Source organism: Microbispora sp. ATCC PTA-5024, from assembly GCF_000511135.2.
Lineage (GTDB): Bacteria > Actinomycetota > Actinomycetes > Streptosporangiales > Streptosporangiaceae > Microbispora > Microbispora corallina.
Window position 1 is genome coordinate 843,538 of the sequence record NZ_KI866523.1, and the last position, 43,028, is coordinate 886,565.

Genomic DNA, 43,028 nt, shown 5'->3' on the forward strand with positions numbered 1-43,028 from the left:
CGCCGGCCCGGCCGGCCCGGCCCCGTCGGCGCCGTGGAGGGCGCCGCGGGTCCCCGCGTCCCCCCTGCCTGCCGTCCCAGCCGCATCGTCTCGCCGGCCGCGCCGTACCCGGTCGCCCCGCCGCGTCCCGTTGCGCCGTAGCCGGTCGCTCCGCCCTGACCTGCACCGCTGTAGTCGTTCGCGCCGTAGCCGTTCGCGGAGCCCTGTCCCGTGGCGCCGTACCCGGTCGCCCCGCCCTGCCCCGCGCCGCCGGACGCCGCCGTGCCGTTCCGCGTCGCGCCGTACGTCCCGCCCTGAGCCGTCCCCGCCGCGGGCCGGCCGTACGGCGGGGTGGAGGCCCCGAAGGCGGCTCCGCCGAGGACGGCGGTGCCGCCCGCGCCCCGCGCGGCGGGGAAGCCGCCGGGGTCGGTGAGCGCGCCGAGGGCGGCCGTTCCCGGTGCCGCGAGCGCCTCCCGCAGCGCGGCCACCCAGTCGAGGAGCCGGGGCCCGGTCTCCGGCCGCGCCGAAGGGTCCTTGGCCAGCATGTCGAAAACGAGGTCCCGCACCGGAGCGGGAACGCCGTCCGGCAGCGGCGGCGGGACGTCGTTGAGGTGCCGCAGCGCCAGGGCCACGTGGTTGTCGGCCGTGAAGGGCGGCCGGCCGGCCAGGCACTCGAACGCGACGACCCCGAGCGAGTAGATGTCGGTCGCGGGCGTGAGCACGCTGCCGGACGCCTGCTCGGGGCTGACGTACTGGGCGGTGCCGAGCACCGTCCCCGTCTTGGTCAGCGGGGCCGCCTCCAGCGCCCGGGCGATGCCGAAATCGGTGATCTTCACCTGTCCGGCCTCGGTGACCAGCAGGTTGCCGGGCTTGATGTCGCGGTGGATGACGCCGGCCCGGTGCGCCGCGTACAGACCCCGGGCCGTCTGGTGGATCAGGTCGAGCGTGACGTCCGGCCCGAGCGCGCCGTTGCGGGTGAGGATCGCCGACAGCGGCTCGCCCGTCACGAGCTCCATCACCAGGTAGGCCAGGTCGTCGCTCTCGCCGTAGTCGAAGACCTGCGCGATCCCGGGGTCGGTCAGGGCCGCGGTGATCCGCGCCTCCGACCGGAAGCGGTCCCGGAACGCCGGGTCCGCGGCGACGTGGCGGCCCAGCAGCTTCACCGCGACGTCCCGGCCGAGCAGTTCGTCGGCGGCCCGCCACACCTCGCCCATCCCGCCCGCGGCGATGGGGGAGGTCAGCCGGTAGCGGCCGCCGAGAACCTGATGCGGCGAGGTCACTGCCCGAGCACCGCCTGCATCACGTCGTGCGCGATCGGCGCGGCGACGGCGCCGCCGGTCGCGTCGTTGCCGGCGCTGCCGGACTCGACGAAGACCGCCACCGCCACCTTCGGGTCCTCAACGGGGGCGAACGCGATGAACCAGGCGTGCGAGGGCTTGCCCGGCGAGGTCTCCGCCGTGCCGGTCTTGCCGGCCACCGTCATGCCGGGAAGCTGCGCGGCGGTGCCGGTGCCGTGCTGCACCACGTTGATCATCATCTTGGTCAGCTCGCCCGCCACCTCGGGGGAGACGGCCTCGCTGAGCTCCTCCGGCCGGGTGCCGTCGATCTCTGTGCCGTCCGGACCCATGATCTTGTTCACCAGGTACGGCTTCATGACCGTGCCCTGGTTGGCGATACCGGCCGCGACCATGGCCATCTGCAGCGGCGTCATCTGGTTGCTGCGCTGGCCGATCGAGGTCTGGGCCAGGGCGGCCTTGCCCTCGTCGGGGCCGATGCTGCTCGCCGCGACGCCGAGCGGGATCTCCAGCGGCACGCCGACCCCGAACTTCTGGGCCTGCTCCTTCATCTTGTCGTAGCCCAGGTCCATCCCGATCTTCGCGAACGGGGTGTTGCAGGAGACCGTCAGCGCCTCGACCATCGTGGCCCGGCCGCCGCAGGACTCGCCGTGGTAGTTGGGCAGGGAGATGGTCGTGCCCGGCAGCGGAAGCGAGTCGGGCGCGTCGACCTCGGTGTTCTCGTCACGCGAGGTGTCGTCGCTGAGGAACGCCGCCGAGGTCACGGTCTTGAACGTCGAGCCCGGCGCGTACGTCAGGTCGATGGCCCGGTCGAGCAGCGGCTTGTCCTGGTCCTTGTCGAGCTTGTTGTAGGCCTTGTTGACCTTCTCCTTGTTGGCCAGGGCCAGGGGGTTCGGGTCGTACGACGGCGCCGACGTCATGGTCAGGATCGCGCCCGTCTTTGGGTTCAGCGCCACGACCGCGCCGCGCTTGCCGGTGCTCGCGAGGTCCTTGTACGCGATCTCCTGGGCCTTCGTGTTCAGCGTGAGGTCGACGCTCGCGCCCTTGGCCGGCTTGCCGCTGACCAGGTCGACCGCGCGGCGGACGACCAGGTCGGGGTGGCTGCCGTCGAGGTAGCGGCCCTCCGCCCGCTCGATACCGCTGGAGCTCTCCGGGGCGAAGAAGCCCACGACGTGCGCGAACGCCTTGCCGAGGGGGTACTCCCTGGCGAACCGGAAGGTGGTGTCGCCCGTGTCCACCGTCTTGGCCAGCGTGGTCTTGCCGTCGTCGGCCGTGATCCAGCCGCGGTCGATGTTGTAGCGCGCGTAGAAGGCCCGCACGTTGCGCGAGTCGGTGCGCAGGTCCTCGGCCTTCACCGTCCCGAGGTAGGTCACGTTGGCCATGAGCAGCCCGAACATGAGCAGGCACGCCACCGAAACGCGCTTGAGCGGCCCGTTCATCGCTGCATCACCTGCGTCAGCCCCTCGTCCTGGATCGCCTGCGGCGGCGGCCTGCGGGCCGCGTCGGACATCCGTACGAGCAGGGCGATGAGCATCCAGTTGGCCAGCAGGGCCGACCCTCCGGCGGACATGAACGGCGTCACCAGACCGGTCAGCGGGATCAGCCGGGTCACGCCGCCGACGATGATGAACACCTGCCAGGCCAGGATGAACGACAGGCCGCCCGCCAGGAGCTTGGAGAACGGGTCGCGCGACGCCAGGGACGTGCGCAGCCCCCGCTGCACGATCAGGGCGTACACCATGAGGATCGCCATCAGGCCGGTGAGGCCCAGCTCCTCGCCGGTGGCGTCGAAGATGAAGTCGGAGAACGAGAAGGGGGTCAGGCCGGGGTGGCCCCGCCCGAGCCCGCTGCCGAGGATGCCGCCCGAGCCGATCGAGAACAGGCCCTGCATGAGCTGGTAGCTCGTCCCCGCGTCGTAGATCTTCGGGTCGTCGGCGTGCAGCCAGCCGGTGAAGCGGGCCTCCACGTGGCTGAAGACCTGGCCGGCCAGGAGGGCGCCGCCCACGAACAGCAGGACGCCGATGAGCACCCAGGACGTCCGCTGGGTGGCGATGTAGAGCATCGCGATGAACGCGCCGAACAGCAGCAGCGAGGTGCCGAGGTCCTTCTCGGCGACGAGGACGGCGATGCTGACGCCCCACGTGATGAGCACCGGGCCGAGGTCCCGGGCGCGGGGCAGGTCGATGAGCAGCAGCCGGCGGCCCGCCAGGGCCAGCACGTCGCGCTTGGCCACGAGGTAGCCGGCGAAGAAGACGACGAGGGCCAGCTTGGCGAACTCGCCGGGCTGCAGGGAGAACGGGCCGAGGTTCATCCAGATCCTGGCGCCGTAGTGCTCGCTGCCGACCACCGGCAGCACGGGCAGGACGAGCAGCACGACCCCGACGAAGCCGGCGGTGTAGGTGAAGCGCTGCAAGGCGCGGTGGTCCCTCAACGCGATCAGGGTCGCGGAGAACATCACGACGCCGAGCGCCGTCCACATGAGCTGGTTGGCGGCGGAGGCGTCCTTGATGCCGCCCTCCTCCAGCCGGTAGATCATCACCAGGCCGATGCCGTTGACCAGCGTCACGAGGGGAAGCAGAAGGGGGTCGGCCCACGGCGCGAACTTCGCCAGCACCAGGTAGGCCGCGAGCATCACGCCGCCGAGGCCGAGGCCGTAAACCAGCATCCCGGACGGGACCTTGTCCTTGAGCCCGAGTCCGACGCTGGCGTAGGCGCCCATTACGATCAGCACGGCGAAGGCCAGCATGCCGAGCTGGGCTCCACGCCGCTTCGCGGTCATCGGTACGGGCGTCACGTCGGCGGCACTCAATTGGCGGACCTCGTGGGGGTCGGCGTCGGGTGGGGATCGGGCGCGTTGGCCGACGATCCGCCGAACGTCCTGATCCGGCTGATCCCGGCCTGGAGGTCGTCGACCGCGATGCCGCTGCGGACCTGGTCCTGCTGCACCGCGGGCAGGGACGAGACGCGCGCGTGCTCGGTGTAGGCGACCTTCTTGAAGGACACCGGCCCGAACTGCGCGTCCACGCCCTGGAAGACGACGACCTCGTCGCCGCTCGCTCCTATGTAGTACTGGTTCTGGGTCCACTGATAGGCGAAATAGCCGCCGACCCCGAGCACGGCGGCGACGATCACCACCAGGGTGACGACCAGGGGCCAGGATCGTCGTCGCCTGGACCGCCGTGCGGAGGACGTGGTCTCCCGCACGGGCTCGTCGTCCAGGTCGTCGTCGACGATGACCGGCTGGGGCGCGGTGACCGTGGTCGCGCGCCCCGCCGGGGTGTCGGGGGGCGACGAGCGCGCCCGCCCCGATCCGGCCGCACCCACGACCGCCGCGGCCGAGACCGGCGGCTGGGCGTCGTCCACCTCGACCACGTCGGCGAGCACGCAGGTGATGTTGTCCGGACCGCCGCCCCGGTTGGCCAGGTCGATCAGCTGCCGGACGACGTCCTCGGGATCGTCGATCGTCGTCAGGGTGTGGTGCAGGGTCTCGGCGCTGACGACGGTGGACAGGCCGTCCGAGCACAGCAGGTACCGGTCGCCCACCTGGGCCTCCCGGTCCTGCAGGTCGGGGTCGACCTCTCCGCTGCCGTCGAGGGCGCGCAGCAGGATCGACCGCTGCGGGTGGTTGGCCGCCTCCTCCTGCGTGATGCGGCCGTCGTCCACGAGGGACTGCACCAGCGTGTGGTCGTGCGTGATCTGGTACAGCTCGCCGTTGCGCAGCAGGTACGCGCGGGAGTCGCCCACGTGGACCAGCGCGAAGCGCGGGCCGTTCCAGAGCATCGCGGTGAGGGTGGTGCCCATGCCCTTGAGGCTCGGGTCCCGGGCCACCATCGCGTGGAGCTGATGGTTGGCGTCCCGGACGGCCGCCTCGATGTCGCCGAGCAGGTCACCGCCGAATGCGTCCCTGTCGAGGGACGACAGCGCGGCGATGGCGACCGAGCTGGCCACCTCGCCGTGGGCATGCCCGCCCATGCCGTCGGCGACGGCGAGCAGGCGGCCGCTGGCGTACGCCGAGTCCTCGTTGCCTTCACGGAGGAGTCCGACGTCCGAGCGAGCGGCGTAGCGGAGTGCGATGGTCATTTGCGCAATTCGATGACGGTTTTGCCGATGCGGATCGGAACTCCGAGGGGCACCGGGGTCGGGCGGGTCACTTTCGAGCGTTCAAGGTACGTGCCGTTGGTGGAGCCGAGATCCTCCACGATCCACTGGCCGTCCTGAGGAAAGAGCCGGGCGTGCCGGCTCGAAGCGTAGTCGTCGCTGAGAACCAGCGTGGCGTCGTTCGCCCGGCCGATGGTGATTGGCGTCTCCGTGAGGTTGATGATGGTCCCTTGCAGGGGGCCACCTGTGACGATCAGCTGACGAGGCTCGCCCTTCTTGGGCTTTGCCGCCGGCCGGGCCTGCTTGACCGGCTTCCGCGCGGGCGCGGGAGCCGTCCGCGGCCCGAACAGGTCTGTCCGGATGACGCCGACCGCGGCGATCACGAAGAACCACAGCACCGCCAGGAAGGCGAGCCGGATCAGCAGCAGCGTTAGCTCGGACATGGACCGTTTGTCTACCTCTAATCGCGCCGGAACACCAGTGTCGTGCGGCCCAAGGTCACCCTTGTCCCGTCCTGCATGTCGACCCTGCGTACCGGCTGGCCGTTGACGAAGGTGCCGTTGGTGGATCCCAGGTCGACGAGCACCACCTGCTGCCCTTCGACCCGTAGCTCGGCATGATGCCGTGATACGCCCGGATCCACCAGCCGAAGATCACAATCAGTGCCCCTGCCGAGCAGGGTCACCGGTGTGGTCAGCTCGTAGGACCGCTGGCCCTGCGGGTCGTCCTGCGTCGACACGAGTAACCGCGGCCTGCCCTGGAACGCGCTCGGGCGGCTTGCGGGCAGGTCGCTCGCGGGCTGCCTGATCTCGTCCTGCTCGACCGTGGCTCCCCGGATGACGCCGGAACGGATCCGGAACAGGCCGACCGCCAGGTCCTCCGCGGTCTCGAAACGCACGCGCACAGGGCCGACGAACGAGTAGCCCTGCTCCTTCGCGTACTCCCTGGCCAGGTTCGCCAGCTCGTGGCTGATGCTGTCGGCGTACACCTCCAGCCGCTCGCTGTCCGTCGTCGACAGCTCCACCACGAAGTCGTTCGGCACGAGCGTGCGACCCTGGGCGACGATCGCTGCGCGCTCGTCCATCTCCCTCTGCACGGCGCTGGCAACCTCGACCGGCTGGAGATCGGACTTGAACGCTCGCGCGAAGGCCCCTTCAACCAACCCTTCGAGCCGCCGCTCGAAGCGCTGAAGGACTCCCACCGGATACCTCCCTTCCCCTCGTCCTGGTCGCGACCGCACCAGGGCTGAACCAGCTCCTCCGCGCCGTCGTTTAGAAGGATCGTATCCGGGTTCGGTAGCACGGGCGGTTACGTGCTAACCTTTCCAGGCACCCAGCGATGGGGGCACCCGTAAGGGGCAAGTGGCGGAATGGCAGACGCGCACGGTTCAGGTCCGTGTGTCCGAAAGGACGTGGGGGTTCAACTCCCCCCTTGCCCACCAGAAAGCGGCCTCGTGTGGTCGGAAGCGGAGCTTCCTTCCCGCGGGGCTTTCTGTTTGTGCCTGCCCAGGGGGACGACCCCCTGGAACCCCCGAGGGGGCGGCCTCGTGTGGTCGGAAGCGGAGCTTCCTTCCCGCGGGGCTTTCTGTTTGTGCCTGCCCAGGGGGACGACCCCCTGGAACCCCCGAGGGGGCGGCCTCGTGTGGTCGGAAGCGGAGCTTCCTTCCCGCGGGGCTTTCTGTTTGCGCCTGCCCAGGGGGACGACCCCCTGGAACCCCCGAGGGGGCGGCCTCGTGTGGTCGGAAGCGGAGCTTCCTTCCCGCGGGGCTTTCTGTTTGTGCCTGCCCAGGGGGACGACGGGAGCCGCGCGGTCATGCCCGCCGGGACGCTCTCGCGCACGTGACGGACTCTCCTTCCTCCGATGAGGCCTGCGGATGGCGGCCTTCCGGTGCGGCCGGGCCGGACGGCTCCGGCGCGCGCCCCCCTCCAAGCGCGCGCCTGACCCAATTCTCTCCAGCGGCCCTTTCAAACCACTTGCCCGGCGCTTGCACGCGTCCGCGGGCGCAGATTCAGCCTACGTCTCACGATGCGAAACAAATCATCTTGAATGGAGAGACGAGGCGTAGCGTTCCCCGCATGCGCCAACCGAATCGCTGGACCATGCTGAGCCTGGGCGTCGCCGCGCAGGGCTCGGGATGCGTGTTCATGTACGGCCTGCCGTTCCTGCTGCCCGCCCTCCAGGCCGAGTACGGCCTGTCCCTCGCCCAGGCGGGCGTCATCGTCGGGGCGCCCAGCGCGGGGATGCTCGTCACGCTCATCGCCTGGGGCTGGGTCGCCGACCGGTACGGCGAGCGGATCGCGATGGCCGGTGGCCTGGCCCTGGCCACGGCCTTCCTCGGCCTGGCCGCCTGGACGAGGAGCCCCGTCGCGCTCGCCGCGCTGCTGGGCCTCGCCGGGGCCGCGGGCGCCTCGGCGAACGCCGCGAGCGGGCGGGTGGTGCTCGGCTGGTTCCCCCAGGAGCGGCGCGGGGTCGCCATGGGGTGGCGGCAGACCGCCCAGCCGCTCGGCGTGGCCGTGGCGGGCGCGCTGACCCCGCCTGCCGTCCACGTGGGCGGCGTGCGGGGCGCGCTGCTCGTCATGGCGGTCGTCTGCCTCGTCACGACCGTCTGCGTCGCGCTCATGGTCGTCGACCCGCCCCGGCCCGGGGCGGCGGCCGGAGAGCGGTCCGCCTCGCCGTACGGCGACCCGGCGCTGTGGCGGGTGCACGGCGCGAGCATGCTGCTGGTCGTCCCCCAGTTCGCGACCGCGGCCTTCGCGCTGACCTACCTGGTGGCCGAGCGCCACTGGACGACCGCCGCGGCCGGCGCGGTCGTGGCGGTCGCCCAGTTCGCCGGGGCGGGCGGCCGGCTGCTGTGCGGCCGCTGGTCCGACCGCGCGGGCAGCCGGGTCGGGCCGATGCGCCGGCTGGCGCTGGTCAACGGCGCGGCCGCGCTGTGCCTCGCCGCGGCCGTCCAGGCCGGCGACTCCTTCGCGCCCGCCCTGCTGATCGCCGCGCTGGTGATCGCGATGAGCGGCAACGGCCTGGCGTTCACCGCGGTCTCCGAGCTGGCCGGGCAGGCGTGGGCCGGCCGGGCGATGGGCGCCCAGAACACGGCGCAGAACCTCGTCGCCGCGGCCACGCCGCCCGCGCTCGGAGCGCTGATCACGCACGCCGGGTACGGGACGGCGTTCGCCCTGGCCGGCGTGCTGGCGCTCGCCGCCTCGGCCACGACCCCGGCGCCCGGGGCGGCCGTCAGGCGGCCAGCAGTTCGCCGACCAGCGTCGTGAGGTCGATCACACCGATCGGCCTGCCGTTCTCGTCGGTCACGACGCCGAGCTGGGCGCGGGCCTCCTGCAGCGCGGTGACGGCGTCGGGCAGCGTGGTGGTCCGCGCCAGCCGGGGCGCGGGGGTGACCAGCTGCTCCGGCGGCCGTCCGGGCTCGACCAGGACGTCGCGGACGTGCAGCACGCCGGCCACGTCGTCGGGGGTGACCACGAGCATCCGGAGGCTCCCGGTGCGCGCCGCCGTCTCCCGCACGGTCCGTTCGCCGGCCCCGGCGGGGACGGACGGCGCCTCGCCGATCGGCAGCATGAGCCGCTCGACCGGCTGGGACTGCACCCGCAGCGCCCGTGTCAGCAAGTCGTGCTCGTCGCGGTCGAGCATGCCCATGCGGCCCGACTCGGCCACCAGCATGGCGAGCTGGCGGGGCGTCCTGGTGGAGCCCAGCTCGTCCCTCGGCCGTACGCCGCCCGCCCGGAGGACGGCGTTGGTCACGCCGTTCAGCAGGGCGAGCACCGGCCGGACGGCCCACGCGAAGCCCCGGAACGGCAGCGCGAGGCCGAGCGCGGCGCGCTCGGGGTGGGTGAGCGCCCACGACTTCGGCGCCATCTCGCCCACGACCATGTGCAGGAACGTCACGACGGCCAGCGCGACGACGTACGCCACGGGGGTGCGCACGGACTCCGGCAGCAGCACGAGCACGGGTTCGAGCAGGTGCTCGATGGCGGGCTCGGCGACCATGCCGAGGCCGAGCGAGCACAGCGTGATCCCGAGCTGGGCCCCCGCGAGCATGAGCGACAGCTCGCGGCCGCCGCGCACGGCGGCACGAGCCGCGATCTTGGTGAGTCGGCCGCCGGAGACGGCCTCCTCCTCCAGGCGGTGCCGGCGGGAGGACACCAGGGCGAACTCGGCGGCCACGAAGAAGCCGTTGGCGACCAGCAGGACGATCCCCAGAAGGACGGCGGGCAGGGCGCTCATGCCGCACCCGCCGTCACGGATCGGCCGGGGCCGCTGTCACCGGCGGTCACGCGGGCCTCCCCTGGAAGAGCGCGGAGAACAGCTCGGGCCCGTAGTCGGGGCCGGGGACGCGCACGCCGTGCTCCAGCCGCTCGTCGGCCGGCTCGGGCCGTACGACGGACAGCCGCACCCATTCGGGCACGCGGCGGCTCACGCTCCGCACCCGCAGGAGGGCCCGCCGGGCGTCGTCCTCGTCGTCGAACAGGCCGTTGTCCGGAACGATCTCGCTCAGCACCTCGTCGCCCGGCTCGGCCATCCGGCCGAGGGCGGCGAGCACGAGGCCGGCGACGGTCTCGTAGCCCTCGCTCTCCGGCAGCCGCACGCCGGTGGCCCGCTCGACCTCGTCGAGGCGGAGCGTGCCGGGCACGTCCCACGACCCGTCGGCGCGTCGGACCACGCCCAGCGGCTCGGGGTCGTTCTCGTCGACGAGCTCGCCGACCAGCTCCTCGGCCAGGTCCTCCATGGTGACGACGCCGGCCAGGCCGCCGTACTCGTCGATGACGCAGGCGAACGTCTCGCCCGCGGCGGTCATCCGCGACAGCAGCGTGGGCAGCGCCAGGGTGGCGGGGACGAGCAGCGGGGCGCGCGTCACGCCGCCGACGAGGCCGTCGGAGGGGGAGCCCGCGGCCAGGTACTCCGGCACGCCGCTGACCCCGATCACGTCGTCCGCGCCGGTCCCGAGCACGGGGTAGCGGGAGTGGCCGTGCACGCGCAGCGCGTCGAGGAGGTCGCCGACCGGCCACTCGGCCCGCAGCGACACGACCCGGGGCCGGGGGACCATGACGTCCTCGGCCGTGCGGTCGCCGAACTCGAGCGCCCGTTCCAGCAGCTCGGCCAGCCGGGGCGGCAGTTCGCCCGCCTCGGCCGACTCCCGCACGATGCGGGACAGCTCCTCGGGGGTGGCGCCGCTCTCGAGCTCCTCGATCGGCTCGATGCCGGTCAGGCGGAGCAGGCGGCTTGCCGCGGAGTCGAAGAGGCGGATGACGGGGCCGGCCGCCGACAGGTAGACCAGTGTGGGCCGGGCCAGCGCCTTGGCGACGGGCTCCGGCCGGGCGATGCCGAGGTTCTTGGGCGCGAGCTCGCCGAGGATCATCTGCACGACCGTGGCGATCGTGACGCCCAGGGCCACCGCGACGCCGGGGACGGCGCCCGCGGGGAGCCCGGCGGCCTCCAGCGGGCCGCGGATGACGTCCGCGATCGCGGGCTGGGCGATGAAGCCCACCAGCAGGGTGGTGACGGTGATCCCGAGCTGCGCGCCGGACAGCATGAACGACAGCCGCCCGGTGACGTCGAGGGCGCGGCGGGCGGCGTCGTCGCCCCGCGCGGCCTGCTCGCGCAGGACCCCGCGGTCGGCCGCCACGAAGGCGAACTCCTGGGCGACGAAGAAACCGGTGGCGAGGGTCAGGAGGAGAACGGCCAGCAGGCCGGAGACGGCGCTCATGAGGCGGCCGCCCTGAGTCGAGGCGATCCCGTGCCGAGGCACGGGCCGGTACTCCAGGGGTCCGGGACGGACACGACGTTCCTTTCGACTGGTGGTATACCACCGTAACGGCTCAGATCTCTCTTCTGTTTCCACGGCGTCGTCAGGAGGCGTCCACGAACGCGTACGCGTACGGTGTGGACGGCGACGTACCGTAAAGAGGGGGGCGGACGTCGCCCAAGCCGTGGCCATCACGCTGAGGAACTGGGGATACAACGTGGCCGACGACGACGAGGCGACCCGGGCGATCCGCCGTCCGCGCGAACCGCGGGCGGCCGCCGGGCAGCCGGCGTATCCCGTTCCCGGCGGGGCCGGGGACGGTCGTTCCGCACCGGGGGATCGGGGCTCCGCGGGAGCGGGCGGGGGCAGGGACAAGAGCGAGACCACGATCCCGCGGATCAGGTCCAAGGTGTACGGCAAGCCCCGCTCGGGCGAGACGCCCGTACGGCCGCTGGGCGGCGGGAGCGGCGGCGAGGACGACGACCTCCGCGAGGAGCCGGCCGGGTTCGGCGGGCGTGGCGGAGGCCGCAGGCCGCGGCGGATCGGGCGGCTGATCGTCAGGATCCTGGCCGTCGTGGTCGCCGTGCTGCTGGTCGCGTCCGTCGTCGGCTACTTCTGGATCGGCTCGCGGCTTCAATCGGTCGACGCGTTCACCGACTACAGCGGGCGGCCCGCGGCCACCCCGGGCGACGACTGGCTGCTGGTGGGGTCCGACAGCCGGGCCGGCCTGACGGCGGCGCAGCGCAGGAAGCTCGCCACCGGCAAGGCGGTCGGCAAGCGCACGGACACCATGATGCTGCTGCACATCCCGTCCAGCGGGCGGCCGACGCTGGTGAGCCTGCCCCGCGACTCGTACGTCCCGATCGAGGGCCACGGCAACGACAAGCTCAACGCGGCGTACGCCTTCGGCGGGCCCAAGCTGCTGACCAAGACCGTCGAGCGGGTGACGGGCATCCGGATCGACCACTACATGGAGATCGGCTTCGGCGGGTTCGTCGGCATCGTCGACGCGATCGGCGGGGTCAACATCTGCGTGAAGCAGGACATCAAGGACCACAAGGCCGGGATCAACCTGAAGAAGGGCTGCCAGGACATGGACGGCGGCACCGCGCTCGGCTACGTCCGGACCCGGGCCACCGGCGCGATCCCCGACTACGACCGCACCCAGCGGCAGCGGCAGTTCTTCGCCGCGGTCGTGCAGAAGGCGGCCAGCCCGGGCACGCTGCTCAACCCGTTCAGTTCGGTGCCGCTGGCGCTGAGCGCGGCCGACTCGGTCGCGGTCGACCCGGACACCGGCCTGTTCGACCTGCTGTCGGTCGGGCTGGCGATGCGCGGAGGCCCGGTCACCACCGCCGTGCCCGTCGGGTCGCTGCCCACCATCAACGGCGCGGCCGTGGTCAAGTGGGACACACAGAAGGCGCTGCGCCTGTTCGAGGCGCTCGCCCAGGACAAGCAGGTCCCCAAGGACGTCCTCACCAAGTAGCGGCCGGCTGGCGGCGCCCGTGCCCGTGCGCGGCACAATGGGCCTCTTGTGACGATCTCTCGGGAGCTGCACGCCATCGGGCGTCCCCTGCTCGACGCCCAGCTGGCCCATCCGACCGTCCGGGGCATCGCCGCGGGCGACCTGCCCGATGCGGTGTTCCGGTCGTGGCTGGAGCAGGACTACCTGTTCCTGCTCGACTACGTCCGGGTGTTCTCGCGGCTGGCCTGGCAGGCGCCCGACGGCCATCTGGGCGACCTCGTCGACCTCGCGTACGCGACCTGGCACGACGAGCTCGACCTGCACCGGTCGCTGGCGGCCGGGTTCGATGCCGACCTGGCGGGAGCGGTGAAGGGCCCGGCCTGCGCGGCGTACACGGCGTTCCTGCTGGAGTCGGCCGCCGACTACGGCGAGGGACTGGCCGCGCTCTACCCCTGCATGTGGGGATACTCCACGCTCGGCCGGATCCTGGCGCAGGACCCGCCCGCCGAGCCGCGCTACCGAGCCTGGGTGGAGACCTACGCCGACCCCGGGTTCGCGGCGCTCGCCGAGCGGATCGCCGCGATGATCGACGAGGCGCGACCCGACCCGGCGAGGGCCGCGGAGCTGTTCGCCGAGGGCATGCGGCACGAGCTGGCCTTCTGGGACGTCCCCGCGTAACGAGGCCGGGAACGGCCGGAGCCGGGTTACTGTGGGGGCATGCCGGAGCTGCCCGAGGTGGAGGCGCTCGCCGAGTTCCTGCGCGAGCGCGCCGTCGGCCACGCGGTCCTGGGTGTGGACGTGGTGGCCATCCAGGCCCTGAAGACCGTCGCCCCGCCCGTCACGGCCCTCGCCGGGCTGGAGGTGACCGGGGTCGCCCGCCACGGCAAGTTCCTCGACCTCGACTGCGACGGGCTGCACTTCGTCACCCACCTGGCGCGCGGCGGCTGGCTGCGCTGGCGGGAGGACCTGTCCGGAGCCAGGCCCGTCCGCCCCGGGAAGGGTCCTCTCGCGGTGCGGGTACGGCTGTCGCCCGGTGAGGACGACCGGGCGCCGGGCTTCGAGCTCACCGAGGCCGGGACGCAGAAGCGCCTGGCGGTGTACGTCGTGCGCGACCCCGCGGAGGTGCCGGGCGTCGCGAGCCTCGGCCCCGACCCGCTGTCGGAGACTTTCACCGTCGACGCGCTCAAGGCGATCGTGGGCGGCAACCGCACCCAGATCAAAGGCCTGCTGCGGGACCAGAAGGTGATCGCCGGCATCGGCAACGCCTACTCCGACGAGGTCCTCCACGTCGCCAGGATGTCGCCGTTCAAGATCGCCTCGTCGTTGACGGACGCGCAGGTGGCCGACCTGCACGAGGCGATCGTGACGACGCTGCGCGACGCCGTGGGCCGGGCGCGGGGCCTGGCCGCCAAAGACCTCAAGTCCGAGAAGAAGTCGGGCCTGCGCGTCCACGGCCGTACCGGCGAGAAGTGCGAGGTCTGCGGCGACACGATCCGGGAGGTGTCGTTCGCCGACTCCTCCCTCCAGTACTGCCCGACCTGCCAGACCGGCGGCAAGCCGCTGGCCGACCGCCGCCTGTCCAAGCTGCTCAAGTGACGATCTCCGGGGGCAGGTGGCCGGTGTCGCCGAAGGACACCAGGTCCATCCGCCCGCCCCGGCGCCGCCAGCGGGAGATCGAGCCGTTGGCCACCTGCCCGTAGCCGAAGATGCGCCCGACGTCGTCCGGCGTCCCGCCGCCGAGCACGTGGCGGATGAGCAGCACGACGGCGTCGTGCGCCACGACCAGCACCCGCCGGCCCGCCTCGGCCGTTCCGGCGTCGTCCAGCACCTCACGGATCCGGACCGATACGTCCGCGAACGACTCCCCGCCCGGCGGGCGGTAGAACGGCAGGCCGATCCGCTCCATCTCCCGCCGCTCGGCCGGGAAGCGCTCCTCGATGGCACGGGGCGTGAGAAGTTCGAACACGCCGAGGACCCGGTCGCGCAGGCGGTCGTCGACGCGCTCGGCGGGCAGCGGCCGTCCGGCCGCGCGCAGCCCCTCCCGCGCGATCTCCCAGGTGAGCCGGGCCCTCTGGTACGGCGAGCACCAGACCGACTGGGGCAGCGCGTCGTCAGGCAGGCCCGCGAGGAGGTGGCCGACCGCCGCCGCCTGCTCCCGGCCGCGCCCGGACAGGCCGATGTCGGCGTCCCGCCCGTCGATCCGTACGGCGAGGTCGTCGCGCACGGCGCGGGCCGAGGCGGCGTTGGCGGTGCTCTCCCCGTGCCGGACGGCGGTGATCTCCTCCATCCCTCGACGCTAGCCACCCGGCCGTCCGCCCGGCATACCCCTGAGGGGGAGCACCAGCTTGGAAGCCGGACCGAGCACGGGCGCCGGGGCGCGACAATGGGCCCATGACGATGCCGGAAATCGCCCCCGCCGCTGTGCCCAAGGGCGCCTACCTGCTGGACGTCCGCGAGATCGAGGAGTGGCGCGCGGGGCACGCGCCGGAGGCCGAGCACATCCCGCTGGGCGACCTGCAGCAGCGGGTCGACGAGGTGCCGGCCGACCGCCCGGTGTACGTGGTGTGCCGGGCCGGCGGGCGGTCGGCGCACGCCACGCTGTGGCTCAACCACGTCGGCAGGGACGCCGTGAACGTGGGCGGGGGCATGCAGTCGTGGGCCGCCGCCGGGCTGCCGATGGTCAGCGAGAGCGGGGAGCCCCCCTTCGTGGCGTAGGTAAACGGATGGCATAATCACGACGACATCCGAAAAGCGCGGGAGCTCGGGCGAGACCGGGCTGAGAGGGCGGATTCTCCGACGAGACGTGCCGCCGACCGCATGAACCTGTCCGGATAATGCCGGCGTAGGGAGCGTGTGATGACATCGGCCGTCGTCGACCCCGCCCGGGCGGAAGTGCCCCTGACCCTCGACGAGGAGGCCCCCCGCACCCTCGGGCTCCTCGACCAGAGCGCGTTCTGGGCCAACCTCGGGGTGAGCCTTCTCGGGTTCGCGGGGGCGTTGTTCCTGCTCGACCCGCTGGGCGGGCACCCGCTCCCGTTCGCCGGGGCCGTCCTGGCCGCCGTCGTGGGCAGCCTGATCGGCACGGCCATGGTGGGCCTGGCCGCGATCCCCGGCGTCCGCACCGGCCGACCGGCCATGGTCCTGCTGCGCGGGCTGTTCGGGGCCCGTCTGTCGTACGTCCCGACCGTGCTGAACATCGTGCAGATGATCGGCTGGGGGGCGTACGAGCTGTGGGTCGTCGCGAGCGGCGCGCGGGCCGTGTTCGGCGGTGCGGTGCCGGAGCGCGTGTGGGCCGTCGTGGCGGGGGCGGTGACGATCGCGCTCACGATCCGGCCGCTCGGGTCGGTGCGGCTGCTGCGCCGCTACGTGACGGCCGGCGTGGTGATCGCGATGGTCTGGCTGTCGGTCGCCCTGTTCGCCCGCGGTCCGTCGCTGGGCGGTGGCTCGTGGGACGCCTTCGCCCCGGCCGTCGACTACGTGATCGCGTTGTCGGTCTCGTGGGTGCCGATGGCGGCCGACTACGCCCGGCACTCCCGCACGAGCGGCTCGGCCTTCGCCGGCGTGGTGGGCGGCTACACGATCGCCCAGGTCGCCTGCCTGGCCCTCGGGATCGCGGCGCTGGCGCTCGTGGGCAACGACATGGACAAGGTCTGGGACCCGTTCGTGGCCGCGCCGCTCGGGGCGCTGTTCTTCGGCATCCTCGTGCTGCGCGAGGTCGACCAGTCGTTCGCCAACGTCTACTCGACGACGGTGTCGATCCAGAACCTGGCCCCCCGCGTCGACCGCCGGGTGATCTCCGTGGCGATCGGCGTCGTCACGACGGTGATCGCGCTGTTCGCCAATGTGAACTCCTACGGCGCGTTCCTCAACGTCATCGGGGCGGTCTTCGTGCCGATGTTCGCCGTGCTGGTGGTGGACTACTTCCTGCTCGGGGGCGCCTCCCGGTGGAACACGGCCGAGGACGCCCCCTCGCGGTGGTTCATGGTCGTGCCGTGGGTGCTCGGGTTCGCGGCCTACTGGGTCGTCACCGCGACCCCGACCGTGGGCTGGTGGGACGGGATCTGGGCGGACGTCCGGTCCGCCGTCGGGTTCGAGCGCCAGCCGTGGATGAACGCCGCCCTTGCCGCGTTCCTCGTGGCCGCCCTGCTCACGCTGCCGACCGCTCTCGGGAGACGCCGGCGGGCGGTCTGACCGCCGCGGGGTCCGCGTCGGCGCGGGGCGCCCGGGTGGCCAGGGCGACGCCGGCGCCGCTGACCACCAGGCCGGCGACCGCGAGCGGGCTCAGCGGCTGGTGGAGGAGCGCCCACGCCATGACGGCCGTGACGGACGGCGTGAGGAAGAACACGCTGCTCGCCCGGGCGGCCTGTGACCGGCGCAGCAGCAGGTAGAGCAGGGTGAACGCGCCGATCGAGTTCACCAGCGCGAGCCACAGCACGGCGCCCGTGAACGGCGCCCAGGCCGTGACCCGCGGATGTTCCAGGGTGACCGTGAGCAGGCCGACGACCGGAACGGCGGCGAGAAGCTGCACGGCCTGGCCGCTGCGCAGGTCCATCCGCGGGCAGAACCGCTTCTGGTAGAGCGTGCCGAGGCTGAGCCCGAGCAGCCCGGCACCGCAGAGCAGGACCGCGGCCCCCGCCGACGAGACACGCTCCGCCACGGCCAGCGTCACCCCGGCGGCCCCGAGCGCGAAGCCCGCCCACTGCCGCGCGCTCACCCGTTCACCGAGCAGCGGTACGGCCAGCAGCGCGGTGAGCACCGGATGGAGCCCCTGGACGAGCGCCGCGATCGCCCCGCTCACCCCGAGCGCCATCGCCGTGTAGATCGCGCCGAACTGCACGGCCTGCAGGAGCAGCCCGGCGACCACCACGTGCCCGAGGACCCGGCCGCGCGGCCAGGGGGCCCGCGCGGCCAGCGCGACCACGGCCAGCAGCACCCCGGCGAGCGCGAAGCGGGCCAGCGTCAGCAGCAGGGGCGGCGCCGCGCCGAGCCCGATCGACCCCGCGACGAACGCGCTGCTCCACAGGACGACGAACGCCCCCGGCACGGCCGCCTCCGCGACCCTTCTCCCCGTCATCCCGGCCTCCCGTAACCATCCAGAGTGGTTATCACGATGATGGAGCCGCCGATAACCTGTCAAGGCGGTTACGATGGAGGCATGTTCACGTTCTGGAGCGGCAACCTCGCGCTCGACTTCGCCGGCACGGTCGGCCACCGGGAGACCGAGCCGGTGGAGATGATCGGCACGCCCGATCTGCTCGCCGCGTGGGCCGTGGCCGCCGGGCTCCTGGACGAGCCCCCGGCCGTCGACGCCGAAGGTCGCGACCGGGCGGTACGGCTCCGGGAGGCGGTCTACCGCCTCGGTGTGGGCCCTCTGCGCGGGCGGGGGCCGGCGGAGGCCGACGTGGCCCTGGTGAACGCGCTCGCCGCCGGGTCCCCGGTGGTCCCCCGGCTCGTTCCGGACGGCGCCGGCCTGCGCGTCAGCCGTACGGGGGACCTGGACGCCGTCCTCGCCGCGATCGCACGGTCGGCGGCCGAGTTGTTCGGCGGGCCGGACGCCGCGCGGATCCGGCAGTGCGAGCGGACGGTCTGCACCCGCCTCTACGTGGACACCTCCCGCGGCGGCTCGCGCCGCTGGTGCGACATGCGCGAGTGCGGCAACCGGGAGAAGGCCGCCGCCTTCCGCTCCCGCCGGCGCGCCCCCGGCGGGCCGGTCAGGTGAGGGCGCCCTCGAGGCGGAGGAGGTGCTCCTTGGCGGCCGGTCCGCCGGCGTAGCCGCCGAGCACGCCGGGCGACTCCACCGCCCTGTGGCACGGGACGATGACGCAGACGGGGTTGGCGGTCAGGGCGTTGGCCACGGCGTGCAGCGCCTGCGGACGCCCGATCCGCCCAGCCAGGTCCCCATGTGTCGTGACGCTGCCGTACGGCACCGACAGCGTCATCTGCACCACGGTCCGGGCGAAGGCCGTGGCGAGCTGGAGGTCCACGGGCAGGGAGAACGCCCTGAGCCGGCCCTCGAAGTAGGCGTCCAGCTCCCGCCGCACGGGGTCGAGGCGGCGGGGGTCGGGGCCGATGAACGAGCCGATCGACCGGTACACCCGGGCGAAGACCGCGTGCTCGTCGTCGTAGCTGCAGGCGGCCACGCCGCGGGCGGTCACCGCGAGGACCAGACGGCCGACGGGGGTGTCGGTGGTGCCGAACGCCACGTCCGGCGGGGACTCGCCGACGTAGCCGGGGGCGGTCACCCGTAGCAGGGCTTCGAGGTCCCCTGTGGACATTGGCCGCCCCACTTCCTCTCACTGCGTGGTCGAAGCGTATCGGAGCCGCCGCGAGCCGGTGGAAAAGCCCAAGATCGGTTGGCGAAAGACGGCACGATGGGAACGTGGGTGACTCCAGTATCGACGAGGGGGACGAGGACGGCCTCGCCCGCGCCGTCGTCGCCAGCTCGCCGGACGCCGTCGTCGCCCTCGACCGCGACCTGACGGTGCTGACGTGGAACGGCGCGGCGGAACGGCTGTTCGGCTGGCCCGCCGCCGAGCTGCTCGGCAGGCGCGCGCCCATCGTCCCCGACGAGCTGATGGCCGAGCACAACGCGGTGCTGGAACGGGTGCGCAACGGCGGCACCGTCTCCCTGCGCACCAAACGGTTCGACCGCGACGGGCGGCTGCTCGACCTGCGCGTCGACACCAGCGCCCTGTGCTCGGAGAACGGCACGCTGCTCGGGTACGTCAGCGTCTACCACCCGGCCGAGGACGACGACGCCGCCCAGGGGCGGGCGGCCCGGCGGGCCCGGCTCGTCCGGCGGCTGACCGACGTCGTGGGGGACATCAACGCCGAGCTCGACCTGCCCGTCGTCCTGGACCGGATCGCCGCCAGCCTCGCCGAGCTGACCGGCGCCGACGCGGGCGGCTTCGTGTCGATCGAGGGGGACGAGCTGCGGCTGGTCGGGCTGCACGAGCTGCCCGAGGCCATGCGGGGCGTCACGGCGGGCCTGCACACCAGCCTCGTCGGCAAGCTGCTGCGCACCGGCAAGACCGTCCTGCTGGAGACCGGGCCCGACGGCTTCCAGGACCTGATCTGGGCGCGCCTGCCCGGGCTCCACACGATCGCCGTGGGGATCGCCGCCGTCGGCGGCCGTCCGTATGGAGCGCTCTACGCCCTGTTCGCCCGGCGCAAGGCCGGACATCTGGAGCTGGAGCTCCTCGAACTGCTCGCGGGCCACGCCGGCATCGCCGTGGGCAACGCGATGGCCTACCAGGACGCCGTACGGCAGCGGGCCCACGAGCGGGCCGTCTTCGACGCCAGCGCGGACGGCATCGCCGTGCTCGACGGCACGGGCTCCGTCGTCCGGTGGAACCCGGCCGCGGCCCGCCTCACCGGCGTGCCCGGGGAGAAGGCGGTCGGCGGGCCGCCGCCGTTCCCGCTGCCGGAGCCGGGGGAGAAGCTCACCATCCAGCTCCCGTCCGGCCGGTGGCTCGACGTCCTGCGCGCCGAGATCCGGGAGACGGGGGAGATCGTTGTCGACTTCCGCGACGTGACCAGGGCCAAGGAGCTGGAGGAGGCCAAGGACCTGTTCCTCGCCACCACCAGCCACGAGCTGCGCACGCCGATCACGATCGTCCGCGGCTTCGCCAGCACGCTCGACTCGCGCTGGGAGCACCTGTCGGACGAGGAGCGCAGGTCGGCTGTGCACACGATCGCCGAGCGGGCCCGCTCGCTCGGGCGGCTCATGGACCACCTGCTGCTCGGCGCGCGGGCGGGCGCCGACGAGCTCAAGGTCGAGGTGGAGGTGTTCGACCTGGCCGAGCGTGTCCGGGCGGCGACCCTCGGGCTGCCCGTCCTGTCCGCCCGGCACCGGGTCGAGGTGGACATCCCGCCCGACCTCCCACCCGTGTACGGCGACTCCCTGGCCACCGACATCCTCCTCGGCCAGCTCCTGGAGAACGCGTTCAAGTACTCCCCGGACGGCGGCCTGATCCGGGTCGAGGCCCGGCGGGAGGACGACAGCGTGGTCCTCGTCGTCGACGACGAGGGGATCGGCATCGCCCCCGCCGACCGGGAGCGGGTCTTCGAACGGTTCGTCCAGGCGGACAGCGGCGACCGGCGCAGGTTCGGCGGGGTCGGGCTCGGGCTCTACATCGTGCGCAGCCTCGCCCGGGCCCAGGGCGGCGACGTCTCCGCGCTCCCCCGGCCGGACGGCGGGACGCGCATGCGGGTCGTCCTGAAGGCCGCGGGCCTGCCCGCGTGGTCCGACACACCGGACCGGTAACGGTGTCACCACCCAAGAGCTGATCTATTGTCCATTGTGCACAAGCTGTGATCGGAGCACGGTTTCCCCGACGAGTGAACGGGGCATTTCGGTCGTGGAGCTGGACTCCGCGGGGGGAAGGGAATCGGGGAGGTGAGTGCGTCGAGCGTGGTGATGTTGCCGTACGCACCGTCGAGCGTCGCCGTCGCACGCCAGCGCCTCAGTGCCGAACTGGCAGCCGCGGGGCTGGTCTCCTCCTCCGTCGACGACGTCGTCCTCGTCCTGAGCGAACTGCTGAGCAACGCCCTGCGGCACGCGCATCCCCTGCCGTCCGGCCAGCTCAAGGTGGCCTGGATGTGCTCCGACAGCCAGATCGAGGTGGCCGTCAGCGACGGCGGCGCGCACACCGAGCCGAGGGCCGGCCGTCCCACGCTCTCCTCCCTGGGCGGGCGCGGGCTCGGCATCGTGGAGTACCTGGCCGAACGCTGGGGGGTCCGCCACGACGAGGAGGCCACCACGGTGTGGGCCGTCGTCGCCGCTTCCTGGCCCGCCCGAAACGGTCACAACGGCATGACCGCAACCCCGGCCCTCCGTGAGGTCGGCTGAGCGTCGACCCCGCCGGGCCGCCCGGGCGCGAGCGCCTCGGACGGCCGGTGCGACGACGGACCGTCAGGCGAGGCGCGCGGCGCGCGGGTAGAGCACGATCCGCTCGGCGGTCGTCCAGGCGGAGCTCACCAGCAGGTAGACCCCGGCCGCCAGCGGGAGCACGGTCGCGACCGCGACCGTCCAGAACGGCATCGCCATCAGCAGCCGCCGCATCGGCGTGCCGGGCTCGATCCGCCTGGCGGCGATCCAGGCGACCGCCGCGAGCAGGGCCAGCACCACGAGGAAGACGGCGCCTGGGCCGCTGACCAGGCCCGCGCCCGCCAGCACGGCGCCGAAGTGCTCACCGAGCGGCACGCCCAGCAGGCCCTGGGCGAGCAGCAGGTTGGGGTGCCCCGCGATGGCGACCGAGGTGAACAGCCGGTAGGTGACCATGAAGAACGGCGACTGCGCGAACGCCGGCAGGTAACCGGACAGCGGGGAGACGCCCTCCTTCGCGTAGAGGGCGTTGGTCTCGCGCAGCAGCCGCTGCGGGTCGGACTTCCAGCGGGCGCGCAGCTTCTCGGCCTGCGGCTGGAGCCGCAGCCGGATCCGCTGGACCCGGGCGACGCGCACGCTCAGCGGGAGCAGCGCCAGCCGTACGGCCAGGGTGAAGACGACGATCGCGAGCGCGGGGCCGACGAGACCGCTGAGACCGGTGAAGAGGTGGTAGACGGGGACGAGCACGACGTCGAACACGGGAAAGCCTTTCGTCTGCGGAGGAAACAGGGCATGACGAAGGCGCCCGCGATCACTCGGTGATCAGGCGGGCGCCGGGCTTCCCGACGGCGCCCGGGGGCGTGGTCGCCCCGCGGTGTCCGGATCGCGCAGCCGGACGAAGACGGGCGCGCCGCGGCCCGCCCGGCGCGCGGAGGGCGGCTCGACGGCCGGCGTCGAGACCGGACCGGCGAGCATCATCCAGGCGAGCACCAGGACCGCGACGCCGGTCAGCCCGAGCGCGGTCGCCACGCCGAGCCCGGGAGACCCGGCGAGCACCTCGGCCAGCAGCCACGCCGGCGATCCGAGGGCGGCCTGGAGCACGTTCACCTCAGCGCGACAGCTTCCCGACGACGGTGATCGCCGCGACGACGAGGAACGCGATGACGGCGATGACGAAGAGGAACTTCAACGTCGCGAACAGCGCGGGGATCACGAATCCGAACACCAGCCAGACGGCCAGGATGATCCCCAGAACGGTCAGTGCGGTACGGGCCATAGCCACAAGGTACGCGGTGGCACCGACAACCGCGAGCTTGATCCACAAGTGATCGCCGGGACGTCGCCGCGGTCCCCCGTACGGCCGTCGCCGTCCTATGGGCGGCGCCGCAGCGCAATGGGGATCATGCCTGGGGTTTCACGTGAATCATGCCCGTTCGGTATAGGACTCCGGACGCGGGTCTTACGGTCCGGTGACACATGGGCGGAGGGGCGGCGAAGCGGGCCTACCGTGGGGACATGGCGTCCCGAGGAGTCCGATGACCGGCACCCCCGCATCCCGCGTCCTGGTCGTGGACGACGACCCCACCGTGGCCGAGGTCGTGGCGCGGTACCTGGAGCGCGACGGGCACGAGGTCGAGTGCGTCGGCGACGGCGCCGAGGCCCTCAGGCGCGCCCTCGCCGACCCTCCCGACCTGCTCGTTCTCGACCTCATGCTGCCCAAGATGGACGGCCTTCAGGTCTGCCGGAAGCTGCGCGAGCGGTGGCCCGTACCGGTGATCATGCTGACCGCGCTCGGCGAGGAGATCGACCGGGTCGTCGGCCTGGAGACCGGCGCGGACGACTACGTGACCAAGCCGTTCAGCCCGCGCGAGCTGGCGCTGCGGGTGCAGTCGGTGCTCCGCCGGGCCCGTGGGGCGCTCGTCCCCACCGGCACCGGGGTGCTGCGCGACGGCGACCTCGTGGTGGACGTGGGCGCCCACGAGGTGCGGCTGGCGGACGAGAAGATCACCCTGACGGCCCGCGAGTTCGACCTGCTCGTCTACCTGCTGCGCAACCCCCGCCAGGCGTTCAGCAGGGCCGCGCTCCTCGACCAGGTGTGGGGCTGGTCGTTCGGCGACTCCTCCACGGTGACCGTGCACGTGCGGCGGCTGCGGGAGAAGATCGAGCCCGACCCGACCGAGCCGCGGCGCATCGTCACGGTCTGGGGCGTCGGCTACCGATACGAGCCGCTGCGATGATCCTCCAGATCGTCGCGGTCACCGCGGGGCTCGGGATCGCCATCGCGGCCCTCGGCCTCGCGCTGCTGCGGGCGCTGCGGCGCCGGTCGATCGGCGTGATGCTCGCCGTCGTGGCGGTCGTCACGGTGGCCGCGACGCTGGCGGGCGTGGTGGCGATCACGCTCGAGATGGTGATCGACGGGCGGCCGAAGAACATCGTCCTCACGGTCGTGGCGATCGGCGGGCTCGTGGGCCTCGGCGTGGCGCTCATCAACGCGAGGCGGGTGGTGCTCGCCAGCAGGCGGCTCGTCGAGGCCCTGGACGAGGTGCCGCCCTCGGGACGGTTCACCCCGCCGGAGGACCCGCTCCCTGCCGAGCTGCGCACGATCGCCGCCGCTCTGGAGCAGGCGTACGAGCGGCTGCGCCTCGGGCGGGAGCGCGAGCGGGCCCTGGAGAGCGCCCGCCGCGAGCTGGTCGCCTGGGTCAGCCACGACCTGCGCACCCCGCTGGCCGGGCTCCGGGCGATGACCGAGGCCCTGGAGGACGGCGTGGTGGACGACCCCGGCACCGTCCGGCGCTACCACGCGCAGATGAGGCTGGAGGTCGACCGCCTCTCCGGGATGGTCGACGACCTCTTCGAGCTGTCCCGGATCCACGCCGGGTCGCTGAAGCTCAGCCGAGGCCGGGTCGGGCTCGGCGACCTCCTCGCCGACGCGCTCGCCGGGGTCGAGCCGCTGGCCAGGGCCAAGCGGGTGCGCCTGCTCGGCGAGGCGGACCCGGGCCTGCCGGTGGAGGTCGACGCCGACGAGCTCGCCCGCGCCGTACGGAACCTGGTGGTGAACGCGATCCGCCACACGCCCGCCGACGGGACCGTCTCGGTCCGCGCGACGGCGGACGGCGAGACGGCCACGGTGTCGGTGCTCGACTGCTGCGGCGGGATCCCCGAGGAGGACCTGCCGCGGGTCTTCGAGGTGGCCTTCCGCGGGGAGGCCGCCCGGACGCCGGGCCAGGGCGGAGGCGCCGGGCTGGGCCTCGCGATCGCCAGGGGCATCGTCGAGGCCCACGAGGGCGAGATCGGCGTGGTCAACGAGGGCCCCGGCTGCCGCTTCGACATCCGCATCCCCCTCGCCGGGAGCGCCTGACCGCCGCGCCGCCGCCCTCGTCCCACCACGCTGTGAACGCCACTCGCCTGCCCTTGTGTTCGCCCGCCTTGGTGCTCGCCCGGTGTCGTTCGCGTCCCCTTCGCCCGGAGCGTACGACCGCCTCTGCACCCGTTTCCGGCTAGCGCTCTCCCTGGTGTTCGAGCTGCCCGCGCCAGGCCGGGAACTCCCCGTCCGGCTCACGGAGGGCGTCCCGATCTCGTACGGTGAACGCCTCGGCCATGGCGCGGAACGTCGGGCACGGCCAGCGCCACATGCAGCTGCGACATCGCAGGATGGGGTGGGAGGGATCGCTGGAGATGCCCCCGGCGTCCCTGGGCTGGTGCAGGTCGAGCAGCCGGATGCCGAGCTCGGAGAAGCTCAGCAGCTCCTCTCTCGCCTCGGCGAGGAAGTCGAGGTCCTCGGCCGCGAGCCGGGCGCTGACCGGGACGAACCCCTCCCGGTTGACCAGACCGCGCAGCGGCTCGGTGGCGTCCCGCCACGACGAGGCCTTCTCGGTGCGGACCTGGATGACCTCCAGCCGCTCCCGCAGCCTCCGGCGTTGCGGATCCTCAGGAAAGTCATTGTTCATCATGCTTTCGGGCCCACTGTGCTCGGCGCCCGCCCTCCTTCACGAAGTGACGACCAAGACGCGGAGGTTCCGGGCCCTCCATCCGGCGAAAGCCGGCGTCGCATAGCGTCAAGCTTCGCGCACTCACCGTTTGCGTGCGAGCGGAATCGGGGACAAAGGGCGGACGACTCTTCGACGATTCCGCTGGAACGTGACCCGGGGCCGGGACGGCGCTAGTGTGCGCCTCGTGGAGCTCAAAGTCGCGACGCAATCCCACGCCGGTCAGGCCGTCATGGCCGTCGCCGGCGAAATCGATCTGTACACCGCTCCCCGGCTGCAGGCGGAGTTCACCCGTCTGCTCGAGACCGGGCCGGATCGAGTGGTCATCGACATGTCCGGGGTGGAGTTCTGCGACTCCACCGGCATGAACGTGCTGCTGTCCGCGCTCAAGCGGCTGCGCGAGCGCGGCGGCAGGCTCGAAGTGGCGGCGCCCAGGCCGGCCGTACGGAAGATCCTGCAGGTGACCGGGCTCGACTCGGTCTTCACGGTCCACGAGACCCTGCCGGACGACCTGCTCACGGCCGAGCACCAGGGCTAGCCGCATGGGTGACCTCGTGGTCCCTGGGCCGGACACCGCCGTGGTGATCCCGGCCAAGGACGAGGCCGACCGCATCGGCGCCACCGTGACCGCCGCCCTGAAGCTGCCCGGCGTGGATCTCGTCGTCGTGGTCGACGACGGCTCGACCGACGAGACCGGCCGGGCGGCCAGGGCGGCGGGCGCCCGCGTCGTACGGCACAGCCGCAACAGGGGCAAGGCGGCCGCGATGGAGAGCGGGGCCGAGGCCGTGCGCCTCCTCGACGAGGACGAACCGCGGCACCTGCTGTTCCTCGACGCGGACCTCGGCGAGACCGCAGGGGCGGCGCTGCCGCTGATCGTGCCGGTGCGCCTTGCCGAGGCCGACATGACGATCGCCGCGTTCGCCGCCCGCGTGAAGCTGGGCGGCCACGGCATGGTCGTGCGCCTCGCCCGCGACGGCATCAGGCGGCTGACCGGATGGGAGGCGACCCAGCCGCTCAACGGCCAGCGCTGCCTGACCCGGGCCGCCTTCGAGGCGGCGCGGCCCCTCGCCCACGGCTTCGGCGTCGAGACCGGCATGACGATCGACCTGCTCCGCAAGGGGTTCCGGGTGGCCGAGGTGGAGGTCGACATGGCCCACCGGGCCACCGGCACCGACTGGCGCTCCCAGATGCACCGGGCCCGGCAGCTCCGCGACGTCGGCCTGGCCCTCGCCGCCCGGGAGCCCGCCGTCCAGCAGGGCAGGGACGCGATCCGCCCCCGCCTCCGGCCGTGACCCTCCGGGAACGCCTGCCGTTATCCGCCTCCCCGGGCCACGCGCGGGCACGGCTCGTCGCGCTCGCCGCCTCTCCCCTGTCCGTCCTCTGCACGATCGCGATCGGCCTCCTCGGGTCGTCGGCCATGGTCCCCGCCCTGCCGGGCCGGCCCTGGCAGCCGCCGTACTCCCTGGGGCTCGACCCGGACGGCCACCTCGTCGTGGCGCTGGGCGCGGCCGCCATCCTCCTGGGCGCGGCCGGGCTGGCCGCCGGGCTGCGGGCCGCCGAACTGATGCCTCCGGCCCGCTGGACGGCATTGGCCGGGTGCCTGGCCGCCGTCGCGCTGGCGTTCCTCCCGCCGTCGGGCTCCTCCGACCACCTCAACTACGCGGCGTACGGCCGGATGGCGGCGCTCGGGCACGACCCGTACGCGACCGTGCCGGCCGACCTCCCCGGCGACCCGGTCATCGGCCGGGTGGAGGAGTGGCGCACCACGCCCAGTGTGTACGGACCGGTGGCGACGTTCGTGCAGGCCGTCGCGGCCCACATCGGCGGCGGCTCACTCCGGCTCACCGTCTTCGCGATGGAGGCGGCCAACGCGGGCGCGTTCGTCGCCCTGGCCGTCGTGCTCCACCGGGCCACCCGGGACGACCCCGTACGGCAGCGCCGCGCGGCGCTCCTGTGGGCGGCCAACCCGCTCGTCGTCTACCAGCTCGCGGCCGGGATGCACCTCGACACGATCGCCACCGCTCTCGTCGTCGCCGGAGTGGTGTACCGCCGGGGGCTGCCGCTCGGCCTGGGGATCGCGGTGAAGGTCACATCCGGCCTGGTCGCCCTCGGGGTGGCCTGGGAGCTGCGCAGGCGGCCCCGGCGGCTGGCCGCGGTGGCCGTGCCGGCGGCGGTCGTCGTGCTCGTGCTGTACTGGCTGGCCGGGCCGCACGCGCTCGACCAGGTCCTGAACGCCAGCAAGACGGTGTCGCTGGCGACGCCCTGGAAGCTGGTGAAGACGGCGGCGCAGGCCGTCTTCGGTCCCGGGGCGTACCACCTGGAGATCCAGCTGGGGTCGCTGGTGGTGCTGGCCGGCCTCGCCGCGCTGCTCCTGCGCCGCATGTCCGCGGACGGCCTGCTGAGGGACGGTGCCGAGGCGCCCGCGGTCGCCCTCGCGTTCGCCGTCGCCTGGCTGTTCGCCACGCCGTACGCGCTGCCCTGGTACGACGGGCTCGCCTTCGGGCTGCTCGCACTGGTCCCCGCGTCGGGCCTGGACGCCTTCCTGGTCGCCCGGCTGGCCGCCCTCTCCCTGGCGTACCTGCCGGCCCGGCAGGCGGGCCAGCCCCCGGACCTCGGCTGGCTGGTGAGCGTGGTCAGGGCGCAGGCGGTGCCGGCGTTCCTGCTGGCGCTGACGGTCGCGCTGGCGTGGTGGGCGTGGCGGGCTCGTCCCGCAGGGCGCGTACCGACGCCGCGAGCGTGAGCGGAACGGCCACCGTGAGGGCCATGGCCGGGATCGCGATCCCCGAGTCGTTGATCAGGAACCCGACCAGGGCGGCGGCCAGCGCCCCGAACAGCCCGGCCCGCAGCTCCGGAGCGCGCTCGTAGGCCAGGCTCAGCGCGGACGCGCCCCACCGGGACGGCCGGTACAGCACGAGGAACAGGAACGCCAGCGCGACCAGCGACAGCAGCGTCAGCGGCAGGTTGCCCAGCGTGTGGAGCATGGCGCCCAGCTTGCGTCCGATCACCGAGCCGCCCTCCCCGCTGACGACCTGCTGCACGAAGCCGCCGAGATGGGTGCGCCGGTCGGGCGGCCGCAGCCAGTCGGCGACCGCGATCAGCGCGATGAGCGCGACGCCCGCCAGCCCGACGAGCCCGAGCCGGACCACCGAGACCCGCCGTCCGGTGACCATGAGCAGGAACACCGCCACGCCGACGACGAACGACGGCACGCCGCCGAAGTCGGCACCCCAGGCCGGCCAGCCGTCGGCGACGACCGCCACCAGGCCGTACGCCAGGCAGACGAGGGCGGCGAGCCGCGGCCTGCGGCGCAGCGCGTGCGCGACCCCCGCGAGGAGCAGGATGGTCCCGGTCGAGTAGACGGCGAACGCCATGTTGCCGAAGCCGTAGAACCGGCCCCCGGTGACCGGCTCGTAGCCCGCGACCGCGTTCACCTGCAGCCGGGAGCCCGTGACCACGTCGAGGAGGAGGGCGGCCGAGCTCACGCCCGCGACGGCCGTCAGCGGGCCGAGGACGTGCGACCGCCACGGCCCCGCGAAGCCGGCGGCCGCGACGACCACCGCCATGCCGAGGATCGTCGCGAGGAGGGCGGGCATCGGATGGGCGAAGCCCCACCACGGCACGAGCTGGGCCAGGAAGACCGACACCGGGACCGCGCCGCTGATCGTCGCCACGACCCGCGTCACCCCGAGCATCCGGCGGGCGCGGCGGATCACGATCGACGCCAGGACGTAGAAGAGCACCTGCGCCGTCACGAGCACGATGAAGAACGGCTCCCTGACCTGCCGGAGCACCTGGCTGGCGAGATCGGCGTCGGCCAGCCGGGCGGCCGTCTCCCGGGCCGGCGCCGGGCCCTCGCCGCCGTTCTCCCACGCCCTGCCGACCACGCCGTCCGGGGTGCCGAGCCCGAGCACGTGCGTGACGGTCGCGGTCAGGTCGGTGAGCGTGACCAGCGCCTCCTGCCGGGTGGAGGTCGCCGTCAGCCACCCCTTCCGGTACGCCCCTGTCGCGTCGTCGCCGGTCTCGGGTCGTGCGGACGTCGCCGGGGTGGTCGCTGTCGTGGTGGCGCCGGTGGTCGCCGCCGCGCCGCTGGGGCCGGTGGCGACGGCGACGTGGAGGTGCGCGGTCGAGCCGGAGTCGGACAGGCCCGCGACCAGCACGGTCGATCCGGCGGGCACGTGGGCGAGGATCTCGCCCACCGTCCGGTCCGCGGCCGCCACCGCGGCCCTGCGCGCCTGCGGACTCAGATCCCGCGCGCCCGGGCCGCCCGGCCCGGTCGGTCCGTCCGCGGGAGCGCCGGCGGTGCCGGTCGCCGTGCCCGGGCTCGCGCCGCCCTGTCCGGAGGCGGTCCACGCCTGGGCGATCTGTCCGGCCTCGGCGACGACGAGCGTGTACGGCCTGAGGTCGGGCAACTCGGCCACGCTCGCGGCATATTTCCTGACTTTTCCGGACTGGTCGGCGGCGGCGAGGGCGGCGCCCGGCCCGATGGCGGCCACCGCGCCGCCCGCCGCGGTGACCGTGCGCCCGAGGAGGCCCACGGTGGCCTGGAAGGGGCTCGACCGCTGGAGATTCACCAGCTCCGCCCACCCGGGGATCGTGGCCGACCCGTCGGCGGCGACGGCGGGGGCCGGGGGAGCCGCGCACGCCGAGCCGGGCGCCGCGGCGCGCTGGCCCGCGGAGAGCGTGAGCCACCCCGCGATCGGACAGGTGACCGGCAGCCCCTCCGGCGGCACCGCCCGCGTCGAGAGGGACGCCGTGGCGCCGGTGCCGGCGAGACGCCAGAGGGCGGGGGTACGGGCCGGGTCGAGGTCGTCCCACTGCAGCCCGGGCACACCGATCACGACCACCCGGCCGGCGGGCGCGGAGGCCGCCGATGCCGACGCTGCCGCTGCCGATGCCGATGCCGATGCCAGCGACGGCCACGAGGCCAGCCCGGCCACGCAGAGGATCATCGCCGCCAGCACGACTCGGATCCCCCGCCCAAGAGCTCGCCGCACCCCGCCCGGCCTCACGCCGGCCCCTGCCGCCGTCTGCCGGGGCGGCAGGGGCGGGACCGGCGGGACGCCTGGCAGGGGTCGGGGACCACCGTCGGCTGGCACGGCTGCGCGGCTCCTCGGCTCGAGAGCGGAAACGGTCGGGACAGCGTCCACGGTAACCTGCCTGCTCGTGACGACTGGCCGGACGACCGCGGGCAGGGGACCGCTCTGGGCGTGGGCCCTGGCCCTCGTGGTCGAAGCCGCGGCGGCGGCCCCGCTGATCGCCTACTGGCTGACCAACCCGGCCGACCAGCGGCTGGTCGACCTGGACGTCTACCGTACGGGCGGCTGGGCCCTCCTGCTCGGCCTTCCCGTGTACGGGGTGATCACCCCCGCGCCGCAACTCCTGCCCTTCACGTACCCGCCCGTCGCCGCGATGCTGGCCGTCCCGCTCGCGGAGATGTCGTGGCCGGCGGCCCAGTGGGTGTGGACGGCCGGGATCGTGGTCGCCCTCGCGGTCGTCGTCCGGTTCGCGTTCCGCCCGCTGCTCGACGGGCCGCCGCTCGACGGGCCGCCGCTCCGGCTCGCGCGGTCGCCCCTCGCCGTCCCCATGGTGTTCGCCGTGCTCGCGGCGGCGTGCGCGTACCTCATGCCGATCAGGGACCAGATCCGCTTCGGCCAGGTGGACCTCTTCCTGGTCGCGCTGTGCCTGCTCGACTGCGCCGCCCGCAGGCCGAGGTGGCCGCGCGGGATGCTGATCGGCCTGGCGACGGCCGTGAAGCTCACCCCCGGCGTCTTCCTCGTCTACCTGGCCGTCACCGGGTTCCCCCCGCGCGGCGGCGACCGGGAGCAGCGGCGGGCCTTCTTCATGGCGGCCTTCACCGCCGCCCTCCTCACGGTCGTGCCGTTCCTCGTGATCCCTCAGGACGCCCGGGGCTACTGGTTCTCGGCCCTGCTCGACTCCGAACGGCTCGGCGCGAACGCCGCGACCACCAACCAGTCGCTGCGCGGGATGCTGCTCCGGCTCTACCTGCCCGACACCGCCACCTCGCTGATCTGGCTCGCCGCCGTCGCCGCGATCGGCTGGTACGGCTTCAGCCGGGCCCGGCGGGCCCACCTGGACGGCGACCCGATGACGGCGGTCGCGCTGACCGGGCTGATGGCGGTGCTGCTGTCCCCGGTCGCGTGGATCCACCACATCGCCTGGGTGGTCGTGGTGGTCGCCGCGATCGCCGGGACGGGCCGCGACCGGACCCGGCTGCTGGTCGCGGCGGGGGTCTGGCTCTTCTACGTGCTGCCCATCCCGTGGTGGGGAGTGTCGATCAAGGCCCTGGAGATCCCCGTCCTGAGCCCGGTCGTGGGCAAGATCGTGCAGGACGCCTTCGGGCTCGGCGCCGTCGCGCTCGTCTGGGTCCTCGGTTCCTGGCTGCCCCGGCGCCGGACGGTGGAGCCCTCATCCGCCGTTCGGGAGACGTCCGCGTGACCGTCTGGTTACCCTCGGTGTCGTGCTGGTCACCGTTCTGGTCATGGCCGGGGTTCTGTCGGGAGTGACCGGCGTGTCCATCGGCATCCTCATGCTGCGCACCGCCAGATCGTCGGTGGAGGAGTGCCTGGAGGCCCTCTCCCGCCGCAAGGCCTTCGACGGCGCCGTGGACAGCAAGGCGATCCGCGACGTCGCCGTCTACCGCTACGACGCGCTGGAGGAGATGACCGGGAGACTGTCGTTCTCGGTCGCGCTCATCAACGGCTTCGGCGACGGCATCGTGCTCACCTCGATCAACGGGCGCACCGAGACCCGGACGTACGTCCGGGTGGTGTGCGGCGGCAAGGGCCTGCAGCCGCTGTCGCCCGAGGAGGAGCACGCCGTGCGGGCCGCCCGGCTCGGCATCGGGCCCGAGGTCGAGCCGCACCGCGTCCGCCGCTGAGCGTTCCCAGGCAGGCGCCGCTGCGCGGCGTCCGCCGGGGGGCGGACGGCGGTGAGGCGTTCCCCCAGGGCGGGCGGCGCGCCGAGGTGTGCACGTTCCGGCACGTGAGGGGCGTCGGCGGCGGTTACCCTGGATGACATGCCCAAGCTCGCGTACCTCGGCCCTCAGGGGACCTTCTGCGAGGCCGCCCTGCGGAGGCTCGCGCCCGACGCCGAGCGGCTCCCCGCCGCGAACGTGGCGGCCGCGCTCCACGCCGCCCGCACCGGCGAGGCCGACGGGGCCGTCGTCCCGCTGGAGAACTCGGTCGAGGGGGCGATCACCCAGACCCTCGACGAGCTGGCCTGGGGCGGCCCGCTCCTCATCACCGGCGAGCTGCTGCTTCCCGTCGAGTTCTCGCTGCTCGTACGGCCGGGCACGGAGCTGCCGCAGATCAAGCGGATCATCTCCCACCCGGCGGCGATCACGCAGTGCCGGGGATACCTCGAGCGCGAGATGCCGGACGCCCTCGTGATGGCGTGGCCGTCCACGGCGGGCGCGGCGCAGGAGGTGGCCGCCCCCGGCTCGCCGTACGACGCGGCGATCAGCCCGGCCATCGCGGCCGAGTACTACGGCCTGGACGAGTTCGCGTCCGGGATCGGCGACCGCTCCGACACGGTGACCCGCTTCGTCCGGGTGAGCCCGCCGGGCCCGCTGCCCGAGCCGACCGGGGCCGACCGCACCTCGCTCGTCGCGTTCCTGCGCGACGACCACCCGGGCGCGCTGCTGGAGATGCTGAGCGAGTTCTCCGTGCGCGGGGTCAACCTCACCCGGATCGAGTCGCGGCCGACCGGCGACGGCATCGGCCGCTACTTCTTCCACTTCGACTGTGAGGGCCACGTCGCCGACGCGCGGGTGGGCGAGGCGATCTCGGGCCTGCGGCGGCTGTGCGCCGACCTGCGTTTCCTGGGCAGCTATCCGCGAGCCGACCGGGTCGCCACGCAGATCAGGGCCGGTACGGCCGACGACGACTTCGCCGAGGCGGCCGGCTGGCTAAAGCGGATCAGGAACGGTCAGACCTGAGCAGCGCGCCGGGCTCGTTGTGATGGGCGGGAGCCGTACCGGCTCCGGTAGCCTTTGATCCGTGATTGACCTGCGAACCCTTCGTGAGGACCCCGACCGGCTCCGGGCGTCGCAGCGCGCCCGTGGCGAGGACGACTCGGTCGTGGACAGGCTGCTCGGCCTCGACGAGCGCCGCCGCTCCGCGCTGAACGGCTTCGAGTCTCTGCGCGCCGAGCAGAAGAGCATCGGCAAGTCGGTGTCCCGCGCGTCCGGGGACGAGCGCCAGGCGCTGCTCGACCGGGCGAAGGACCTGGCGGCGCAGGTCAAGGTCGCGGAGGCGGAGGCCGACCGGCTGGCCGGCGAGCTCGACGAGCTGCTGCTGTCGGTGCCGAACATCGTCGAGGAGGGCGCCCCCTCCGGTGGCGAGGACGACTACGTCGTCATCGAGGAGATCGGCGAGAAGCCGTCGTTCGACTTCGAGCCGCGCGACCACGTGGAGCTGGGCGAGCTGCTCGACGCTATCGACATCGAGCGCGGCGCGAAGGTGTCGGGCGCCCGCTTCTTCTTCCTGAAGGGCGTCGGGGCGCGGCTCCAGCTCGGGCTGCTGAACATGGCGATGCAGCAGGCCGTCGAGGCGGGCTTCACACCCATGATCACTCCGGTGCTGGTGAAGCCGGAGTCGATGCAGGGCACCGGCTTCCACGTCGCCCACGACAAGGAGATCTACCGCCTCCCCGAGGACGACCTCTACCTCGTGGGCACCTCGGAGGTGCCGCTGGCGGCCTACCACGCCGACGAGATCCTCGACTCGCGCGCGCTGCCCATGCGGTACGCCGGGTGGTCGTCCTGCTTCCGCCGCGAGGCCGGCTCGTACGGCAAGGACACCCGGGGCATCATCCGGGTCCACCAGTTCGACAAGGTCGAGATGTTCTCCTACTGCCGCGTGGAGGACTCCCACGAGGAGCACCGGCGGCTGCTGGCGTGGGAGAAGGAGATGCTCGAGAAGGTCGAGCTGCCGTACCGGATCATCGACACGGCGGCGGGCGACCTCGGCACCTCGGCGGCCAGGAAGTTCGACTGCGAGGCGTGGATCCCCTCGCAGGGCCGCTACCGGGAGCTCACCTCGACGTCCAACTGCACCGACTTCCAGGCGCGGCGGCTGCGGGTGCGCTACCGCGACGCCGAGGGCCGTCCCCAGCACGTGGCGACCCTGAACGGCACGCTCGCGACCACCCGGTGGATCGTGGCCATCCTGGAGAACCACCAGCAGGCCGACGGCTCTGTCGTCGTCCCCAAGGCCCTGCGGCCGTACGTGGGGCTCGACGTCCTGGAGCCCGTCTCGCGCTAGCCCGTGCCTGTGGCGACGGCCGGCGCCCCGGGAGGGGGGCGCCGGCCGTTCGCCGTCCACGGGCCGGTGTACGGGCCCTGAGGCGCGCACACGGCCTTCGTGCGCGCTCGCGACGGGCCCCACTGGACCGTCCGGACGTGCGAAGGGCGGGATCCGCCGCGCGGACCCCGCCCTCCGTCAAGTCAGGTCAGATACCCCGGACGTTGGACGCCTGCGGACCCTTCGGGCCCGCGATGACCTCGAACTCGACCCGCTGGCCGTCCTCCAGATTGCGGTAGCCGCTACCGGTGATCGCGGAGAAGTGCACGAACACGTCGGGCTCGCCGCCGTCCGGTGCGATGAAGCCGAAGCCCTTCTCAGCGTTGAACCACTTGACGGTTCCCTGAGCCATTACTGCTCTCCCTAAGGAAGTGAATCTTGGGGTCCACACCTCGTGAACCCCGGGTGTGTCGCACAGCTCCCCGGGTGGCTCATACAGTCAAACTGGTTTTCGCTACGGGAACAGCTAATACAACGCCTTCACATCTAACACTATGTAGCCCGTTGGTGTTCCACGTAAGGCCGAGATTTCTCGACCTGTGGACGTCCGAGTCGGTGACCGGCGTCGTCACGGTGCACACTGGAACCTGTCATGACCTGCCCCCGCCTCGTCGCCACGGACCTCGACGGCACAGCTCTGCGCACCGACGGAACGATCTCCCCTCGAACGGCCGCCGCCTTCGCGCGGGTGGAGCGCGCCGGGGGGACGCTCGTGTTCGTGACCGGCCGCCCGCCCCGCTGGATGCACACCGTGGCGGGAGCCGTACGGCACCGGGGGCTGGCCATCTGCGCCAACGGGGCGCTCGTCTACGACCTGCACACCGAGGAGATCGTCGAGGCGCACCTGATCGCCCCCGACATCCTGGAGGAGTCCGTGCGGCGGCTGCGCGACCGCGTGCCGGGCCTGAGGTTCTCCGTGGAGTACGAGGGCGGCTTCGCCCATGAGTCCGACTTCGCCCTCGGCGGCTGGGACTCCCGCGAGGTCTCCGACCGGAAGGTGGGGGCGGCCACGCTCACCTCTCGGCCCTGCGCGAAACTGCTCGCCCAGCACCCGTCGATGAACCCCGACGAGCTGCACCTGCGGGCGCTCGAACTGGTCGGCGACATCGTCACCCCCACCCACTCCAGCGGCCGGGCGCTGATCGAGATGAGCGCGTACGGCGTGACGAAGGCGTCGGCGCTGGCCGCGCTGGCCGACGAGCGGGGGATCAAGCCGGCCGAGGTGGTGGCGTTCGGCGACATGCCGAACGATCTGCCCATGCTGACCTGGGCCGGCACGTCGTACGCGGTCGCGAACGCCCACCCCGACGTGATGGCCGCCGTCGATCACGTGACGGCGGCCAACAACGACGACGGGGTGGCCCGGGTGCTCGAGACGCTCTTCTGAGGCCTTCTGGGCGCCCGGTCTTTGTGCGCTCTACAGGTAGGGCCCGCCGGCGCCCCGGTGCCCCTGGTCGTCCGGGCCCTGCGCGACGCCGCCGGGGAGGGCGCGCCGCATCTGCTCCAGTTGGGCGCGGGCGGCCATCTGCTGGGCGAACAGCGTGGTCTGGATGCCGTGGAACAGCCCCTCCAGCCAGCCGACCAGCTGGGCGTGGGCCACCCGCAGCTCGGCGTCGCTGGGGGCGGCGCCGTTGTCGTCGCTGAACGGCAGGGAGAGCCGTTCCAGCTCCTCGACCAGCTCGGGGGCGAGCCCCTCCTCCAGCTCCTTGATCGAGCTCTTGTGGATCTCCCTGAGCCGCAGCCGGCTGGCCTCGTCGAGAGGGGCCGCGCGAACCTCTTCGAGCAACTGGCGGATCATGCTGCCGATGCGCATCACCTTCGCCGGCTGCTCGACCAGCTCGGCGACGGATCGCTCCTCCTGCTCCCCCTTCTTGCCGTTCGTGCCCGAGACCGAGAGGCCCTGGGGCCCCACGACCACGATCTGTGGGGTGCTCTCGTCTGCGTTCATGGATGGTTGACAACTCCTGATTCCGGGATCCGGTGGGTCACCGCGTGCTCACCGGATCCAACCTAGCTCACCGGGTCAGCAGGATCTTTCCGATGTGTTCGCCCTGTTCGAGCAGGCGGTGGGCCTGGGCGGCGTCCTCCATCGGGACCGTCGCGTGCACGACCGGCCGGACGGCCCCGGCGGCGACCAGCGGCCACACGTTCTCGGCCACCCCGCGGCAGATGACGCCCTTGTCGTCGACTGAGCGGGTGCGCAGCCCGGCGCCGTGGACGGTGCCCCGCTTGGCCATCAGCGTGCCGAGGTCCAGCTCGCCGCGGGTGCCGCCCTGCATGCCGATCACCGTCAGCCGTCCGCCGGTGGCGAGCGCGGCGAGGTTCCCGGCGAGGTACTTGGCGCCGATGATGTCGAGGATCACGTCGGCCCGGCCCCTGAAACGCTCCGCGAAGTCCTCCTCGCGGTAGTTGACGCCCTCGTCGGCCCCGAGGTCCAGGCACCGCTGGACCTTCTCCGCCGACCCGGCCGTCACGAGCACGGTGGAGCCGAACGCCTTGGCGAGCTGGATCGCCATCGTGCCGATGCCGCTCGCGCCGCCGTGGACGAGCAGGGTCTCGCCCTTGCGGAGCCGGGCGGCCATGAACACCATCGACCAGACCGTGCAGGCGACCTCCGGCAGCGCGGCCGCCTCGGAGAGCGGGACGCCGTCCGGCACCGGCATCACCTGCTGCCACGGCACGGCGACCTTCTCTGCGTACCCGCCGCCGGCCAGCAGGGCGCACACCTGGTCGCCCACGCGGAGGCCCTCGACGTTCTCCCCGATCTCGCTGATCACTCCGGAGCACTCCAGCCCGGGGATATCGGACGCCCCCGGAGGCGGTGGGTAGAAGCCCTGCCGCTGGAGGAGATCCGCCCGGTTGACCGCCGACGCGGCCACATCGATGACGACCTCACCCCTGGCGGGACGGGGATCCGGGACTTCCTGCCAGGCCAAAACCCCAGGTCCGCCTGGTTCCGAAATCACGATCGCACGCATGTGACCTAAAGTATCGTGGCGGAGAACTCGGCGGTTGCCCGCATTCACCGTATTACGTGGCGCTAATCTGCATTGTGTTTGCTGCCCCATTAGCCCGTCCCAAGGGGGTACACGGTGGCGAGACATGATCGTGAGGATCCCCATTCTCTCGAGGATCAGCTCGCGTGGCTCGACGCGATCAAGGAGATGCCCGACGAGGTGGAGATCGCGGTCAGCGCGGTGACGTCCGCCTCTTTGGCATCCCCTCCACCCCCTCCCGCGCCCGCCGAGCCCGAGATCGCCTCGCCGTACCCGAAGGACCCGTGGAGCCTCGTGCCGTCCGAGCCGGCGTCCGGCGGCCTGTTCCGCGGCGCGGTCGAGTCGGTGTACGGCTCCCCCGTGGCGGAGGGCGACACGGACACCTCCGAGGGACGCGGACGCCTCGCGGACTCCGGCTACGGCCCGTCCCGGGAGACGGCGTTCGGCGAGACGGCGTTCGGCGGCGGGCAGGACTCCCCGTACGGCTTCGGCCGGGATACCGCTTTCGGTCAGCCGGATTCCGTCGGAAGTGAGACCGCGTACGGCACCTCGGATCCGTTCGGCGCCACGACCGCTTTCCACGACGAGCCCGCTTTCGGCAATCGCGACACGCGCCGCGACGCCTTCGGCGGCGAGAAGGCCTTCCGCGACGAGCCGGGCTTCGGCGGGCGGGAGCCGCTCGGCGGCCTGGAGTCGCGGGGCGGCCCGGAACGGGGCGGCCTTGAGCGTGGCGGCCTTGACCGTGGCGGCCTTGACCGTGGCGGCTCGGAGCGTGGCGGCTCGGAGCGCGGCCCCTTGGAGCGTGGCGGCGCGAACGCGTTCGGCGCCGGGACGGACGACGAGGCCGGACGGGAGTCGTCCGACGGCGACGCCGCCCGGCGCGAGCCGTTCGAGAGCGAGGATGCCGCGGAGGCCGCGGGCGCGGCCGAGGAGACGGCCGAGGAGTCCCGGAGGGCGGACGAGCCCGAGGAGGACGACTACCCCACCTCGCCGCCCGGGGCCCTGGGCAAGGCGCCCTTCGCGGACCCGTCGGGGGGCGAGCGGTCGCGCGGCGCGTTCGGCGAGTCCCCGGGGGACACCGACGCGTACAACGTCGGCGCGTTCGGAGACGGGGACGCCCGCGCCAACCCCTACAGCGAGGCGGACGAGGCGGCCTCCCAGGAGCGGTCGCTGCGCGGCTGGCTGGAGCCGGCCGTCCCCGTGGAGTCGGCCAGGGCGGAGCCCGCGTACCAACGCGAGTCCGCGCCGGCGGCCGACAAGCCGGAGCCCTTCACGCCCGTCGAGACGCCGTTCGGGCCTGCGGAGCCGTCGTTCGGGTCCGCGGAGAAGCCGTTCGGGCCTCCGGAGACGTCTTTTGGGCCCGCGGACACGTCGTTCGGGCCGGCGGAGCCGCCGTTCGCGGTCGCTCCGCGGAGCGAGAACGCCTTCGCCGGGTCCCTGCGTGAGGACCTGGCGGCCGACGAGCGCAGGCCGTACGACCAGGGCGCCGGCATCGACGCCTCGCAGGCCGAGCGCCGGCCGTTCGACATCGACCGGGGCGGTGATCACAGCGGCGGCGGCGTGGATCGTGGTCGGGGCGCGAGCGATCGCGGCCCGGTCGTCGACCGGGACCACGGGCCGGCCGTCGAGCGTGATCGTGGACCGGTGGCGGAGCGGGACCGCGGGGTCGCCGACGAGCGGGAGCCGTACCAGCCGCGCCGCCGGCAGGCGCCGCCGGCCGCGGCGTTCAGCGCGCCCTCGCGTTCGACGGGCGGCAAGCCGAACGCCGACAGCCTCGACCCGGTCACCCTCCTGAAGGGCCGCAGGAACGCTCCCGCCGCGGGCTGGCGGCGGATCGTCTACAAGGCATCCGCCGGGCTGATCAAGCCGGGCGAGCCGCCGGAGGTGCGGCGCCGTCGTGAGCTGGTCAACCGCGCCCGTACGCCGGTCGCCGGCGGGCACCACCGTGTGGCCGTCCTGAGCCTGAAGGGCGGCGTCGGCAAGACCACCACCACCGTCGGCCTCGGCGCGACGCTCGCCCAGGTCCGCGGCGACCGCGTCATCGCCGTCGACGCCAACCCCGACCGTGGAACGCTCTCCGACAAGGTCGAGCTGGAGACCTCCGCGACCGTCCGCGACCTGCTGAACGAGCGCGGGCAGATCAAGAGGTACGTGGACATCCGGGCCTTCACCTCCCAGGCGCCGTCCCGCCTGGAGATCCTGGCCTCCGACCGCGACCCGTCGGTGTCGGAGGCGTTCAGCGCCAAGGACTACCACGCGGTGGCCCAGGTGCTGGAGAACTTCTACTCCATCTGCATCACCGACTGCGGCACCGGCCTGCTGCACTCGGCCATGTCGGGCGTTCTGGGCATGGCCGACCAGATCGTGCTGGTCAGCTCGCCGTCCGTGGACGGCGCCCGGGCCGCCTCGGCGACGCTCGACTGGCTGGAGGCCCACCACTACGGCGACCTCGTCCGCGCCGCCACGGTCGTGCTGTGCAGCGTCCGGCCGCGCTCGAAGTCGACCGTGGATCTCGACAGGCTGGAGGCCCACTTCGCCGCCCGCTGCCGGGCCGTCGTCCGTGTGCCGTACGACCCCCACCTGGAGGAGGGCGCGGAGATCGACCTCGACCGGCTCCAGGAGGCCACCCGCGACGCGTACCTCCGCCTGGCCGCCTCCGTCGGCGACGCCTTCGCCGGCCCCCAGGCCCTGGCGGAGCGCCGCTTCTCGGAGATCCCCGACCACCTGTAGCCCGTTCCGCAGCGCGTTTGATCACCGTCCCGGGTACGCCCGGGGCGGTGAGAGACTAAGCTGCACGTGGCGCCGCCGAGGCGTCCGGGAGAGCTCGCCTAGTGGACGATGGCGGCGGTCTTGAAAACCGCTAGGCCGGGTGACCGGTCTCGTGGGTTCGAATCCCACGCTCTCCGCTCAACCTCGTACACGGCGTCTGACCAGCGGATTCGCTCGGTTCAGACGCCGTTGATCGTTTCACCCATGCGCAGCCGTACGCCACCCTGAGCAGCCCTCGCCGGGATATACGCGGGATGGATCATCGCCTGTTTCCCCAGCTGATCCCGAGCGGATGTATGCCGGCTGTGGCAGGGGGTGACATCTGCCATCTGTTCAGTGGATAACGGAGCGCCTGATCGCGGTCGTCTGAGGCCGACCGGTCATGGTTCCCGAAGCCTTAGCCCGGCCGAGCGGCGGCCGCGTGAACGGGATCGGACAGGGGTGGGTGCGGTGGGTGAGCTGCGTAAGCATGAGTGGGAGACGCTCCGCGCTGAGTACAAGCGGCGGTATCTGGCGGGGGAGACCGTGCGCGGACTGGCGGCGGCGACGGGCCGCTCGTACGGGTTCGTGCATCAGCGCAGGTCAGCCAGTTCTTCGGCGCTCGCGCACCTACCGCGATGCGCACACGGATGCCGTGATCTCCCGCTCGACCTGCCTCATGGAGACCCCGGATGGGCGGTTCGTCTCAATCCCGACGAACTTGTGCGCGTCTGAGCTGTCACACTCGCGGGCGCTACCTCGTCCCCCTGATGAGAGCGCAAGAGCGGGCGACGAAGGGATCAGGCGCCGGAAGGTGGGGGCGATCGTGCGCGATGGCGTACATCGCATCCACCGACACATATGAGCAGTGCGTTCAGCCGACAAATCGAAAAAGTTCAGTTCGAGGTGAAAAGTGCAAGTTGAACCGGGTTCAGAGTCGAAGATGCAGAAATTTGACATCTGCGCGAAGGGGATCCCGAACCTCCCAGAGGGAACGCATGGGATGATGCAGGTCGTGGAACTTCCGCCGGGCGATCCTGGCCCGACACCACACCGTCACTCCGGCCCCGTGTTCGGGTACATGCTCGAAGGGGAGATGCTGTTCGAGCTGGAGGGCGGGAAGCCCTACACCATCAAGGCCGGGGAGGGATTCTGGGAGCCCGGCGGTGACGTCGTTCACTATAAGGCGGCTAATCTGCGGGATGACATCACGAGCCGGTTCGTGGTGTTCATGCTCTGCGCTCCAGGGGTACCGATGACTGTATTCCTCGACGAAGCCGAGATCGCAGCGCGTTCCCATCTTCGTTACCCGAATGTGGAGATCGAGGAATATTCCCAGCGAATGCCTCCGCAGTAATGTCGTCCTGAAGGATTCCCTGTAAGTCGCTGAAGATGCCGTCCGGGGTCAGCGATGTCCGAATGGGTCTTGTACTCAATGGCCTGACTTCAGCCGCTCCGTAGCACTCGCGAGAATCCTTTGCTTGATCTTTGACGGCGATCTTTCGCGGGTGCTTGTCAGCTTGCTGCCGGGCCCTTGCCCTGACGCTGTCACGTTGGCGGATGACGTGGGGTCCACGGGCCGATCACGGTGAAGGGAATCGGTCCGTGGAAAGCACGCCGCCGTCGCACAACGGGCCCGGTATGCAGTTGAGCATCGGCGCCGGGATGAGGCCGTCGCCCGGTGCTTCGACCGATCCTGCTTGATCGACAGCGTCCGGCGCAGGAGAAAGGTAAGGACAGCGTGATCCCGGTGACTGCTCTGCACTGGCTGCTGACGGTCTGCTTCGCCGTCGTCGCCGGGCAGGCGGCGTGGCGTGCGGGCGCGGCCCGCGACGGTGGGGCACCTGCCAGGGATCCTGCCCTCGAGCGTGTCACACACGCCCTGCACGCCCTGATGGCCGTGGCGATGGCCGTGATGACCTGGCCGTGGGGCATGCGCGTCCCCGCCAGACCGCAGGTGGTGTTCTTCTCCCTCGCGGCCGTCTGGTTCCTGGCCGCCGCGTGCTTCGTTCGATCGTCGGCCGCGCCGCTGCCGTACCGGGTCCTCCACGCCGCTCCGCACGCCCTCGCCATGACCGCAGCCGCCTGGATGGCCGACACGATGCGCGCCGGTTCTTCCGTCGGCGGTGGCGAAAGCGTCTCCAGCATGATGGACATGCCCGGCATGCACATGCGTGCACCGGGAAGTGCAGCCGCCATGACGCTCACCGGCTCGGACACCATGATCGTCCTGGCCATGGTATTCCTCGCCCTGGCACTGCGCTGGCTCACCGGCGGGTTCGATCTCGCCCGGAGCGAGCCGGCGGCGAGGACGCCGCATACGCAACTGGCGACCGGACGAAACGACCTGTCCTACCACGACCTCATGACACTGGGCATGGCGGTCATGCTGATCGTGATCGCCTGACCCCACACGCTCCGATGTCCGAGGGAACCCGGCCAACACGGCTGTATCTCCCTCATGATGCTTCCCCGCGATCGTGCCGGTGTTTTGGGAGCCTGGCCGCAGCTCTGGTGACGTCCCCTCGCGCGGTGTAACTCCAGCCGATCACGGTGAAG

42 protein-coding genes, 2 tRNA genes and 1 riboswitch are annotated in these 43,028 nt (G+C 72.6%); of the genes, 25 read left to right on the plus strand and 19 right to left on the minus strand.

Annotation, left to right across the window (positions count from 1 at the left end):
• From MPTA5024_RS39655 to MPTA5024_RS16480, 6 genes are all read right to left on the minus strand, one after another.
• The coding region (locus tag MPTA5024_RS39655) for a serine/threonine-protein kinase (protein ID WP_442922049.1) at window positions 1-1,259 on the minus strand (1,259 nt) is incomplete at its 3' end.
• Window positions 1,256-2,713 (minus strand): peptidoglycan D,D-transpeptidase FtsI family protein, encoded by a 1,458-nt coding sequence (locus tag MPTA5024_RS16460; RefSeq protein ID WP_036324915.1) that lies wholly within the window; start codon window positions 2,711-2,713, stop codon window positions 1,256-1,258. The genes MPTA5024_RS16460 and MPTA5024_RS39655, both read right to left, overlap by 4 nt.
• Entirely contained in the window at window positions 2,710-4,053 is a 1,344-nt protein-coding gene (locus MPTA5024_RS16465) for an FtsW/RodA/SpoVE family cell cycle protein (protein ID WP_036324916.1), read from the minus strand. The genes MPTA5024_RS16460 and MPTA5024_RS16465 overlap by 4 nt, the downstream gene beginning before the upstream one ends.
• Window positions 4,054-4,079: 26 nt before the next feature.
• Entirely contained in the window at window positions 4,080-5,354 is a 1,275-nt protein-coding gene (locus MPTA5024_RS16470) for a Stp1/IreP family PP2C-type Ser/Thr phosphatase (RefSeq protein ID WP_036324917.1), read from the minus strand.
• A complete protein-coding gene (locus MPTA5024_RS16475) occupies window positions 5,351-5,815 on the minus strand; it encodes an FHA domain-containing protein FhaB/FipA (protein ID WP_036324918.1) in 465 nt (154 codons plus the stop codon). Before MPTA5024_RS16475 ends, MPTA5024_RS16470 begins: the two co-directional genes overlap by 4 nt.
• A 17-nt stretch (window positions 5,816-5,832) precedes the next feature.
• On the minus strand, window positions 5,833-6,573 hold the full coding sequence (locus tag MPTA5024_RS16480; protein WP_036324919.1) for an FhaA domain-containing protein: 741 nt from the start codon (window positions 6,571-6,573) through the stop codon (window positions 5,833-5,835).
• 154 nt (window positions 6,574-6,727) lie between these two features.
• Between MPTA5024_RS16480 and MPTA5024_RS16485 the strand changes: the two genes are divergently transcribed.
• Both MPTA5024_RS16485 and MPTA5024_RS16490 read left to right on the plus strand, forming a co-directional pair.
• Window positions 6,728-6,813, plus strand: a tRNA-Leu gene (locus MPTA5024_RS16485).
• Window positions 6,814-7,447: 634 nt separating this feature from the next.
• Entirely contained in the window at window positions 7,448-8,638 is a 1,191-nt protein-coding gene (locus MPTA5024_RS16490; protein WP_036324920.1) for an MFS transporter, read from the plus strand.
• Here MPTA5024_RS16490 and MPTA5024_RS16495 read toward each other — a convergent pair.
• Both MPTA5024_RS16495 and MPTA5024_RS16500 read right to left on the minus strand, forming a co-directional pair.
• A complete protein-coding gene (locus MPTA5024_RS16495) occupies window positions 8,604-9,608 on the minus strand; it encodes a hemolysin family protein (protein WP_036324922.1) in 1,005 nt (334 codons plus the stop codon). The two genes, MPTA5024_RS16490 and MPTA5024_RS16495, sit on opposite strands and share 35 nt — an antisense overlap.
• A gap of 46 nt (window positions 9,609-9,654) precedes the next feature.
• A complete protein-coding gene (locus MPTA5024_RS16500; protein ID WP_084369737.1) occupies window positions 9,655-11,088 on the minus strand; it encodes a hemolysin family protein in 1,434 nt (477 codons plus the stop codon).
• A 223-nt stretch (window positions 11,089-11,311) separates the two neighbouring features.
• Here MPTA5024_RS16500 and MPTA5024_RS16505 point away from each other — a divergent pair, with 223 nt between their 5' ends.
• Genes MPTA5024_RS16505 through MPTA5024_RS16515 form a run of 3 tightly spaced genes read left to right on the plus strand, consistent with a single transcriptional unit; the run spans window position 11,312 to window position 14,185 of the window.
• A complete protein-coding gene (locus MPTA5024_RS16505) occupies window positions 11,312-12,610 on the plus strand; it encodes an LCP family protein (RefSeq protein ID WP_232326493.1) in 1,299 nt (432 codons plus the stop codon).
• Between the two features lie 48 nt (window positions 12,611-12,658).
• Entirely contained in the window at window positions 12,659-13,267 is a 609-nt protein-coding gene (locus MPTA5024_RS16510) for a TenA family protein (RefSeq protein WP_036324923.1), read from the plus strand.
• Between the two features lie 39 nt (window positions 13,268-13,306).
• Complete coding sequence (locus MPTA5024_RS16515; RefSeq protein WP_036324925.1) at window positions 13,307-14,185, plus strand: Fpg/Nei family DNA glycosylase; 879 nt, start codon at window positions 13,307-13,309, stop codon at window positions 14,183-14,185.
• On the opposite strand, the gene MPTA5024_RS16520 is transcribed toward MPTA5024_RS16515, so the two are convergent.
• A complete protein-coding gene (locus MPTA5024_RS16520) occupies window positions 14,178-14,876 on the minus strand; it encodes a histidine phosphatase family protein (RefSeq protein WP_036324927.1) in 699 nt (232 codons plus the stop codon). The two genes, MPTA5024_RS16515 and MPTA5024_RS16520, sit on opposite strands and share 8 nt — an antisense overlap.
• Window positions 14,877-14,980: 104 nt before the next feature.
• Between MPTA5024_RS16520 and MPTA5024_RS16525 the strand changes: the two genes are divergently transcribed.
• Both MPTA5024_RS16525 and MPTA5024_RS16530 read left to right on the plus strand, forming a co-directional pair.
• Entirely contained in the window at window positions 14,981-15,304 is a 324-nt protein-coding gene (locus MPTA5024_RS16525) for a rhodanese-like domain-containing protein (RefSeq protein WP_036324929.1), read from the plus strand.
• Between the two features lie 28 nt (window positions 15,305-15,332).
• Window positions 15,333-15,455: riboswitch (TPP riboswitch) on the plus strand.
• A complete protein-coding gene (locus MPTA5024_RS16530; RefSeq protein WP_036324930.1) occupies window positions 15,446-16,780 on the plus strand; it encodes a purine-cytosine permease family protein in 1,335 nt (444 codons plus the stop codon). It overlaps the preceding riboswitch by 10 nt.
• Here MPTA5024_RS16530 and MPTA5024_RS16535 read toward each other — a convergent pair.
• Entirely contained in the window at window positions 16,737-17,663 is a 927-nt protein-coding gene (locus tag MPTA5024_RS16535) for a DMT family transporter (protein WP_036324932.1), read from the minus strand. The two genes, MPTA5024_RS16530 and MPTA5024_RS16535, sit on opposite strands and share 44 nt — an antisense overlap.
• A gap of 81 nt (window positions 17,664-17,744) precedes the next feature.
• On the opposite strand from MPTA5024_RS16535, the gene MPTA5024_RS16540 reads away from it, so the two are divergent.
• On the plus strand, window positions 17,745-18,308 hold the full coding sequence (locus MPTA5024_RS16540) for a CGNR zinc finger domain-containing protein (RefSeq protein ID WP_036324934.1): 564 nt from the start codon (window positions 17,745-17,747) through the stop codon (window positions 18,306-18,308).
• On the opposite strand, the gene MPTA5024_RS16545 is transcribed toward MPTA5024_RS16540, so the two are convergent.
• A complete protein-coding gene (locus tag MPTA5024_RS16545; RefSeq protein WP_036324935.1) occupies window positions 18,301-18,864 on the minus strand; it encodes a methylated-DNA--[protein]-cysteine S-methyltransferase in 564 nt (187 codons plus the stop codon). The genes MPTA5024_RS16540 and MPTA5024_RS16545 overlap by 8 nt on opposite strands.
• A 104-nt stretch (window positions 18,865-18,968) precedes the next feature.
• Here MPTA5024_RS16545 and MPTA5024_RS16550 point away from each other — a divergent pair, with 104 nt between their 5' ends.
• Both MPTA5024_RS16550 and MPTA5024_RS16555 read left to right on the plus strand, forming a co-directional pair.
• On the plus strand, window positions 18,969-20,855 hold the full coding sequence (locus tag MPTA5024_RS16550) for an ATP-binding protein (RefSeq protein WP_051458251.1): 1,887 nt from the start codon (window positions 18,969-18,971) through the stop codon (window positions 20,853-20,855).
• Window positions 20,856-20,987: 132 nt separating this feature from the next.
• A complete protein-coding gene (locus MPTA5024_RS16555; protein WP_332310617.1) occupies window positions 20,988-21,440 on the plus strand; it encodes an ATP-binding protein in 453 nt (150 codons plus the stop codon).
• A gap of 63 nt (window positions 21,441-21,503) precedes the next feature.
• Here MPTA5024_RS16555 and MPTA5024_RS16560 read toward each other — a convergent pair whose 3' ends face one another.
• From MPTA5024_RS16560 to MPTA5024_RS42235, 3 genes are all read right to left on the minus strand, one after another.
• Entirely contained in the window at window positions 21,504-22,175 is a 672-nt protein-coding gene (locus tag MPTA5024_RS16560) for a YidC/Oxa1 family membrane protein insertase (RefSeq protein WP_036324937.1), read from the minus strand.
• 63 nt (window positions 22,176-22,238) lie between these two features.
• The gene (locus MPTA5024_RS16565) at window positions 22,239-22,523 is read right to left on the minus strand and encodes a DUF6412 domain-containing protein (RefSeq protein WP_036324938.1); all 285 of its coding nucleotides are present in this window, start codon (window positions 22,521-22,523) and stop codon (window positions 22,239-22,241) included.
• Between the two features lies 1 nt (window position 22,524).
• The gene (locus tag MPTA5024_RS42235; RefSeq protein ID WP_198167189.1) at window positions 22,525-22,692 is read right to left on the minus strand and encodes a hypothetical protein; all 168 of its coding nucleotides are present in this window, start codon (window positions 22,690-22,692) and stop codon (window positions 22,525-22,527) included.
• A gap of 259 nt (window positions 22,693-22,951) precedes the next feature.
• Here MPTA5024_RS42235 and MPTA5024_RS16570 point away from each other — a divergent pair, with 259 nt between their 5' ends.
• Together MPTA5024_RS16570 and MPTA5024_RS16575 are read left to right on the plus strand one after the other, a co-directional pair.
• Window positions 22,952-23,653 carry a response regulator transcription factor gene (locus MPTA5024_RS16570; protein WP_036324940.1) on the plus strand — a complete coding sequence of 234 codons (702 nt, stop codon included), beginning with the start codon at window positions 22,952-22,954 and terminating at the stop codon, window positions 23,651-23,653.
• Entirely contained in the window at window positions 23,650-24,774 is a 1,125-nt protein-coding gene (locus tag MPTA5024_RS16575) for a sensor histidine kinase (RefSeq protein WP_036324941.1), read from the plus strand. The genes MPTA5024_RS16570 and MPTA5024_RS16575 overlap by 4 nt, the downstream gene beginning before the upstream one ends.
• Before the next feature lie 139 nt (window positions 24,775-24,913).
• Here MPTA5024_RS16575 and MPTA5024_RS16580 read toward each other — a convergent pair whose 3' ends face one another.
• Window positions 24,914-25,366: a hypothetical protein gene (locus MPTA5024_RS16580; RefSeq protein WP_232326494.1), complete on the minus strand. Its 453-nt coding sequence runs from the start codon at window positions 25,364-25,366 to the stop codon at window positions 24,914-24,916.
• 223 nt (window positions 25,367-25,589) lie between these two features.
• Between MPTA5024_RS16580 and MPTA5024_RS16585 the strand changes: the two genes are divergently transcribed.
• The 3 genes from MPTA5024_RS16585 to mptB are packed head-to-tail and all read left to right on the plus strand — an operon-like array spanning window position 25,590 to window position 28,142.
• Window positions 25,590-25,940 (plus strand): STAS domain-containing protein, encoded by a 351-nt coding sequence (locus MPTA5024_RS16585; RefSeq protein WP_084369861.1) that lies wholly within the window; start codon window positions 25,590-25,592, stop codon window positions 25,938-25,940.
• Between the two features lie 4 nt (window positions 25,941-25,944).
• Complete coding sequence (locus MPTA5024_RS16590) at window positions 25,945-26,694, plus strand: glycosyltransferase (RefSeq protein WP_036324943.1); 750 nt, start codon at window positions 25,945-25,947, stop codon at window positions 26,692-26,694.
• Complete coding sequence (gene mptB, locus MPTA5024_RS16595; protein ID WP_051458253.1) at window positions 26,691-28,142, plus strand: polyprenol phosphomannose-dependent alpha 1,6 mannosyltransferase MptB; 1,452 nt, start codon at window positions 26,691-26,693, stop codon at window positions 28,140-28,142. Before MPTA5024_RS16590 ends, mptB begins: the two co-directional genes overlap by 4 nt.
• On the opposite strand, the gene MPTA5024_RS16600 is transcribed toward mptB, so the two are convergent.
• Window positions 28,036-30,240: a hypothetical protein gene (locus MPTA5024_RS16600; RefSeq protein ID WP_157099503.1), complete on the minus strand. Its 2,205-nt coding sequence runs from the start codon at window positions 30,238-30,240 to the stop codon at window positions 28,036-28,038. The two genes, mptB and MPTA5024_RS16600, sit on opposite strands and share 107 nt — an antisense overlap.
• 325 nt (window positions 30,241-30,565) lie before the next feature.
• Between MPTA5024_RS16600 and MPTA5024_RS16605 the strand changes: the two genes are divergently transcribed.
• The 4 genes from MPTA5024_RS16605 (at window position 30,566) to serS (ending at window position 34,686) form a co-directional block, all read left to right on the plus strand.
• Entirely contained in the window at window positions 30,566-31,858 is a 1,293-nt protein-coding gene (locus MPTA5024_RS16605) for a glycosyltransferase 87 family protein (protein ID WP_051458255.1), read from the plus strand.
• Between the two features lie 22 nt (window positions 31,859-31,880).
• Window positions 31,881-32,300 carry a DUF4446 family protein gene (locus MPTA5024_RS16610; RefSeq protein ID WP_051458256.1) on the plus strand — a complete coding sequence of 140 codons (420 nt, stop codon included), beginning with the start codon at window positions 31,881-31,883 and terminating at the stop codon, window positions 32,298-32,300.
• 138 nt (window positions 32,301-32,438) lie between these two features.
• Entirely contained in the window at window positions 32,439-33,359 is a 921-nt protein-coding gene (gene pheA / locus MPTA5024_RS16615; RefSeq protein WP_036324945.1) for a prephenate dehydratase, read from the plus strand.
• A 61-nt stretch (window positions 33,360-33,420) separates the two neighbouring features.
• Complete coding sequence (gene serS / locus MPTA5024_RS16620; protein ID WP_036324947.1) at window positions 33,421-34,686, plus strand: serine--tRNA ligase; 1,266 nt, start codon at window positions 33,421-33,423, stop codon at window positions 34,684-34,686.
• A gap of 187 nt (window positions 34,687-34,873) precedes the next feature.
• Here serS and MPTA5024_RS16625 read toward each other — a convergent pair whose 3' ends face one another.
• The gene (locus MPTA5024_RS16625; RefSeq protein ID WP_030511000.1) at window positions 34,874-35,077 is read right to left on the minus strand and encodes a cold-shock protein; all 204 of its coding nucleotides are present in this window, start codon (window positions 35,075-35,077) and stop codon (window positions 34,874-34,876) included.
• Window positions 35,078-35,317: 240 nt separating this feature from the next.
• Between MPTA5024_RS16625 and MPTA5024_RS16630 the strand changes: the two genes are divergently transcribed.
• Window positions 35,318-36,112 carry an HAD family hydrolase gene (locus MPTA5024_RS16630; RefSeq protein ID WP_036324949.1) on the plus strand — a complete coding sequence of 265 codons (795 nt, stop codon included), beginning with the start codon at window positions 35,318-35,320 and terminating at the stop codon, window positions 36,110-36,112.
• A gap of 30 nt (window positions 36,113-36,142) precedes the next feature.
• Here MPTA5024_RS16630 and MPTA5024_RS16635 read toward each other — a convergent pair whose 3' ends face one another.
• Window positions 36,143-36,673: a bacterial proteasome activator family protein gene (locus tag MPTA5024_RS16635; protein WP_036324951.1), complete on the minus strand. Its 531-nt coding sequence runs from the start codon at window positions 36,671-36,673 to the stop codon at window positions 36,143-36,145.
• 67 nt (window positions 36,674-36,740) lie between these two features.
• On the minus strand, window positions 36,741-37,703 hold the full coding sequence (locus MPTA5024_RS16640; protein ID WP_036324952.1) for an NAD(P)H-quinone oxidoreductase: 963 nt from the start codon (window positions 37,701-37,703) through the stop codon (window positions 36,741-36,743).
• Window positions 37,704-37,817: 114 nt separating this feature from the next.
• Between MPTA5024_RS16640 and MPTA5024_RS42240 the strand changes: the two genes are divergently transcribed.
• The 5 genes from MPTA5024_RS42240 (at window position 37,818) to MPTA5024_RS16660 (ending at window position 42,876) form a co-directional block, all read left to right on the plus strand.
• Window positions 37,818-40,451 (plus strand): nucleotide-binding protein, encoded by a 2,634-nt coding sequence (locus tag MPTA5024_RS42240; RefSeq protein ID WP_232326495.1) that lies wholly within the window; start codon window positions 37,818-37,820, stop codon window positions 40,449-40,451.
• Between the two features lie 87 nt (window positions 40,452-40,538).
• Window positions 40,539-40,627, plus strand: a tRNA-Ser gene (locus MPTA5024_RS16650).
• 313 nt (window positions 40,628-40,940) lie between these two features.
• The gene (locus MPTA5024_RS44645; protein ID WP_442922050.1) at window positions 40,941-41,204 is read left to right on the plus strand and encodes a helix-turn-helix domain-containing protein; all 264 of its coding nucleotides are present in this window, start codon (window positions 40,941-40,943) and stop codon (window positions 41,202-41,204) included.
• A gap of 178 nt (window positions 41,205-41,382) precedes the next feature.
• On the plus strand, window positions 41,383-41,826 hold the full coding sequence (locus MPTA5024_RS16655; RefSeq protein ID WP_232326496.1) for a cupin domain-containing protein: 444 nt from the start codon (window positions 41,383-41,385) through the stop codon (window positions 41,824-41,826).
• A gap of 324 nt (window positions 41,827-42,150) precedes the next feature.
• Window positions 42,151-42,876, plus strand: a complete 726-nt coding sequence (locus MPTA5024_RS16660) for a DUF5134 domain-containing protein (protein ID WP_157099504.1) — start codon at window positions 42,151-42,153, stop codon at window positions 42,874-42,876.
• The last annotated feature ends 152 nt before the right edge of the window (window positions 42,877-43,028 follow it).

Excerpts from the sequence above, each read along its gene's own strand:
- MPTA5024_RS16495 (WP_036324922.1), bottom strand. The coding sequence starts at position 9,608 with ATGAGCGCCCTGCCCGCCGTCCTTCTGGGGATCGTCCTGCTGGTCGCC.
- MPTA5024_RS16640 (WP_036324952.1), bottom strand. The coding sequence starts at position 37,703 with ATGCGTGCGATCGTGATTTCGGAACCAGGCGGACCTGGGGTTTTGGCC.
- MPTA5024_RS16525 (WP_036324929.1), top strand. The coding sequence starts at position 14,981 with ATGACGATGCCGGAAATCGCCCCCGCCGCTGTGCCCAAGGGCGCCTAC.
- MPTA5024_RS16500 (WP_084369737.1), bottom strand. The coding sequence starts at position 11,088 with ATGAGCGCCGTCTCCGGCCTGCTGGCCGTTCTCCTCCTGACCCTCGCC.
- MPTA5024_RS16460 (WP_036324915.1), bottom strand. The coding sequence starts at position 2,713 with ATGAACGGGCCGCTCAAGCGCGTTTCGGTGGCGTGCCTGCTCATGTTC.
- MPTA5024_RS16590 (WP_036324943.1), top strand. The coding sequence starts at position 25,945 with ATGGGTGACCTCGTGGTCCCTGGGCCGGACACCGCCGTGGTGATCCCG.
- MPTA5024_RS16520 (WP_036324927.1), bottom strand. The coding sequence starts at position 14,876 with ATGGAGGAGATCACCGCCGTCCGGCACGGGGAGAGCACCGCCAACGCC.
- MPTA5024_RS16515 (WP_036324925.1), top strand. The coding sequence starts at position 13,307 with ATGCCGGAGCTGCCCGAGGTGGAGGCGCTCGCCGAGTTCCTGCGCGAG.
- MPTA5024_RS16475 (WP_036324918.1), bottom strand. The coding sequence starts at position 5,815 with ATGTCCGAGCTAACGCTGCTGCTGATCCGGCTCGCCTTCCTGGCGGTG.
- MPTA5024_RS16530 (WP_036324930.1), top strand. The coding sequence starts at position 15,446 with ATGACATCGGCCGTCGTCGACCCCGCCCGGGCGGAAGTGCCCCTGACC.
- MPTA5024_RS16625 (WP_030511000.1), bottom strand. The coding sequence starts at position 35,077 with ATGGCTCAGGGAACCGTCAAGTGGTTCAACGCTGAGAAGGGCTTCGGC.
- pheA (WP_036324945.1), top strand. The coding sequence starts at position 32,439 with ATGCCCAAGCTCGCGTACCTCGGCCCTCAGGGGACCTTCTGCGAGGCC.
- MPTA5024_RS16580 (WP_232326494.1), bottom strand. The coding sequence starts at position 25,366 with ATGATGAACAATGACTTTCCTGAGGATCCGCAACGCCGGAGGCTGCGG.
- MPTA5024_RS16570 (WP_036324940.1), top strand. The coding sequence starts at position 22,952 with ATGACCGGCACCCCCGCATCCCGCGTCCTGGTCGTGGACGACGACCCC.
- MPTA5024_RS42235 (WP_198167189.1), bottom strand. The coding sequence starts at position 22,692 with ATGGCCCGTACCGCACTGACCGTTCTGGGGATCATCCTGGCCGTCTGG.
- MPTA5024_RS16630 (WP_036324949.1), top strand. The coding sequence starts at position 35,318 with ATGACCTGCCCCCGCCTCGTCGCCACGGACCTCGACGGCACAGCTCTG.
- MPTA5024_RS16490 (WP_036324920.1), top strand. The coding sequence starts at position 7,448 with ATGCGCCAACCGAATCGCTGGACCATGCTGAGCCTGGGCGTCGCCGCG.
- MPTA5024_RS16540 (WP_036324934.1), top strand. The coding sequence starts at position 17,745 with ATGTTCACGTTCTGGAGCGGCAACCTCGCGCTCGACTTCGCCGGCACG.
- MPTA5024_RS16470 (WP_036324917.1), bottom strand. The coding sequence starts at position 5,354 with ATGACCATCGCACTCCGCTACGCCGCTCGCTCGGACGTCGGACTCCTC.
- MPTA5024_RS16575 (WP_036324941.1), top strand. The coding sequence starts at position 23,650 with ATGATCCTCCAGATCGTCGCGGTCACCGCGGGGCTCGGGATCGCCATC.
- MPTA5024_RS16535 (WP_036324932.1), bottom strand. The coding sequence starts at position 17,663 with ATGACGGGGAGAAGGGTCGCGGAGGCGGCCGTGCCGGGGGCGTTCGTC.
- MPTA5024_RS16635 (WP_036324951.1), bottom strand. The coding sequence starts at position 36,673 with ATGAACGCAGACGAGAGCACCCCACAGATCGTGGTCGTGGGGCCCCAG.
- MPTA5024_RS16545 (WP_036324935.1), bottom strand. The coding sequence starts at position 18,864 with ATGTCCACAGGGGACCTCGAAGCCCTGCTACGGGTGACCGCCCCCGGC.
- MPTA5024_RS16465 (WP_036324916.1), bottom strand. The coding sequence starts at position 4,053 with ATGACCGCGAAGCGGCGTGGAGCCCAGCTCGGCATGCTGGCCTTCGCC.